Origin of the sequence: Pedobacter nutrimenti, assembly GCF_032678445.1 — a bacterium.
GTDB lineage: Bacteria > Bacteroidota > Bacteroidia > Sphingobacteriales > Sphingobacteriaceae > Pedobacter > Pedobacter nutrimenti_A.
Map to the genome: position 1 here is coordinate 288,358 of NZ_JAVTSQ010000011.1, position 56,785 is coordinate 345,142.

Consider the following 56,785-nt stretch of genomic DNA (forward strand, 5'->3'; position numbering starts at 1 on the left):
TCTATAAGCTATATAAATACCTATGGTCATAATAACAGCTATCGCTATAATAAACCAGCCAAATAGCGATGGGTCTCCTCCTAATTTAATGTTCATATTAATCTCTTTTTTTCTTAATCTTTTTCAATAGCAACATCAGTAAGCTTAAACGAAAAATTCTTGTTGTCCCGTTCTCCTTCGGGCTTTTTCAGCTCACTGTAGTTAACAGTACCCGTTATTTTAAATTCTGGATGTTCATCCAGATTGTATTTTACCCCGTTGTTATCAAATACAAAAAAGTTCTTTAGCGTGTATTGTTTTTGGTCTGGTGCCATATCTAACAATACCGTATTTTTACCCGTTCCAAGATTCAATATTACATCAGATATACTATGTTTTTCGCTACTCATCGCATGCGATTTTACTACAAAAGCCATAGGGATTACTGTTGATCTGCCGGACATAAAAGTAAAGTATGGTGCATTAAATTCTCCTACCAGTTCTACTTTTTTGCCTTCATATTCATATCCAGACCCCAAAGCTTCCACAATTTTTACTGACTTGCTATTGCATGCTGATAAGAGCAACACAAATAGATTTAATGCTATTGCTGAAAATACTGTTGTTTTTCTGCTCATAGTTTAGGTGTTTAATAGATGTTTTTACAATTTTTTAAGCTTTCCATCATCAAGATAATGAAAAAACTTCATTGACAATAACTCGTATTGCCATTTGTATTTACACGTTTTAACTGATGCGATCTCACACCTCATTTCTGTGTTTTTCTAAAAACTTATTACAAAGCATTAGAATTTCATCAGGAGTTCTGTCTAAATTGTGGATAGAAAAAATAACATCTTCAATTCCGGTTTTGTTTTCAACACAGAGTTGATGTTGGGCTACAGAATAGGTTGTTGAAGCTGCGGATTCACCTTCGTTTGGATAAGAAGTAAGATATTTATAGTGAACCAATAATTTAAATCCTGTAATATTCTGCCATTGAATTACATTTTTGCGTTGGCGTTGAAATATTTGCAGAAAGGCAAAGCTGTCATATAAACCTTTACTGGAGGACAATATTAGCCCCTGTTCTGATATTATGATTGCTGCTTTTAACCGAATCAATTTATTTGCAATAAAGTCAACTACAGCAGGAAGTAGAAAAAACAATGCAATAACACCAAATACAATACCACCATTGTTTCTACGGGCTCTAAACATTGCATAGGAAAACAAGACAACTGGTATCAACGTAACAAATAACCATACAAGGCTTCTGTGGGGTTGAGTTGATCTTTTTATAATTATGGATTCCATATTGATACTTTAAAAGCTCTGAGTTGTGAGCATTGTGACAGGAGTCTGATGATTAATTTATCTTAGTAAAAATGCTTGAAGGCCCGTCATATGCGTCCACTGAAATAATGAGTTTTTTGTCGTTGATGGTAAAGTAATTCTTTATAACGTCATTAGCTTTTCCATCATATACAATCTGTTTTTCTTCTTTTTTTGTTATCAAAGACTTGTAGCTAATGATAGAATAAGTTCCTTTATTAATAGTTTTGCCATCCCGCATTATTTCATATTCGGTGTCGGTAAATTTTGTAATATTTCCCAATCCTGGAGCATATTCAGTCTTTACTCCATCCAGTCCGCTAACTCCTGTAGTTAACTCCCATTGCCCAGCCAGAGCATGAGATAAGGGTTTGTCTTTTTTGCAGGAGAATAATAGAATTGTCAAAGAAAGGAACAATAGTACGTTAAGATTTTTCATAATGCGTTATTTATTTGGTTTGTGGATATACTGCTTTCTATCAATCTACAGTAATATTGTGATAAAACGTTACCTGTTGGTAAAGTGCTACAGATTGGTGCTGCTTTATACTAAGTTGTATCTGTATTTTTTAGATATTTACGTGGAGAATATATTCTCGTTCAAGACCAGCAATTAGAATAACTGTTACATATTAATAACAAAATATTAATGAAGAAAATTGGATTAGTAGGTGGGATTAGTTGGGTATGAACTACAAGCTATAACCAAACTGCCAATCATTCATATTGTTGTAGAAACTGCAAAAGCGGTTAAAAAACAGGGCTTAAAGAAGGTTGGCTTATTGGGAACAACGTTCACAATGGAAATGGATTTTTATAGAAATAAACTTGAAGAGTATGGTCTTGATGTTTTGATACCAGAAAAACAAGAAACCAGAGATTATATTCAATATACTTTAAAAGAAGAACTCGGAATTGGCTTTATCAATCCTCAAACCAAGGATAACTATATCTCTATTGCAACCGAGCTGGCTAAACGTGGGGCCGAATGCATTATTTTAGGTTGTACGGAAATACCTATGTTAATAAGCCAAAGTGATTTTGAGATCCCCATTTTTGATACAACAAAAATACACTCCCAGGCAATTTTGGAATTTATAGTTTCTTAAAGGAGGTGTTTACAGATTCTAAAAGAAGGAGCAGTCATTTCTTGATGGAGAGGAGCATGGTAAAGAGTTTGGTAAAAGAGGTGATTACTGTAGTAAGCGAGCCTGTGGGAAAAATAAATTGAGCTGCACAGTAAAGTTTCTGAGCTCCGTTTTGATTAGGTTTGCCTATCTTGACATTTATTTGAGTATGACTATGGAGCAATCTGAAAAATTAAGAACTATTCACTATTCGGGAATATTCCTTTCCTGTTTTTCGGACTTTAGTGAAAAATGCATCCATGCTACTCCGGAACATGTGCTTCTGTATCTGTATGGTGGTGAACAGATCATTGAAGATGGAGATAAGAAAATTACTGTACACGCTGGAGAATGTGCATTCATCAGAAGGAACCACAGGTTGTTAATGTATAAGAACAGCAAGGGCGACGAACTTTATAAGGGAATTTCCATGACATTTAACAGGGCTGTACTGCGTGATTTCTACAGCAGAATGAACAAAGTTGATATGCCTAAACGGGTTGATATTGCAGAAGAGAATGTATTTAAGATTCGGTCAAGGGCTGATATCAATAGTCTGTTCCAATCCTTGACACCCTATTTTGATGAAGGGGTAAAGCCAAGCGAAGGTGTGGCAAAGCTGAAATTACAGGAAGGAATCTATGCCCTGCTGAATAGCTCTGATGTGTTCTTTCCGATATTGTTTGATTTTACCGAGCCCTGGAAAATGGACATTCTGGAATTTCTAAATCAAAATTATATGGACGAGCTTTCAATGGAGCAGATTGCTGCCTATACTGGACGTAGCCTGGCCACTTTTAAAAGAGATTTTAAGAAGATCAGTAAACTTAGTCCGCAAAAGTGGCTGATCAAAAGACGTTTGGAAGCAGCGTATGTCAAATTAAAAGAAGAAGGTAAGAAAGTGCAGGAGGTGTATGTTGAAGTAGGTTTCAAAAATCCTTCCCATTTTTCTACTTCATTTAAAAAGCAATATGGATTTCCGCCAACGGAAGTCTAAAATTTCCAGAATATTGAGCTTCTCAGAAAAGTAGATTGAGCCCCACAGTAACGTCGCTGCGGGGCTTTCTATTTAATTTTGCTCCATGGAAAATAGGACAGAGGATATTTTTGAGCGATTGAGAACAGGTCAAGCCATTCGTTTGAACGATCCTGAGTATTATAAAATAAATGAAGTGGTTAACAGGACGATAAAGCTCTCAAAGCGGCTCAACTCAACTGTTGATGTAAATTCTGTTCGTCATATACTTGGTCAGATCATGGGGGCAAATATAGACGACAGTACCACCATCTTCGCTCCGTTTTATACCAACTTTGGAAGGTTCACAAAAATCGGTAGCAACGTTTTTATTAATCATGCCTGCTCATTCCTTGATATGGGTGGCATAACCATTGAAGATGAAGTGCTGATCGGACCAAGAGTAAATCTTGTTACAGAGAACCACCCGTTGGAACCAACGGACAGGCGGGCATTGATTACAAAACGAATTCTTATCAAACGAAATGCGTGGATCGGTGCCGGAGCAACTATACTGCCTGGTGTAACGGTTGGAGAAAATTCTGTGGTAGCAGCGGGTGCAGTGGTTGCTAAAGATGTACCCGATAATGTTATAGTGGGTGGCGTTCCCGCAAAAATACTTAAAAAAATAGCCCATGATAAATTATAGAATATATCCAAAAGCAAATTTGCTGTGCGGTTGCGACCACAAGTATGTATGATATGACATCCAGGTTCAGTCAATTCAAATGGTGCCTGGCTTGTTACCAATCCACTTTCGTTTATGAATATGCCATTGTTATCGAATATTAAAGAGATCTCTCCGCGACCAATTCTAATTATAGCAGGCGCAGATGCGCATTCCCGTTATTTCAGCGAGGACATATACAAAATGGCTGCAGAACCGAAGGAACTGATTATCATTCCAAACGCGGTTCATGTCGATTTATACGATAAGATCGATGTCATTCCATTTGATAAACTGGAAGATTTCTTCAGAAAAAATCTAAAATAAAGACTTTTATAATTTCATTTCACATTTTTTTCCACTCTGTAATACTGATCTATTTCCATAAATAATAATCGCAAAAATTAGCTAAATTCGCCGCATCAGTAAATGGATAAAAAGGATCCTGAGCTAAACAATAACCTAAAAAAATAATGAATGGATAAAATTAATTTACTGGTTCTCGTAACTGTAATTTCCCTGTTCATCTCACTATTTCTGGCCTTCTTTCTATTTACTTTTAAAGCAAAGCACAAAATAAGCAATACTCTTTTTGCTATTTTTCTTATCATCACTGCAATAGACGTCAGTGATCCTCTGATTAACTTATCGGTTAATGGTCCTTCAAATCTGGGCATGCTAAAAAATACAATTGCATTCTTGCAAATTCCTGTTTTTTACCTGTATGTATTGTCTGTTTGTTATTCAGATTTTAAGCTTAAACTAAAGCACATTATCCATCTGTTGCCATTTTTAATTGTCAATTTGATTTTACTGCCCCGTTTTTATACAGTAGATGTTGCCTCTAAAATTGATTTCATCTTAAATCGCCAAAATATGGTGGAACTACAGTTCAATCATATTCTTTTTCATATTCAGATAGTTGTCTATTTTGCCGCTGTTTTTATACTGTTGCGAAAGGCAAAAAAGCTATATCTGGAAAATTATGCAGGCACCAATATTGATTCTTACTATTGGTTATTTCAGTTTACAAGTGTACTCACCATCCTCTACTTAATTGTTATTGTGAAAAATATTTTCAAATTTTCTGAATATCCGCACATCTCTGAATGGATAAAAATCGGAATCCTGATATTTCAGATGTTTATTACTTGCTGGTATTTATACAAGGCATTAAATAACCCTGGTTTATTTAGAAATATTGACTCAAAATTAAAACTTGTTTCTGATCTCATTTTAGAAGAGAAAAAGGGCGGGCAAACGATGGAGAAAGAAGGAAGTAACGAAGAGTTATTTAAATTGCAGCAGTACATGGTTGACGAAAAACCATTTCTTAACCCTGCTTTAACTATTCAAGATGTTTCTGGTGCAATTAGGATTCCCGTTCGTAACCTATCAGTTTTAATCAATCATACATTAGATCAGCATTTTTATGATTTCGTAAATACCTATCGTATAAATGAGGCTATGGATATTTTAAAAGATGACACAAAAAATAAGGTAACTATTTTAGAAATCCTTTACGAAGTTGGCTTTAATTCTAAATCTTCTTTTAATACAGCCTTTAAAAAACATACAGGTACTACACCAACTTCTTATCGTAAGTTACTTAAGAATAGTGATTTGTAATTACTCGTACTTTTGTTTTTTATTATTCGTACTTATTTTTCTAGACAAATGCGTTCGACTACTTTTATTCGGTCGCACAGCATAAATTTCCTCTACACATTTGTATCGAAATAATTTTTAATTAAAAACGATACAATGAAAAGTCTTCTTTATCCATTAATTCTTGTCTTAATAATTTCGAGTTGTCAAACAAGAAATAAGACATTCACTAAAAAAAGAAACTATGAATTTCTTACGGACAGTTTGAATATTGAACAGCAATTAAATATGTATAAACTCCCGGGATTTAGCGTAGTTGTTTTTGAAAATTACAAGATTGTATATTCCAAACAAGTTGGTGTAAAATCAATGAATTCGGAAGAAAAGATAGATGAAAATACTGCATTTTCTACAGCATCGATTTCAAAACCGATTACGGCACTTCTTTGTCATATTCTTGAAGAGAAAAGACTAATCAACTTAGATGATCCAATAGAAAACAACTTAAAACGCTGGCACTTGCCAAAAAGCAAGTTTACTAAAAATAGCAGTCCGACCTGGAAGCAATTTCTTAATCATACTGCTGGCACAACTCAGGACGGATTTGAAGACTATTATAAAGGAGAAGTCATTCCGACAATAAAACAAAGTCTTTTGGGGCAGATACCGAGATATGATAAGGAAATTGAATTTCTTTTCAGCCCGGGAAGTGATTGGCGATACAGCGGTGGCGGGTATGTGATTATCCAAATGGCATTGGAAGATACTTTCAATAAACCCATTGCAGAACTTGCACGTGACTACATTTTTTTGCCTCTGGGCCTGGAAAACACAACAATGATACAGCCTGATGAAAAGGGATTTCTATCAAATGTTGCTCTTGTTCATGATAAAGATGGAAAAGTGATCAAAACGGGTTTGCCAATCACACCACAAGTTGGCCCGTCAGGATTATGGTCTACTCCGACAGATTTAGCTAAACTTTCTATGGAGATACAAAATGCCCTACGCAATAAAAATAACAAAGTGATTTCCCATCATGTTGCAAAAAAGGTAACTGAAGCAACTGTTTTAAAAAATGCTGTTGGTGGCTGGGGCTATGGCTGGCAGAAATCTTTTGGATATAACAACTACGATTGGTTTTCGTGTAATGGTTCAAATACCGGGGTTGGCGGGAGTGTTTTTGCAACGATGACAGAGGGGAACGGCTTCGTATTTCTTGCTAATGGCGAAAAACCGAATCGCATTCCAGTGATGACTCAAGTCCAAAGAAAGATTCTGACATTAATGGATTGGAACGGTAAAACAACGGATGAAGGAGTTCAGGAAATGCCATCAAGTCTAAAAGAGAAACTCATCGGAACTTATGACGATTTTCTTTACGGACAGGGAGTTGATACCAAAATAGTAGAAAAGAATAACTGTCTGTATGTTGAATCCCCTTTATTGGAGCATTTTAAAGGAAAAAATGATAATGAGTTATTGTATTTGAAAAATGGATTATTTAAAGTTATAGACTATCCAAACCTGTTAAAATTCGATTTCAAGGATGGAAAACTAAATTCTGTCATCTTAATAAGAGAAAATCTCAATGTTAAAATCCCAATTATCAATAAAGAAAAGTGACCTTAAAATTAACACATCAGCATCAACCCAAAAGTAAGCAGCAGTGGTGGTTAAACAATGAAAGGTTGAGATGAAGGCAACGTATAATACTATATAACAAACCCAACACTCATGCCCAGGAAAACTTTCCTGGGCATTTTTTTTAGTTTTTTTTGCTCTTTTGCTACCTCCTTCGGTGTTAGTTACCAAAAACTACACTTACTTTACACTGGTAACTGTAGTTTTCATAAGGGCAAAACCAATAGCGATCATCCATATATAAGAAATGAAACGGACGATAGGCAGCAATATAAATGCCTGCTGAAATACCAATCCGAAAAAAGAGAGTTCTGCGAATACGGCAAGCACTATACCTAACCAGGCTATCCATGCCGGACAGTATTTCAACAATAAACATGGAACAGAAATTCCTGCCATTAATAAACCTAAGGGCAACAAATGTGCTATTCCACCCGTTGCAAAACTCAATAGCCTAAGTAGGTGTATAGTGCCGGGTTGATCTGCAATTCCTGGTTGACATAATACCCAAGTGAAAAGACTGGAAATGCTGACCCATACGGAAGCTGTTATTCCACCGAATAATGCGATATTCAGACCAGCTGCATTTACACCCATCGTTTTTATTTTTGTGACAACAGCGGCTGTAAATAAACCCAATGGGATTGCAGCCCCAAATTGCAGAAAAGCATTAATTTTTAGCGCCCATGGGAAGTCATGTATCAATTGCTGGATTTTTTCAATATCGGCAAATGGCGAGGGGAATGCTGATCCATTGGACAATAAAGGCACAAGTATAATACTCGCCATAAATAGAATGACATATACAAGGGCTGTAATGCCCGGATGTGGCCCCCGGTATTTTTGCCCTGAGTGAACGGTTTGATCTGCTGTAATATTCATTTTAATATAATTTTAAATCACGGAATGGATGGCTTTAGTTGTCACATTTTAACATATAATCCTGGTTTTCCTGCTCTCCCCAGTACGGGTGCAGGGCAGACAAAGACTCTCGTTTTTTATCAAAGAGTAATTTGGCCTTTTCAAAATAAGGTTTAGCCTTTTTCTTACCTCCTCCATACAATACAGGTTTGTTAAATATTGGGATTCCCTGCAGATAATAAATACGGGGATTATTTGGATTTACTTTTTTGGCTTTTTCAAGATTTGTATTCATAATATCCAGGTATTTTTTCCAGCGATTTGCTGGATCAACTAAGAATCTGGAAAAAGCAACATAAGCCGTCAACACCAGGCTTTCGTCATTGGAAGCATCAATGGCATTCATGATATTCAGATAATTCTCGGCCTGATCTAATAACTGGTCTTTTCGCTTCATATCCGGTTCTTTTATGGCCATGTAAGCATTGGAATAAGCAGCATAGTAGTTGGCTGCCCATTCTTTTGGCCACTTAGATGCAATCCTATTGAACTTATTGTTGGCCTCAGCCAAAGCTGGAATACTTGTAACTGACTGCAGATCTTTATAACCTGCATTCAGTGAGGTTTCAATGTTTTGTGCTTTTAGTGAAACTGCGGAAAGGGAGAAAAGCATAACTCCAAGTGCAGTGTTGATGATTGTTTTCATTTTCTGTTGTTTATTTTATAGTTCATCTTTTTTAAATTCTGAAATTGACAGGTATACACCGAAAAAAATGGCTCTGTATTGCGGAGGAAGCACTGGGTTTTTGAAACGCCCATCTGTCGAATAGCGGTAGCCCAATACATTTTTGTAATTGCTGAGGTTGTCAATATTGATATACCATGCAGCAAACATCTTTCTAATATTTGTCAGATAACTTGCTTTAAAAGACAGATTGTGATATGCAGGAGATTTCTCTTTTAAAAATGAGGTAGATAATGGATTATAATAAGATCTTCCGCTGGCATAATTGTAGCCTAGAGAGAAAACAGTATGTAACCTTTCCGGATAATATTTGGTAACAAGATTGAGGTTGTGTTTGGAAACAAAATCAGGAGTAGCGGATGAAGGATAGTTTTGATAGTACCTTTTAGTATCAATAAAGCTGTAGGTGATCCAATAATCGAAATTTTTTACAGAAGACTTATCCCGCCAAAAAAAATCTATGCCTCTGGCATAGCCATATCCGGAATTATTTATCATTCCAAGATCAAAGCGGTAAGGATTAGGACTATACTTGGTTCCAATTTCCCTAACCAGCTTGCTATAATCTTTATAAAAGGCTTCTATGCGAAGGGATCGGTTACGCTCTATCCATTCATAATTGACAAGATAGTGAACTGCCTTTTGTTGTGAAGGCCTGTAGCCTTGCAACAAGTACAAAGTTGGGGGGGACTGGTAAAATATACCGCTTGCTGCTCCTAATTGGCTGTGAACACTTATTTTTGCCGCCAAAGAAAGCCTGGGCGCAACATCTGCCTTTCCCGACAATCTGCTGTATTCGGTTCTTAGGCCGGGTTTGAAAGCAAGCCACCGCAAAGGTTTGTATTCTGCCTCCAGATAAGCCGCTGCCAGAGTTTCACTAAATTTTCCCTGATGTACATCGAATTGTTGTGCATAAGAATAATAGGCTAATTCCGTTCCTGTGGTTACTTTAAACTTGTTTGCCGCTTGCCAGCTGAGTTCCGCACGTAACTGATCACGGTTATCATCGCGGGTAAAAGTGGTATCGCTCCATTTTATATCGTCACTGTTTTTACTAAATGCAGTTGCAATAAATAACCTGAGTTGATGGCTTGGCCAATAATCATAAGATGCATTAAGGAGTGCATTTTTGTTCTGCAGATCGAAGCGTAGTAATGAGCCCACATCATCTGGGTTTGGAACTGTTGTACCGCTGCTGCTGCTGTTATAACCGAGGTTGATTTTAAATAATCCCTTATCAGTTTTAGATATCCATCTGGAAGAAGCCCCGGCAGATCGGGGGGCACAATAGAAATCATAATTGGTATTTGATAGGGAGTAGTATGGGCCATAATTGGTATAATTGCCATAAAATTCAAGTGCATTGTCTTTTATGCGTTGAGTTCCGCTTAGCATAAGACCACCGAGATTGGCCCCGGCAGAAAGCATTGTCTTTTCTGGTAAGTCTGTCGTTTGTAAATCTAATATTGAAGAAAGTGCCTGCCCATATCTTGCAGAATAACCTCCAGTACTGAATGAAGTACCTTTTAATTGAAAGGGATTGAATCTGCTCCGTTGACTGACTCCTGGTACATTGCTGAAAAAGGGATTTTGTACTGTAATACCATCTATTAAAACCATGGTTTCACTGGCATCTCCACCTCTTACAAACAATCCGGTTTGATCTCCACCATTTCGTTGTACACCCGGTAGGTTCTGTACCGCACCTATAATATCACCCTGCGAGCTTGCATTCGATAAAAGATCAACGGGTTTGATGTGGGTGAGTACTTTGTCATTGCTGGCATCGATACTACCCGTAGTTATTTCTACTTCAGCCAGTAACAGACCTGAGCTATGTTTTAATTTTATATAAATGATACTGGAAACAGTATCCATGTTTAGGGGGTATTGTAAGGTTTCAAAGCCCAATGCGGAAACTTTCAGCAGCTGTTTACCCTTAGTCATTGTGATGAGTTTGAAATGGCCTGAACTATCTGCACTGTTGCCCTCCGTGGTACCGCTTATGGAAACATTGGCATAAGAAACGGGCAAATGGTGTTCATCAGTAATGCTTCCTCTGATAATGGTTTGATTATAAGCCTTCATTGATGTACAAATAATCATTGCTGTTAGTAGGCTCTGTTTGATTCTTTTCATTAATGTAGTTTGCAATGCAAACCAAAAAGAACAAAAAAATAGACGAGCATATTTTCCTTGAAAAAAAGACGTTTCAAGTGAATTAGGTGCAGGTTTATACATGGAATTTCCGATCATATGTGTAAATATTTTTTGATGTCTTCTACATATTTTTCAAATGCATTTTTACCTTTTTCGGTTAACTTACAAATGGTATGGGGATAATTGCCTTTAAAAGTTTTTACTACTTCAACATACTCTGCTTCATGTAATTTCTTTATCTGGTGACTCAAATTTCCCTGCGTAGTTTTGGTCATTTCCATTAAATAAGCAAAGTCTGCCTGTTTCATTTTTATCAATACGGAAACAATTGCTAATCTTACGGGAGTATTTAAAACAGGGTCAAGGTCGTTATACATTTAACTTCAATTAGGCTTTAGTGTATCTAAGTAGGTATCCCGGAACAATATATCCCAGTATCACAGCAAAACCATGCAATAGGGAACGATATTGTTCTGGAATTAAAATGCTAATTACGGCAAAAATAAAAAATAATACACCTCCGGTAATCAATGGTTTAAAACGCAGGTTCAAACCGGAAACAAGTGTGCCAATTCCTCCGAGTAGTAGGGTATAGGTAAATGGTTGTATTTTTTGTGAAAGACTAATAAACACTGTCAATACAAAGCAGATACCTAATACAAGCCATAATTTCTTTAAATAGCTTGCAAGGTAGGTTTCCGATGCCTCACTTACTGAGCGGTAGTAGCGAAAAGTAAGTGCTATACCTATTAGTACAAGGACTGGGAAAGGCAAAAAGAACAGGCTGGTGGAGGTATAGGTGTGCAATGCAAAGAATGATAAACTCGCCACGGCTATGATCCAGCCCCATATTAAATAAAGGGTACTATAGTTTCTTAACTGGTCTTTAGTCCGTAAAATGACATCCGAAATTAATTTCAGGCTCTGTAAAGGATTCATTTCGTTTTCAATCATATCCATAAATTCAATCATTTGATATTCAAATATAAATATAGTTTGTATTGCAAACAAGAATTTTTAGCAAAAGTCCGGTGAATGCATGTTTTTAACCGGTAAATCCCAGTATAGTTGTAAATCATTACGTTAATTCCAACAATTCATCTTAATTTGACCACTATTTTTCCTTTTGCACGTCCACTTTCTATATAGGATAATGCCTCATTAGTTTTTTCAAAAGGAAAAACTTTGTCCACCACTGGTCTGATTGTTCCTTCTTCTATGAGCTTGGTGATTTTACCTAATTGCTCGCCTTGCGCGCGCATGAATAAAAAGGAGTAATCAACGTTCCGTTTCCTGGCCAATCGCCGAACATGAGCACTTACCAAGGACAATATAAGCTTCACAAACCAGGAAGCACCTACTTCTCTGGCGAAATCAGGCGTTGGTGGACCGGAAATAGAGATCAGTTTTCCACCCGGTTTCAATATTCGTAATGATTTTTCAAGAGTCTTTTTATCCTGACTGTTCAGTACCACATCGTAATTACTTAAGTGCTTTTCAAAATCTTCGTTCTTGTAATCCACAATCACATCGGCACCTAATCCTTCAAGCAAATTAAAACTTTTAGCACTTGCTGTAGTAGCAACACTGGCTCCTAAATGTTTAGCAAGCTGTATAGCAACAGTTCCCACCCCTCCGGAACCAGCTTGAATAAACACTTTTTGCCCATTTACAACCTGTGCCCTTTCTACCAAAGCCTGCCAGGCTGTGAGGGCCACAAGAGGAATAGAAGCCGCTTCTTCCATAGAAAGGTTCTCAGGCTTAAATGCTACGTCTTTTTCATCTATCGCAATGAATTCAGCAAATGTACCAACGCGATGATCAGCAGCTCTGGCATAGACTTTGTCTCCGACTTTGAATTTCTTTACATTTTTCCCAACCCTGGTAATTATACCCGCAACATCGTGCCCCAGAATTAATGGAAGCTTATAGGGCAAAATCAGTTTAAATTCACCGGTCTTTATTTTAGAATCCAAAAGATTTAAACCAGCTGCATGTACCTCCACAAGAACATCCTCGTCTTTTGCTTCCGGTACAGGCATATCAGCCAGTTCAAGACCTCCATTTCTACTATATCTGTTAATGATAAATGCTTTCATTTTTTATAATTAAGCCTGTTTAAAAAATTGCTTTGTATCACCAACAGGAATATCAAACTGATCTTTCCCCAGCGCCAGAAAGAACTCATCAGCAACCTCTGCTGGTGGAATACCATTTGCTCCACCTATTCCCGCAGAAAACTCAGTATTTACAAGTGGAGGGTATACTTCATAAATCTGAACATTTTTCTGCTCTTCATAGGTATACCTTAAGGCAACGGTGTAACTGTGCAATGCGGCTTTGGTTGCACCATAAGTAGGTAATAATTTATGACTTCCAAAAACTGCAATTGACGAAATATTCACAACAGCAGCCTCTGTTTTTTGCACCAGTTGCGGCAGCATGAGCTCTGTAAAATGGATGACGCTAATATAGTTCGTGTTCATCTCCACAGCAGCCTTTTCGTGCGCATTTAGAGTTTCATTCAGAAGATAGCTAAAGGCTGCACCTGCATTGTTAATAATGATGTTTACATCGGGATATTTCTCCTTTAGTTCTGTTGCAATACGGATTCTATCGGTTTCTAAAGACAAGTCACCCTGTATGGCCACCGCATTATCCAATTGTTTTAATGCATTTTGCAAACGCTCTTCACTACGGCCATTGATAATTACGTTATTACCAGTGGCGCTTAATTTTTTTGCGATAGCTAATCCTATTCCGGCACTTCCACCGCTAATGAATACTGTATTTCCTGTTGTTTTCATATTTATATTATTTTATACTTTTTAGTTTATTTTATAATATACTTTTTGGTTTATTTTATAGTAAAAAAATTATCTTGAGTACTGTTCTAATTCAGATTTCAGACTTTTAATGAGTCCATGCATGGGCTTAGTTGTATCCATAACCCTGCACATTACAACCGCCCCCTCAATTGCAGCAACCATTTTGAAAGCGAAGACGGCAGGATCCAGGTCTTTGGAAAATTCACCATTATTAATTCCTTCCTGAAGTACTGCTGTAAGTTCTTCCTGACCAACTCTAAATACTTTCGCAACTTTCTGCTTTAATTCAGGATAATTATCATCAGCTTCCACAGCAGTATTGAATATCGGGCATCCACCAGAAATATAGGTTTGGATAGGGTTTTTATAAAAATCCATAAATGCAAAGATCTTACCCTTTGACGTTTTTCCTTTTGATACTTCGGCACGCACTCTGTTCGATATTTTCTTCAGCGCTAAGTCAACAACTTGATCAGATAAGTCCTCCTTGTTTTCAAAATGACCATACAGACAACCCTTTGTAAGTTTGGTAGCTTCAAGTACATCATCTATGTTTACACCCGAAATACCTTTCTCATTATACAAGGGTACTGCAGTTTCCAGTATGAATTGTTTTGTTTTTTCTGCCTTTGTAAGCATCGCATTTGAATTATAAAGTAAATATACTAAAAAGTTTATTTTAGAGTAAAATTGAATTTAAATATTGCATTTCTTATACACTTTGTTGCAGATTCTAACTACCATCAACTTACTAAGTTCATTTTATAGCTCAGTAAGTTGATGATGGTAACAGGTTTGTAGAACAGGTATACAAAATATATGCTGGTTGTAATAAATGCGTTACTTAACAATAACCAGATTTTAGCCTATAAGACTAGAATTTTTAATTCCTTAACATTTTGTTTTAAAATCAGACACTTAGGTCAAAAAAGAAGCAATAAGATCATTTTAACATATTCCAGAAACAACAATTCTCTAACATCTCCCGGATACTTTCGTGAAGCAATAACTAAACAAAGTGCACATGAAAAAAAAGTTACCCAATTTATTACAAATGCTTCTCACCTTAGCATTTGTATTTCTCAGCTGCAATATTTTTGCACAAAAAAACAATATAATCGGATTGGTTATAGATGAAAATAAAGTACCAATTCCAGGTGTAAGTATTAAGATAAAAGGTACCTCAAATGGAATGTCTAGTGGAAATGACGGAACATTTAGTATAGTCGCCCAAAAAGGCCAGGTATTGTTGGTTAGTTCAATTGGATATATTGCTCAGGAAGTTATAATAGACGAGAGAAGTACTTATACTATAGCGCTAAAAAATGATGCAAAGATCTTAAGCGAGGTTGTTGTTACAGCCTTGGGAATTAAAAAAGACGTCAAAAAAATAGGCTATGCTACCCAGGAAATTAAAGGTAGCGAATTGGTTAAAGCAAGAGAGCCCAATGCGATCAATTCCCTAACCGGAAAGATAGCTGGCTTAACAGTAGGAGGCAACGCAGAAATGCTGGGCAGGCCGCAACTGGTATTAAGAGGAAGTACGGATCTGCTTTTTGTAGTAGATGGAGTTCCGGTTAACTCAGATACCTGGAACATCAGTGCAGATGATATTGAAAGTTATACAGTATTAAAAGGACCTAATGCTGCTGCCTTGTATGGTTTCAGAGGACAAAATGGAGCCATCCTGGTTACCACAAAAAAAGGAACCAAAGATGGCCGTGGTTTTAATGTTGATTTCAACAGCAGTACAATGTTTGAAAAAGGTTTTACTGCACTTCCAAAAACACAGGCACTTTACGGTTATGGTAACGACTATAAATATGCTTATGGCAATGACCTGTACGATCTGGATGGAAGTTATAGAAGAACCAACGTTTGGGGACCAAAATTTGATGGACAAGGAGTAGCTCAGTACGATAGTCCAATAGATCCGGCAACCGGAATCCGCACCAAAACTCCATGGCTATCCAAGGGCGCAAAAAATTTCGAAAATTTCATGGAAATGGGATTATTGAGCACCAATAATCTTTCTCTAAGTGCCTCCGGGGAAAAATATGATCTTCGTACTTCAGTGAGTCATACTTACCAAAAAGGAATGGCTCCAAATACAAAACTGAACGTAGATAATTTGAATATATACGGCGGTTATAATTTTAGCCCCAAATGGAGATTGGATGGTAATTTGAATTTCAATTCACAATATACACCGAATATTCCCGATGTATCTTACGGGCCAAACAGTTATGTTTATCAGTTTAAAGTATATGGCTCAGCCAGCTGGGACCTGAATGATGTAAGGGACTATTGGGGAGGGCCGCGCGGGCGTCCTGGCCTGGTACAAAACTATGTAGAATACGGAAGGCACAACAACCCATTCTTTACTGCAAATGAATGGTTGCATGGCCATCAGAAAACAGACGTTAACGGATATGCTAAATTGAGTTACAAGTTAAACGACGATTGGAATTTTAGTTTACGCTCACAAGTAACAACCTGGCATCAGCTTCGTACAGAAAAGGTTCCCCCTTCTACCAATTTGAACCAATACGTAAATGATTATTACTTCAATAAGACCAATGGTCTATACAATATCTGGTATGGAGATTACAGAGAAGATCAGCGCTCTTTGATGGAACATAATCACGATTTTCTAGCAAACTATAATAAAAAAATCAACGAGGATTTTAGTATTTCCGGTTCTGCAGGAGCAAACCTGAGAACCTTCGAATACAATTCCACCTGGGCTACCACCTATGCGCTCACACTGCCGGGTGTATATACCCTAGGCAATTCACAGGGGCCTGTTAAATCCTATAACTTTGGATCTAAAATGCAGGTAGCCAGTGGATATTATACCCTGGATTTCGGGATCAAGAACTGGTTGAATATCAATACAACCGGAAGAGTAGACAAATTATCTACCTTGCCCAAAGGCCACGATGTTTTCTTTTATCCTTCGGTATCCCTCAGCTCTGTGATCAGTGACTATACCAAACTGCCAGAATTCATTTCTTTTCTCAAAATACGAGGATCTTTTGCAGACGTAAGAGGAGCATTGACGAGTCCAACCATTGGTACAGCCTATAATGCTCTAACAGGAAATACTGTAGGGTCGTTATTGGGTGGTGGAACTTATGGTGGCTACGGAACTGAACTCTATAGCTCTTACGATGGGCCAAACTATGACAATCAGAATTCGTATAGCGTAAATACCTATTATAACAATACTCCATCTGTAGATTTTTCTAAAAATATTGCAAGTGATAAGATTAAACCATTTGATGTGAAATCTTATGAAGGTGGGGCAGAGGTTAAATTTCTTAGAAACAGACTGGGCCTTGATTTTACCTATTTTACTTCGATCAACGGCCCATTGGTATTCCAGCTTCCAGTGGCAAATTCAACCAGTTATGCAACAGAAAGTGTAAACGCCATTACCTCAAAGAAAAAAGGATGGGAACTCTCTGTAACAGGCACACCAGTTAAAACAGCTAACGGCTTTAGCTGGGATGTGATGGCTAATCTGGCTACCTATAAGGAAACATTAAGCAAGATCTATGATGGTGTAGATGGCTGGGCGGTTAACAATCACAATTATAAGGTTGGTGAAAGACTAGATGGAATTTATGGCCGCGCTTATGTAAGGGCGCCCGATGGGCAGATCATCCATGATGCCAGTGGATTACCTCTTGCCCAGCAAGCAGGTGTTAACAACAACCAATTATTAGGCTATGCGAACCCAGATTTTGTCTTTGGATTCAATAACAGGTTTACTTACAAGAATTTTAGCTTTAGTTTTCAGTTTGACGGACGTTTAGGTGGAAAGATCTTTGACTACGTATATGCACAATCTATGAATGCGGGAACAGCCCTTGACCTGGTAGAAGGACAATATGGCGATGCCCGTTTAAAGGAGTGGCAAAGTACCAATGGAGGAACAGTTAATGCAACAGGAGCCATGGTTGGTAACGGTGTTGTCATTACTTCAGGAACACCACACTACACCAACGGCAAAATTGACAATTTTGACCAGCTCACCTTTGCGCCAAACACAAAGGCCGTAACCTTAAGGAATTATATTCAAAACGGAGTTTATGGTTTATTTGATGAACCTTTTATGGTGAATCGCTCTTATGTCAAATTAAGGGAAGTGGTTATAGGTTACAATATTCCTAAGAAGATGTTAGGTAAATCGTTCATTAAATCGGCAAGCATTTCATTAATCGGAAGAAACCTGCTCTATTTTGCGCAACGTAAAGATCTGGATCTGGATCAGTATGCCTCTGGTTTTAATTTATCCAGCAAATCTTTAGGGGGTAAGCAAAGTGATTTGCAAAGTTCCACCGCACGCCGCTATGGTTTTAACATTAATATAGGCTTTTAATTTGATCCAGAAAGCAGTATAAAAATTTAAAGAGATTCTTATGAACTTAAATACAATAAAAATAACAGGTATGATTGCCTTGGCGGTTGTACTAGGAAGCTGTCAAAAAGGAGATTTGCTTTCAAATCCCAATGTTGCAAATGAAAATTCAAATGTTCCGGTTTCTTTGCTTCTCAACCATTTAACCTGGAGTATGTACAGAGGGGGAGGCGTTGTAGAAAAGTCATCAAATTCAGTAGGTGAAGAACCATTTGGGCAAGTCGGCCGCTGGAATCAATACACCGCATCCACCAATGCTTATTATCGTGGTACAAATGCTTACGCCTTTAGTAATACAGCAACAGCTTATGACTTGCTGAGGTATGCTAACCAGATGGAAAGCAAAGCAACAGTGCAATTGGGGGCAGTTAATAATATATATGGTGCTCTAAGTAAGTTTTTTAAAGCTTATAGTTTTGTTTGGCTCACCCAGCGTGTAGGAGATATTCCGGCTGCGGAGGCAGGTAACTCTGCAAACCTGATACCTAAATTTGATACCCAGAAAGAGGTGTACAGAAGAAGCCTTCAGTTATTGGACGAGGCCAATACGATGGCGGGCGCGTCGATAAAACCAGCCGTTGGGGTAGATAACTCGGCAACAGTTGTGCCAGGTGATATTTTTGGCCTTACTTATTTGCAATGGCAAAAAGTGATCAACAGTTATCGGCTGCGGGTACTGATCAGTTTAAGTAAACGTGCAGATGACAATACAGATCTGAACATTAAACAGCAGTTTTCAGATATTTTGACCAATGCCTCCAAATACCCTATTCTAACCGGTAATACTGATAACTTATCTTTTAAATACAATGCAACCGTAAATAAGTTCATCTATAACCCCGATGAAACCTATAATTTGTTTGAGAACGTTGGTAAAACTTACCTGGACATTACCACATCCAGTATGGACCCGCGTACTTTTATTACTTCAACACCTGCACCAGCCGAAATTGCCAGCGGTAAAACGGTAAGTGATTTTACAGCCTATGTAGGCTCAAGTACTGCCCAGACACAGAGCACGCTTTCAGCTAACGATGCACTTGGGAAATATTCTTATGTAAATTACAAGCGCTATTTTGCCACTTTCATTGGCCCTGATCCTGCCGTTATTATCGGATATCCAGAGTTATGTTTTAACATTGCAGAAGCCATTAACAGGGGCTGGGCAGGCGGTTCAGCTGCAACCTGGTACCAGAACGGGATCAATGCTTCCATAAATTCCTACGGCCTGAGTGAAGGGCAGTCTTACGATATAGGCAATGTAAAAGGCGTTACACTCGGAAAGGTAACCATCAGCATCAGTAATTTTTTAAATCATCCTAATGTGAAATATAAAGGCGACAATAGCGATGGGCTAAAGCAAATCCTGCAGCAAAAATACGTAGCTTTCTTTGAGAACTCTGGCTGGGAGGCCTTCTACAACTGGCGCCGCACAGGGATTCCAGAGTTTGCCAACAATGGACCGGGTATAAACCCCACAGGAGTAATACCGCTACGCTGGCAATATCCGCTGGAAGAGCAAAATAACAACAATGCGAATTACAAAGCTGCGATTGCTGCACAATATGGAGGCAATGATGATGTCAATCAGAAAATGTGGATGTTAAAATAAATAATGATTTAAACTTTAATTTTTATGAAGAAGGTAATATTTCTTTTGTTTCTATCGTCGGTTTTAGGCCTGCAAGCCAGTAATGCTAGTATTACAGATACAACCAGACTTGTTCCGGTTAAAGGAGCCGTAAATTTCAGGGATTTGGGTGGTTATCCAACCAATGAAGGTACAAAGGTAAAGTGGGGCAAAGTTTACCGGTCAGGAGAGATCAGCAAACTTACAGACGACGATCTTAAGTTACTTGCTGACAAACGCATTAAGGATGTCGTAGATTTCAGAAGTAATGAAGAGGTAGCTAAAGCCAAAGATAAACTTCCTGAAGGAGCAGCCTATATCCAACTTGCAGCAGGAAGCGAGCAGCTGAATAATTTTATGGCTGTATTGCCAAAATTAAATTCAGGCGATTCCCTGATGATTTCTTTCTATAGTCAAACTGCACACTTGAAAGAGAAATACAAGCCTTTTTTTCAGGAACTTCTTAAAATGCCAGACTCTGATGCTCTGCTTTTTCATTGTACGGCGGGTAAAGACCGGACTGGAATAGGGGCTGCATTATTTCTTCATATACTTGGTGTGCCAGACGAAACCGTCATGGAGGATTACCTGGCCACCAATGAATACCGAAAGGAAGAAAATGAAAAGATGGTGAAAATGATGGTGCAAATGAAGATTAAAGAACAAGTTGCGCGCGACCTGGCCACGGTAAAACCAGAATATCTGATAGCCACAGTAAAAGCAATTCTTAGCAAATACGGTAGCATCGATCAATTTGTAAGTCAGGAGCTCGGTCTTTCTAATGATGATATCTCGTTATTGCGAAAAAAATATACGGAGTAATAATTCGTTAGAGAATCTCCACCAGTAATACCAATGCATAGCATAGTTCTTTTACCTAACCAGTGAAAGAACTATGCTTTTTTCATCTATTTTTTCGCTCTGACCCGAAACTACTGTATCCTTAAAGATTAGAAAAAGGTTATGGCGAGTTTTATGGTTACATACCCCTGGAAATAATGGCTGGGCAGCTGATAAGGTGGCTCATGAGACGTCTTACTTAAAACAGGGAAAAATCAGAATTAAAAATTCAAATAAATTATCAACTGACGAATTATTTATATAATCTTTGCTTTTATCAGTATATTTAAGAGTAATAAGATTTGGTAGTGCTTAGTCTTTCAGAAAAAACAGATCAGGAACTTCTGCTGCTATTGCGGCTAGGGGAGCGGTCTGCATACGAAGAGATTTATCGAAGATATTGGCCATTGCTCTTCCGGCATGCCCGGAAACTTCTTCAAAATGACGAAGCCTCAAAAGATGTAGTGCAGGACACCTTTATCCACCTCTGGGCAACATCAATAAACTTGGATATCAAAACAGTGCTATCTCCTTATTTATATACAAGTGTCAGGAACCAGATCCTGAACATCTTCCGGCACAATAAGGTTCAGGCCAATCATTTAAAAAGCCTGGGCGACTTTATCAATCAGGGTGCTAACATTACTGATCACCTGGTGCGCGAAAAGATACTAGCCAAACTGATTGAAGATGAAATCTCCAACCTTCCTCCAAGAATGCGAGAAGTATTTGAACTCAAAAGAAAAGCAGGTTTATCCTATAAGGAAATTGCTGGCGTAATGAACATCTCCGAACTTACCGTGAAGACCCAGATGAACAAGGCCATTACCATTCTGCGGGCTAAATTTGGAAATAGTCTATCTATTTTTTTACCCTTCTTATAAAACATCGCATTTTTTTTAATACCGGATACAACATTAGGTTGACATGGGTGTCATAACCATATATTCCAGTAAAAATTAAGAAATGGACAACCCAACACCAGAGCAGCTTTTAGATAAATACTTTGCTGGCCAGTGTAGCCCGGAAGAGAAAGCTACTTTGGAAAGCTGGTATTTGCTGGAGACAGAAAATGCAGTGGACGAGCTTCCTGAGCCTAATTATATTGGGCTTGAAGAGGAAATGTGGAAAGTTATTGAGCCACTGGCTGTTCCAAGAAGGAAGGTAAGGCGACTTTGGTTGCGTATCGCTGCGGCTGCAGCTATTCTGCTGATCTTTGGTTCGGGATTAATTTATTTCAATAGTTATAAAGAGCGTACTAACACAGCTATTGCTTATCAGAATATCAATGCCGGAGGCAATAAGGCCTATTTAACGTTAGGTGGAGGTCAGAAACTCTCTTTAACAGATGCTCTTAATGGGCATGTGGCTGAACAGGCTGGGGTAGAGATCATCAAAACTGCAAAAGGAGAATTAATATATAATGTTAAGAATAGACAGGGAAACCATCCGGGCTTGATCAATACGATCACCACCCCAAGGGGCGGACAATGGCAAATCCGTTTGCCGGATGGATCAACGGTATGGCTCAATTCTTCTTCATCTTTAATTTACCCTTCTGCCTTTAATAATCACGGGGAAAGAAAGATTGAACTCCATGGAGAGGCCTATTTTGAGGTACATAAAGATCCAAAACATGCCTTTGTTGTCAAAACAGAACAGCAGGAAGTAAGGGTGCTGGGTACGCATTTTAACATAAGCGCGTATCAGGAAGATCATCTAGTAAAAACCACTTTACTAGAGGGTTCAGTACAAGTTACAGCGCGCTCTGGAATTAGAATCTTAAAACCAGGTCAGCAGTCAGAACTTTCTGAACGGACCATCTCTGTTAAAGCAGTGCAGGCAGATGATGCGGTAGCATGGAAAAATGGGTATTTTATGTTCAACTATGAAGACCTGGAAAGTGTGATGACAAAAGTTGCTCGTTGGTACGATGTCGAATTAAGATACGAAGATCCCTCAGTTAAAAAGGAAGTTTTCTTTGGTACCATCAGCAAATACGAGAATATTTCAAAGGTGTTAAATATGCTTGAACGTACCGGAGTGGTTAAATTCCATATGGACAAGAAAACTATAGTAATCAGTAAGAAATAATCAACATATAACCATAAACCAACCAAACCATGTCAACTAAAGAAGAAAGCCCGTAAAAGTATAATCAGAAAAGAGGGTCCAAATAATAAAGGACTTCGGTTTGCGGCCAAAGTCCTTTGTATCCTGTTCCCTGAAACATTGACGAATCAACCATTTCATGAACTCAGCGATTGCTCTATCCTTCTAAAAACGGGGCATATCGCAGAACAGACACTCAAATGTATAAAAATTATACTAAATATTTTTGTGCGCTTTCCCGGCGCATATATCACTTGTCTTATAACATACATTCTGCTATAAACAGAATCAATACGGCAGATAAAAGAAAATGGATCATGCGAATTAACCTAACAGCACTTTTATTCGTATTTGGCCTTCTACAAGTTGTTAGTGCATCAACTTTTGCCCAGAAGCTCACCTTGAAAGAGAACAATGTGACTCTGGAAAAGGTGTTTCGAGAAATACGAAAACAAACTGGCTTTGATGTACTCATTGCTACTACTAAAATACAGAACTCCAAAAAGGTTAACGCAGATTTTAAAAACACACCCCTGGAAGAAGTATTGAAAAAGGTACTTGACCCCAAAACTTTTAGTTTTACGATCGAGAATAAGACTGTAGTTATTAAACAGAAGGATCCATCTTTCCTGGACAAGATCAGTCATTTGTTCTCATCGGTTAAAGTAGAAGGACAAGTGGTGGATTCCGCCAGTGGTAAACCGATTGGAAGAGTAAGCGTTTACGTAAAGGGGAGAAAAGACGTGTTCATTACAGGTGAAGATGGACGTTTTAAGTTCAATAATATACCCTCGGATGCAGTATTGTATTTCAGCTGTGTTGGTTATAAAGCACAAGAGGTGAGCGCTGCCGATTGTTCACTGGTAAAACTGACGTCCTCTATTCAGGTTCTTCAAAATGTAGTGGTTTCAACAGGTTATCAGAACCTTCCCCGGGAAAGAGCTGCTGGATCGTTTGGATTTGTTAAACAGGCTGATCTTGATAAAAGAAGCAACTTGAATATTTTAACCTATCTGGAGGGGCAGGTGCCAGGTCTGTTAACCGATGCCGACGGGAAAATCACCATCAGGGGGCAAAGTACTCTTGCATCCAGTTCCAACAAAGACCCATTAATTGTATTGGATGGTTTCCCAATAGAACGTCCGGTAGAGAGTATTAACCCAAATGATGTGGAGAGTATTACAGTATTAAAAGATGCCTCGGCAGCATCCATTTGGGGGGTGAGGGCGGCAAACGGTGTTATTGTTATACAAACAAAAAGAGGACAATCGAGCAAAAAGCCATTGGATATCAATTTTTCTTCTACTTTTTCAGTTTCGCCCGCTGCAGATCTGACCAAACTACCTTATGCTTCGAGTTCTTCTTTTATTGAATTTGAGAAATTTAAAGTAGACAACAAGCTCACCCTGTTTACAACTGGGCTTCCGCGCGCTGCAATATCGCCCGTGGTTGACGTTTACCTCAACAACCCGTCTGGTGCAAGTCAAATTGTTGAGCCTTTAAAGAACATAAATTCCTACAAGGAATTTCAGGATCTGTTTATGAGCCCGGCCACCAGGCAGCAGTATGCACTTTCCTTAGCTGGAAAAGGAGAAAAAACAACCCATAGGGCTTCTTTTAGCTATGATAAGATTGGTTCTCAGTTTAAAGGAAACAATACGCAGCGTTTTGTAACAGATCTTTTTCAAACGGTGACCTTGCTGCCTAAACTCAGAGGGCAGATAGGGGTAAACTATGTAATGACTAATGAAAAGGATAACGGGATGGCTTATACTGATCTAAAAAACTTACTGCCTTATCAGCGTATTCTGGATAGTAATGGAGGTTATGCTCCTCAACCTCAAACATTTTATCAGGCAGATAAAGACGCCTATGTAAAAGCAGGTTATCCGTATAACTGGAATTATAACCTCATGCAGGAATTCAATAATAAAGACAATACCATTAGAACAAATGATGTGAATGTATCTGCAGGTTTGGATTATCAGATCATGAAAGGAGTGATGGCCATGGCAGGTTACCAATATGAGTATGGAAATTCAGTAACTAAAGACATTTACAATGAAGAGACGTATCTGGTCAGAAACACGGTCAATTATTCTACCAGCATAAAGAACGGAGTATTAACCTCTGGTATTCCTAAAGGAGGAATTTACAAAGAGTACAACTCCAGTTTTTATTCTCAAACCTTCAGAGGATTGTTGAAATATGACGGCGACTTTTCAGACAGTAAACATGTTATTTCTGCCATCGCTGGTATGGAAGTGAGAGAACTTGGAAACAAAGCCTCGAACCAAACCAAATATGGGTATAATGCACAGAGCCTGCAGTATGCAAGAGTGAACTATAATACCATGTATACTGATGTAAGGGGAAGCCAGAATTTAATACAGGATGAAAGTATATTCCAGGACGACTTGAACCGGTTTGTTTCGATATACACCAATGCGGGCTATACTTATAAGGAGAAATATACCCTGAACGGCAGTGCCAGATTGGATAAAACAAACCTTTTTGGCTCCAGCGACCAGTATAGAAATGTATGGTTATGGTCTGCGGGGGCAAGCTGGCAGCTTCATAAAGAACGTCTTTTCCAAAACTCCATATTTAATAGTTTGATCTTGAGGGCTACATACGGGATCAATGGAAATATAAACAAAACAACCAGCCCTTTTCTCATTGCCAATGTAGCCACCGATCAACAGACCAATCAACCTTATGCCTATGTTTCCAATCCTTCGAATCCACTTTTAAGGTGGGAAAAGACAAAAGTAACCAACCTGGGAATTGATTTTGCCATGATGAATGGACGCCTGAGAGGCTCTCTGGAATATTATAACAAGGCAAGCTCGGATCTTTTGGGTGATGCCACAGTGAACGGAACTTATGGTTTCAATAGTGCATTTGTCAATTATGCCAGTATGAAGAATAGAGGGGTAGACGTAAGTATATCCGGCCAGATCATTAACAGGGATTTTAAATGGACGGCAACTTTAAACTACAGTTATAATAAGAACGAAGTCACTAAAGTTGATTTCCCTCAGAAGACTGTTGGCTCTTACCTTGCCGGGGCTCCTCAAGCGGGCTTGCCACTTAATTATGTGTATAGTTATCAATGGGCCGGTCTCTCTGCTTCCGGAACACCTCAGGTTTATAATGAAAAAGGACAAGCTACAGGTTATAAAACAGAGATGGCAAATCCATTGGCGTTGATCTATCAAGGCACTACTGTACCACCACATTATGGGGCATTGATTAACGAATTTAGTTATAAGAATTTCTCGTTGCTCACCAATTTTACCTACAAAATGGGGCACAAGTTCAGAGTTCCGGTAATACAATATTCAACAGCTTATGGAGGCTCCTCTCAAATATCTTCAGATTGGGATAACCGATGGAGAAAAGTAGGAGATGAAGCTATAACCAATATTCCGGCAGCACCAGCAACGCTAAGCAGTCTTAATGTTTATGATCAGTATACGCAATATGCAGACATAAATGTAGAGACCTCATCTATCATCCGTTTTAGGGAATTGCTGATCAACTATAAGTTGCCAGTTAAATTTATTCATGCTTATCCTTCTTCTGTATTTACAATAGGTTTACAAATCAGGAATCTCGCTGCTTACAAATTTAATAAAGCCAGTCTTGATCCCGAATATTTAACCTCCACAGCGCAAAACAGCAATATTGTTTTACCTCCAACGCCGGAGTATTCTTTAATTCTAAAAGCAAACTTTTAATTCCATATATATGAAAAGTTTAAAATATACCTGTTTTTTGATCTTGATGGTTTTGGGATCAACAGGCTGTAAAAAATACCTGGACATTGTACCCAAAGGAAAGATCATTCCTCAAACTGCAAATGATTTTCGTCTTTTGCTGGATCAGACAACGCCTAAAGGGAAATCAAATGGTTTTGTCAATAGCTTCAGTAATGATGTGCTGATGGGAGATGATATGGAAATTAATGCTTTTTCAGCCAGTTTTTATAAAGCTTCAGACCAGAATGTATTCACGTTTGCCGAAAATATTTACCAGGATTTTGAGTCGGACCCAGATTGGGAGGCTTTGTACAACCAAATTTATGTAACCAACCTGGTCATTACACAAGTAATGGATGCGGAGGGAGGAACCACGTCAGAAAAAACGGAGTTGTTATCGGAGGCAAAAGTGCAGAGAGCTTATGCCTATCTGATCCTGGTTAATTTATATGCCAAACAATATAATCCTGCTACAGCTGCAGCAGACCCAGGAGTTCCACTACGTAAGGGGCTTGATTTTGAAGAGAAACTTCCAAGGGCAACGGTGCAAGAGGTCTATGATTATATTTTGCAGGATCTGAAGCAAGCTTTAGGCAATTTGCCTGTTACCCCCCAACTTAACCTTAATTTTCGTCCGGTAGAAGCAGCAGCTTATGCTTTGCTGGCCAGGACAAGTTTGTATATGAATAATATAGCTGGGGCTCTTGACTATGCCAATAATTCCTTGCAGCGATATAGTGGTCTGATTGACTACAATACCTTACCTGCCAGTCAACTCTTTCCTGGGACAATACAGGAACCTATTGGACTTCAAAATAAGGAATTGTTGCTATTGAAATCAGTTGTTTCTCCAAGTTCTTTCTTTTATGGAAATGTTGGCTTGATTGGCCTCTATGATCAGCAAAATGATCTTCGTTTTAAAGCGAGGTTTGCGAGTGATGCAGCATTTGGACTAAATAATGGCTTTATCTGTACAGAATGGTCTGGCAAAACACCTTCCAAAGGGCCCTCAACAGCAGAAATGTTACTGGTTAGAGCAGAATGTTATGCGCGGGCAGGTAAAACAGCAGAGGCTATCAACGACCTCAATACCTTGCGGAGTACCCGATATAAAACGGGTAGCATTTTTGCCCTTAGTGCATCATCATCAGCACAAGCCCTTTTGCTTGTTAAACAAGAAAGAAGACGTGAACTGGCCTTTTTAGGTTTCAGATGGTTTGATATCAAGCGTTATAACGTATTCGATAACGATCAGATTTCTGTTGTACATACCATCAATGGAGCTACTTATACGCTTGCGCCCAACAGTCCCCGATCCGTACTGCCGATTGGTCGTAAATACATAGACCTAAACCCGGAAATCATACAAAATCCACATTAAAATTTATAAATCCATAGCGCCTGTGGCAATAATTTAATTGCCATTGGCTCAAATAAACAATTAAACACAAAAACATGAAATCAATAACAATTAAACAACCTAAATATCTGCTCTTGTTCTTCTTCACGATGTTTGCTACGGCTGTTATGGCCCAGAATCAATTTAATCTTAGTGGTATAGTCCCCGGTAAGAATGGACAAAAAGTTGAACTTGTACGGTACACTGAAGGATCAGTACAAACACTGGGCTCAGCTACAATTGAGCACGACCAATTCCAAATTTCAGTTCCTGTTGATGAGATCAGCCTGGCCGTACTTCAAATCAACAAAACATTTGGCGGAACGGTAATCATTGAACCTGTAAATCTGAAATATCATTTTTCCGAAGATGGTACTTTTGGAACAGAAGGTGGGAAATATAACCCAATACTTTCCGGATATCTGCGTGACAAAGAATTTATGGCTGCAGATGCCCTGTTCATAAAATTAACTAAAGGTGGGGATATTGCTTCCATAAAAGGCACAAAACAAGAGTGGGAGATGATACAACCCTTTTTAAAAAAGGAAGACCTCAGGAGCGAATATCTGGCCAATCTGGTTAAAAAAAATCCAGATCCTAAAGTTAAAGTTATGGCCGCTATTATGTGTGAACTACAGCCCGATGCGGCCAAAACTATGGAGATCATCAATAAAGTTGCTCCGCAAGTAGGAGAAAATACCATTATGATGCGAAGAGTAAGGTCTATGGAAAAACAACAGGTTGCAGCCCTGGCCAGAAGGCATGAAGGCATGCTGGGTGCGCAATTTGCCGATTTTACTGCTGCAGATTTGAAAGGAGAATCGATGACCTTAGCCCCTGTAGTAAAGGCGAATAAATTTACCCTGGTTCAGTTCTGGGCGTCCTGGTGTGGCCCATGCCGTAAGGAAATTCCTTTGTTGAAACAATTGTATAGTAAATACAAATCTAAAGGCTTCGAAATTGTATCCTTTTCTATGGATGACAATAAATATAATTGGGAAAAGGCTTCTGAAGCAGAGCAGTTAAATTGGAGAAATGTTTCCGACCTGCAGGCCTTTAAAAGCGGCGTTGCAAAAACCTATCCCATATTTGGTATTCCAGCAAATGTGATCATTGACCAAAATGGTAAAATCCTGGCCAGCAATCTTACCGGGAAAGATCTGGAAGACAAGATTACAAGCCTGTTGAAATAAATCATAAATAAAGATGACACACCTTTTGATTTGTATGCTGCTCCTGGCGGCCTTGTTGCTTGCTGCGGCAAAGGCTCCCTTAAAACTATTCCTACTCACAGGTAATGTGTGTGGTAGAAACGGACAGCGCGTTTCCTTAATTGATGATAAAGTTGGGCAATCAAGGCAAGTACTCAGCACAGTAACAATACAGAATGACCAGTTTCGCCTCTCTTGTAATGTAGAACAGAAAACCACGGTCTATCTGGTTTTTCACGAAGAAAAGGAGCGTAAAAGCTATCCGCTGATGTTGAAAGAAGGCCACTTTAATTTTTGTGCGGATGAAGATATACTTAATGGTTAAGACGATGAAAATGAAGATTTTGTTTACAGTTATAGGAAGCATGTTTTTGCTACATGCCTCTGCCCAACAATACGAGGCCTTAAAAATACCATCGGATCCTGTCTCGGGGAAAAGATCAATACTGACCTACAAGGCAGAAAGTACATTGCTTTCTGCCCAAGAGGTTTTATTGGCGACGGTTTATTTTTATAGTAGATCTAAACAAACAGGTGAAGAGAAGGTGGGCCTGGTAAAAAAGAAAGACACCTGGAACGGGGCATTCAAAATACCTGACAGTACCGTTCTGCTAAGCTTTGTATTTAGTACAGCAGATGGAAAGCTTATAGATAACAATCATAATAAGGGTTATCTGATCCCTGTTTATGAAAAAGGGAAACCCGGAGCATTTTCTTATGCAAGCATGGCAGCCATACTTGGCGGCGGACCACCGGATGCCGCAGGGTTAAAAAAAGACCAGAAACAGGCGTTGGTTTTTATGAAGGAGGAAATGCGTGTTCACCCCGAAAGCGAAGCCAAACTTAGATCGTCATTTTATAATATGCTGGCCAATTCTCCAGAGCGGGAGGATAAAGTCGAGTTGTTGAAAAAGTTGAATGAGCTTAAAAGTGATAAAGAGGAAGACTTGATGATGGCCCAGCTTTATCTGTCCTATTTTGGAGGAAAAAGACAGGCAGACTCTCTGGATCGTTTGCTTATCGAGAAATTCCCTAACGGTAATTATATGAAGACAAAAAACAGGCAGGCAGAAGGTGCGGCTCATAAAATGACATCTGAATCGCCTAAAGTCAGTTCTCAGGAGAATAGTATAAATAAGGCCGATATTCTTAAAAATGTACAGGAAAACCAGGTTGATGAACCTTTAAGTCCTTTAACACTTAAAGATCTTAAAGGCAATACGGTAAGTATTGGGACGGGAGCGGGCAGTGGAAAGGTGATTGTGCTTGATTTCTGGGCAACCTGGTGTAAACCCTGTATTGCATCTTTCCCTGCTATGCAGAAAGTAATGGAACAATACAGGAACAACTCATCGGTACAGTTTTTCTTCATTTGTACCATGGAACAGGGGGATGCGATAAAGAACGCTAATGCATTTATGTCTAAAAATGCCTATCCGTTTACAGTATTGATAGATGAAAAGACTGACGATATGAATTTATATAAGGCCTATACAGGGTGTAAAGCAGAGGGAGGGATACCTTATAAACTGATTATAGATGGAAAAGGGCACGTAAGATCTAGAAAAGTAGGGTTTTCAGGAAATGAGGAGGAATTAATAACAGAATTATCGGCCATGATTGATATGGCCTTAAAATCAAATAAACAATAAAATGAATCCAAGAAAAATAATAATTATCGCGGTGGCTGCATTCGTTAATGTGGTGTTCTTTTGTGGTGTACAGCCGCAGAGGGGATTTACAGTTCGTGGTGAAATCAAAGGATTGAATAATGCTTATGTCTATCTCAACTGGCAGCAAGGGGATTCTGTTAAAATAGATTCTTTCCTGGTAAAAGATGGTAAGTTTAAATTTAAAGGACATGTAGTCGATCCTTCCCTTGCTGTGATTTTTTTAAAGAAACAAAGGCCTGTACGGTTTTATCTGGAAAATACGGCTATCGAAATGACAGGTAGAGCAGATTCAATGTCACGGCTCAGTATAAAAGGTTCTGCAACACAAAGTGAATTTGAAGCCTATAATCGACGGATTGAGGGAATTAAAAATGGAGATCAGATGATAAAGGAAACGATTTCTTTTATTGTCGATCATCCAAGGAGCTATCTGAGTATAGATAAATTGCAGGAATTTTCTGCCCGGATAGACTATGATACCCTAAATAGGTTGTTTGGTGGATTGGAATCTTCTTTAAAGGAGTCTATAGCAGGTAAGCGGTTGGAAAAACAGGTGCTTATCTATAAAAACACATCTATTGGAAGCATGGCCCCGGTATTTGATCAGCAAGATGTAAATGGTAAAAACATTTCACTTGCAGATTTAAGAGGGAAATATGTGCTTTTGGATTTCTGGGCCAGTTGGTGTGTGCCTTGCCGCCAGGAAAATCCAAATGTATTGAAGGCCTATGATAAGTTCCATGAAAAGGGACTTACCATTCTGGCAGTATCACTGGATGAGAAAGCTGAAAATTGGAAAAAAGCGATAGAAGAAGATCATATGCCATGGCTGCAGGTTTCTGACTTAAAAGGAACGGATAATGCGGCGGCTGTGCAATATGGTATTTTTAGTATTCCTTCAAATTTCCTAATTGACCCTCAAGGTAAAATCGTGGCTAAGGATTTAAGAGGTGCGAGCCTGGAAGAAAAACTGGAACAACTTTTTAAGAATTGACAAACATTAATCAAAAGTAGATCTGGTCAATCATCTTGTTTTGCTTAAAAAGCTGCTTCTATATAATAGGAGTAGCTTTTTTTAATTCAAAAAAATATGAAACTTCACGTTTTTCACAGCAATGGATTTAACGGAATTTCATCCAAATTTAAACCCTGATTTGATTCGTCTGGCATGGCTTAACAGGGTGAAAATATGTTTTCTGATCTCGCTAAACCTTACAGGTTCTGAGGCTTGATCATGAAAACATATTTTCTTGGGTGCAGACCGGGGAGGGTGGTGAACGAGAAGGCTTCTATTTCTTCAAGGGCCGTCATCTTGAGGAGGAACGACGTCATGATTTGAGGACTATTTTTAGATTCTTCGTTGTGTCTCCTCAGAATGATGCGAATGCCTGGCTCTGTTAAATTGCTGAGGTTTCCGACCCGAAACTGCCGCATCAGGCCCATGAGCAATAATATGTCGTGGCTTTTTTAAACGGCCCGTTAACTCTGATGATGCCCCAACATCAAAATTTTTGAGCAAACTCCTCAGCAAATTCTGCAAATTTGATTTTTCCAGTGACAACGGAACCTTGGTCAACCCAATCTTTTGGAATTTCTCCGTTTCGGATACCAGCACCCATCTCCTTATACAATTTTGCCATTTCTTCAGGTATACCAGCCTGTAACGCTCCTTGTAAAAATTGTTCATCAGTAAATTCAACCCAGGGAAGGTCGGGCTTGCCTATAGCTACTCCAATAATTCCTGCAATTTCAGAGGGGCTTTTTACATCACTTATGATGTATTTTACATTTTGGCCTGCAGGTGTTATTTCTAACTCTTCTGCAACTGCATATGCGATGTCTTTAGGATGCACCAATGGAATTATCGTATTGGCAAACAGGTTACCGCCCATGATACCCATTCCTTTAATCATTGGAATATCATTGTAATAATTGGTGTAAAAGTAACCCGCTCTAAGATAGGTAATCGAGACCTCTTCTATTTGATGGAACAATTGTTCGATACGGTGAAGTCCGATAATAGGGCCGGTACCTTGAGCTAAATCTGCTCCTATACTGCTCAGCATCACCACACGTTTTACTCCAGATTCTGTTATTGCAGTAACAAAAGCCTTTCCAGCTTCCGCCATGTTGGCAATAACATTACTGCCACCCATATTAGGAGGAGTCATAGTGAATACAGCATCTGCACCTGTAAACGCATTTTTAAGGAAAAGTGCATCACTTACCGAGCCAATACTTGCCTCGGCACCCAGAGCTTCTATATCCTGTTTGCGGTCTGAACTGCTGCTAATTACTGTGACTTGATGTCCGGCAGCTATTAATTTTTCGGTTAATGGTTTTCCTATATTGCCAAGAGAACCTGCGATTGTAATTTTCATATCTTGATTGCTTTAATAATTTATAATACAAAGCTATATTTGTACTTACTTTTATACAAGTACTTACCCCAAGGTATGTGTCATGACAGCAATCAAAGAAAATTCAACCATTCAAGAAAATAAGAGGTTTGCATTAGAACAGTGTCCGGTTACCTATGTTATGGAAAGGATAGGAGGGTACTGGAAACCCATCATATTATACCATCTCTTTTCTGGCAGCAAACGATACAGCGAGTTAAAACGTGCAATTCCTGCGATAACTGAAAAAGTACTCATACAACATCTAAAACAACTGGAAGCAGACAACCTAGTTTTGCGCGAAGCCAAAGCTGTTGTACCGCCATATGTCACTTATCGTTTAACTCCAGCCGGAGAAGACCTGGAGGTTGTTATAGACGCAATGACTTCCTGGGCATTCAAACAGAAAACTTGATGTAAGATTCAAATAACTGTCACCGATTATTTATTAGTAATGCTGGTCTACTTGATTAATCTAAGCTGGTACCTTAATAGTCAAATTGTATCTTTTAATTTTGTTTTATTAATAAGATTAAAAGATGAAACCACCATGAGCAAACACTCAAAAACGGCAATGAATATGCTCATGATAGCTTCATCTCCATTAAAAAACAAACCGAGTTTACGAGTTCATTAATACAAATGAAAACAATACACAAAGAATTAATAATTATATACTGATGAAAAAGACATTTGATATCTCGGAGCTTTATTTGCGATTCGCTCTCGGAATAGGTTTTATCCTTCCTGTAATGGATAGATTTGGTTGGCTTGGAGTTGCCGGACAGAATGGGACCGCATGGGGAAACTGGAGTAATTTCTTAAGCTATGCACATTCGTTGATGCCTTATATGAATGATTCTCTCACCAGCGTATTTGCTACTGTGGCAACAGTTGCAGAAATTGTTTTTGGTGTCATGTTTCTTATTGGTTACAAAATCAAATGGGCAGCATTTGGAAGTTTCTTGCTGACTCTTGGTTTTGCATTAAGCATGTTGTTCTTTGCAAATTATCGGGCACCTTTTAGCTATTCTGTATTTGTATGTAGTGCGGCTTCTTTGTTCCTGGCCTGCAAGATCAATTCAGATGAAAGGTGAAAATATGTTTTCTGAGCTCGCTGAATCTTTTAGGTTCTGAGGTTCGCTCATGAAAACATATTTTCTTGGGTGCAGACCGGGAAGGGTGGTGAAAGAGAAGGATATTAAATGAAAATAACATTGAGCATAAAAAGGGAATTACAACTAGATCCCGAGAAAATCGAAGAAAAAGTTGTAAAATATTTACAAAAAAAATCATATAAGATTATTGAAAATGCTGCAGGATCAATATCCTTTATTGATGACGCAAACGATAACAGGAAAAGGTATAGATCGGACTTTCATGCCAGAATTGGCGAGGGAAGATTTGGGAGTCAAGGTACCACAGTAAAATTAATATACTACACTCCAATATTGTTCCCGACATTAATGATGCTAGGATTTATAGTGATTGGGATTTATGCGCGGTCACTCGCAGCGCTTTTGGGAATTTTTATGTTTTTACCTGCATTATTTAAAATTGCTTCATTGAATGAAAATGTATTTAGTGAAATATTGGAATACTAATTTTTGTGGTGGTGTGTTAAAATTTTATATTAAATTTATTTCGCTATAACTGGTTTAAATTTATTTGTTATAAAATATATTTGATTTTCATTTAAATTGTTCTTTTAAATATGTTGCGTAAAAAAAAAGAGAGAGTAATAATAATTCTTTTTTGTTTTATTTTAGTGGTGGTATATGCCCTAGTTAGCCAAATTAGTTTTAGGAAAAAAAGCAAAAAAGAATTCCAACAATTTACACAAGCAAATATTGAGGGAAAACTAAGCTATATAAGCTATAGCAACGGTATAGTTTATATAAAAATAGAAGGTGACAAAATAAAGTATTCACTTATCCCTGTACAATTGGATGACGGTAAGTATTTTTCGTATTTTGCCAGGGTAGGAGATAGGATTGTTAAAAAATCTCAATCGGATACTCTGATGTTGTTTAAAGACCAAATAGCATATAAATATGCTATTCAGAAAGAAAAATAAGGTGGCCATTCTCTACAACTAAAATGGTATGATCTAGAGTTCCATCAAATGAAAAATAAAGCACAAATTATTATTTTAGGGATAGGTTTTGTCTTGTTTATTGGATGGAACTTCTTAATGGTGAAAAAAAAGAATAAAGAGAATTTGTCTTACAAGTTTAAAGGAATAGTCGAAAACGTAAATTATGATGTAAAAGGCATTCCTAATGTTGTAATTCTGGGAGACGAATATTATTTAAATGGCGGCTGGAATTTTGAGCATCTTATAGAAAAAGGAGATTCTTTACAGAAGAAGGAAGGCGAAATGGTCGTTAAGTTGACAAAAAGAGACCGAAAAATTTATATATTCAGAGACTAAGAATTTTTTTTAGATAAACCAGCGCTTGCGCAGGAAACAGGAACGGTGCGTGAGATAGCTGAAAAATAATGAAAAATCAGATATAGATGCATGCTAATGTGTTTTATAATGAAAAAAATAACGGTTGCCAATCTTATAAAGAACAGTTAATTCTTATGTATCAACAAGGGCTAAAGGCAACAGATCTCAAAACAACATGGATTGTTTTATTATTTATTGGATTATATTTCACGATCAATTCTGCAAAGGCTCAGGCTTATAAAATTAAATCTTTTGAGTGAGCTGCAGCAAATATAAATTTGTATTACAAGCCTTCAAGCGGGAGGTTAACCATTAGTTATTTACGGGATACCTTATTGGTAAATGACTATATGAGTGTTGACACAGTCAAGGTGTTGAATAAAGTTTTTTTACAAATTAACTATATAAAAAGGGCTGGATCTAACGAGGATGCTATGAACCAGTTATTGTTATATGTCTATAACGGAAAACTTTGCCAGGCATTGCATGTCAACACACTTAGAAGCTATGATATTAGACCAAATGAATATTCGCTCTTTAAACTTAAGGTATTATTAAAGGGGCATGATGCAAATACATATAGATTAACATTGCATGCCCACAATGAACACAGTATTAGTAGTATCCCTATGTCGAATTATAATTATAACAAGGTCGGGTTTTTAGCTTTTGATAAAAAAAATAAAGTCTTTTATAATTCCTACGAGCATATTATAGGGGATTACAAATTTCATAATTTAATAAATAGTGGTGGAATAAGTAGCGTAAAGGGCAGTCTAAAAAATGATGTTCCAGTCGTTAAAATTGAAAAGGATAATTATTATTACATTAATGGCAATTGGTACACCAAAGAAAAAAGTGATTTTTACTCTATGTTATTATAAATGCTTATTATCTCTCATCTCGAAATCAATGGAAAATCAAAGTTGAGATAAGATAAGATATATGTGAACTAAAACCAGCGGAGAGATGAAAATAGAATTGAAAACTTTTCTGGTAATATTTAGTATACTATGTGTATTATTCTTTGGGTTCTTATTGTTTTCTGCAAAAAGAAATTTCGAGAAAAATATAGCTTATGAATTTTCAGGGGTAGTTGCTACTGTCAGCTATGATTCAAAGGGTATACCAACGATTATTATCGACAAAAAGGAATACTATTTATCTGCGGGATATAATTTTAATTTTTATATTGAAAAGGGATATGTGTTAAAAAAGAAAAAGGGATCTACTACTTATACCTTAATCAAACAAAAGACTGGAAAAATAATATCGTTTAATAATTAATAGTACTAAAAGAACGCTTCTTGATATCACATTAAATGAAATTAAAATTTAAAGCACATCAGCTTGTAGACCTCCCTATCGGTACAGTATCAGAAAAGACGGTAGGGTACCTAAAAGAGAAAGATTATAATATCATAAAGCAATCAGCTGCTGCTATTTTATTTGATGGTCAGCTTACAAGTTGGAAGTTGGTTTCAAACTTTACCTATTATAGTAAAATGGATGAAGGTAGATTCGATCTTACCGAGCAAAGCGATCAAACGGAGGTGTGCTTAACCTATAGTTTGTCGATAACCTTTGAGCTAATTCAATTGTTATTGATAATTTTTGCGAGCATTTATATGGGGTATGAGCTGTTATTCTTAGCTGTCATTTTTATTTTAAATTTTATATTTAAAGTTCTAAATATTCGTAACAATCTTATTGGGAATATATTAAGTGCATAGTAGTTCTTTAGACAAGTTTGTAGGAAATATGATTGAAGTATAAAGAAAGCCGAAAAATGATAGAATTTAAGAACAACGTACAAAGGGAACTTCCTTATGATAGACTTCAATACATTGAATTCCTCTATGACGATCTGGATTCACCAAAATGGCATGGAGTTTCATTTCAACTGAATAAGGAGGACAAAGAAATAAGTTTAATAGAATTTATTGAAAGATATCAAGATTGGTTTAAAAATATAATATCTACCCTTGACAACGGTTCAATCTGGATTGTAAACCACGATAAGAGTGACTTGGATTGGTTTCCCAATGAGGAAAATAACCTAACTTCTATCCGAACCTTGTTTAAGCAAAATGGTATTCCCAATACATTTAAAGGAGCTTTAATTTTTACGAAGAGTGATTTGCTGAAATTTTCTAAAGATGAAAGAATATAGAGGCACTTCTCTATGATAGATTGTGGTACGTTTAGGATATTTTGAGCCATGAGAAATATTATCCGAGATAAATAGCTATAAAATAAAATACGTTGATATGAAAAATGAAATTATAGTGCGTTTTGGGATACATGATTTTAATGATATCACTCATAGCGAAATAACTGAACTATTAAGTGGTATACAACCGGATATAATCCATGTGAAAGGTGAGAAAAGAAATCCAAAAAAAATAGATTCACCATTAATAAAGAAAAATAGCTGGATATTAGGCTCTGGTTTAAGTAAGTATTCTCCATTTGAAGATCAAATGGAATCCTTGTTGGATATCATAGAATCTAACATTGATCGCTTTAAAATATTATGTGATAGGTATTACTGTGAATTTTCTTGTGCTTTATTTGTTTATGCTAAGAATGATGAGAGTACTCCCTGGGTACATTTAAATTCGCGTTATAATGAATTAGTAAAGAAGCTTAATGTTGAGTTTGATGTTGATTTATATGTTTTTCACAATGAAGAATAATAAAATCTCTGATACTAAGTATACTGAACCATTAGTCTGGAACATGTATTTTATTAAGGATTCACTCGTTAATTACAGCACTCCAAAAAAAAAGTAATATATTAAAATCTGTATTCCATAAAATGTCAGTTAAACAACTATTCCATTTTCAGAATAATCATGAAAAGAAGAAGCAACCGACTATTAATTCACATTTATTGGGGACATGACAATGTCCCAGAGGCTGAGGAAATAAAAATGTTAGCACAATACGTGTCTAATTTATTTACTTTCTATTTACCAGTTATAAATACCCAATTGAAAAAGATCGTAATTGAGTTTGACCTTGATTCCAGTTTGTCGACTATAGATTATTTGATTGATTCTAAGATTATGACTGTTTATAAGAGTTTTGATTTTTCGAACTGGCAAAGAGAAGAAAATAAACTACAATCGATGTTTAATCTAGCTAGTGAGTCGTTGAAAGCTGCATTCGAAGAGTTGGGAATTCCTTCAATATTAATTGTAGAGACTGTAGAAGAAATAGAAAGAAATGGGCTTGAGCTAAATGTTGAGATATGTAAAACACCGATTTTTAATAAAGAAAAGAAAATACGGGCTATATTATTAGCTGAATATAAAATAGATTATGTCATAATTGTTCTGATATTTTATTTCAATAATGGTGATAGCAGACGTGTTCCTTTATTTAAAACATTTCCCCACTATTTCATTTATGACCAACTTATAAAAAAGTTAAAATGGATAAATAACAATAAAGTTGAAATTGAAAATAATTCGGGAGAACTCAAAATTAATGTTGAAGTTAATGGAAAGGTTATTCCCATTTATGAACCCAAAGACAGAGATGTCGATGGCATTATTGAGGAAATTAAATTTCTTACAAAAGAAGCCTATTTCAAAGTGTAAGGTAGGGTCTTAAAACTATTCAAAAAATTCTTTCAAATGAAAACAATATGTGTTCCCAAGGATTCAATAGCTCAAACTCATTTAGATTTTGGCGAAAGCCAACCTGGTGAATTAATAGAGTTAAGTATTGAAGACAAAACCATTAATAATCTTCTGAGGTTTGGCTTTTTTGATTCAATAAATAAATTAGCGAATTCTAATATTGACAATTTCGAAGATGAAAGCATAACAGAAAAGCATCAACTAATGAAAGTATTAAATAGCAGCTTATTTAATAAGAAATTATATGATGAGGAACTTCATCAGGTAGTTGATGTTATTAGGGATTTATTTAATAAGGCAATAGTTTATGGTACAGGGGTTTATTTCTATTTTTAAATGGACAGGCTCCAAAGTAATACCTGTACAACCCTAAATAAGAACAAATATGAAAAAATTTCCATTACTAAAGAATAGACAGGTGGCTCTGTTAAGAGCAGATATAAATACAGGAACTGTATTGGATAAGAATTATATTTATGCAACTACACCAAATCAAGAGGTTTTTGCTGTTTTTGACAATATAGATTTGGCTATAGAGTTTGCAAAATCGATTATAATGGAACGGAACGATATTGAATGTGGAATATACGGAAACGATCCAGTGGCACTTTTAATTTTGGATAGGTATAATATAAGTTCTTATTGACCAATGGAGTTTCATTCAATCAAATATTAAGATTATCGTTTGTCAAAGCCTGGGTCGTGGGGATAATTCACTTTCTGATGCTTGCCATTTCTGTTGTAGCTATTACATCAATTCAGTAGGTGACTGTCCTATAATGTGGGTTTTAATATCATATTTTGTGGTTTTGCGCAGAAAATCGGAGTGTGGCGCGCGTTCTTCCATGAATTGGAAGAACTAAGGGGAGAGTATTAGAGCGCTTCGATTTCCTGAATCGAAAGTTTGGTGGTCTTGATTTCTTTCCGCAGGTGATTATAAGAAGTAAAACAGCCGCTTAGTTAAATTCTAAACCGAGTTGTTCAAATAATTCTTTCTTTCCTTTAAAAGTAATTTGCAAAGCCCGTGAATTTTCTGTCCGTCGCATCAGGTCTTCCTTTAATAATTTTTGAAGCAGGGATGAACCGAGTGAACCCGCGAGATGAAATCTGCGTTCTGTCCAGTCAAGACACGGTTTTGCGATTGTTCGTTTTTGGGAGTTAAATAACCTGGTGTCTATCCCAATTCTTTCAAAGAATATAATACCCGCAGGGGTTATTTCAAAACGATCAGGAAAAGATTTCAGGTAATCCTTTTTAATCAATTGGTCAGTAATCGCTACACCTACCTTTCCGGCAAGATGATCATAACAGCTTCGGCAGTAACTGACGGGATCATTACGTAGTGTAACATTTTTTTTTAATTCGGGTGCGGGCACAAGTGCGCCCATTGCTTCAATAGCATATGCAACTTCCATACGGGAATAGCTATAGTAACGATGTCGACCCTGGCAAGATACTTTCAAAATATCAGCATCCGTTAGCTTACTTAAATGCATGCTGATATTTGGCCGCGAAAGATCGGCAAATATTGAAAGTTCGGTGGCCGTATAAGCCCTGCCGTCTAGTAATGCCCAGAGTATTTTTACCCTTGATGGGTCACCGATTAATGCAGCTACCCGTTCGAGTTCCTTCATATCCATAGCTCAAATATAGTGTAGTAGTTTTATTCATAGTTCATCAGAGAATGAACTGTGAATAAATAATTGCTTTCATCTTTGAAAAAAAATCTGATGAAGAACTTTGAGACCATTCTGATTGAAAGCCATATACCAGGCCTGGAAATAAGCCTTTTGCATTTACCTGCAAAAACGATAACTGGGCAGTTGCCTGTCCTTTTTATACATGGTTTATCCTTCCCCTCGGAACTTTCTTTTGGCTTCCGTATGAGTGGAATGTCATGGATGGACGATCTTGCACAACGCAATTTCGATAGTTATGCGATTGATCTGTTAGGTTATGGTCACGCTGACCGCTATCCACAGATTGCAAACTCGCAAGTAAACGGCAAACCTCCGGGCACGGCAGATGAAGTTTATAAAGATGTCGATAAAGCCGTGGCTTATATCTTGACCAAAACAGGTGCTAAGCAACTGATCCTTATCGGACACTCCTGGGGTGGTTCGGTCGCTATGCTGTATGCTGAAAAGCACCCTGAAAATATTGCAAAATTGACACTCTTTGCACCGATAACTTTAGGGAGAGCTGCCGGTAAACCCAGAAATATTACGATAGCTTATGAACGTATGACACCGGATGAGCGGGTTGACGCCATGAAAGACCTTACACCGACTGGCGAGACTTCAAGACTCGAACCGGAAATATTTAAAGAATGGAAAAGTATATGGTTAAATTCGGATGCGAAGGTAAAAAAGACAGATCCCGAAAATGTATATTTTCCGGCAGGGCCCTTACAGGATCTGGAAAACCTGGAACATGGCATAAGTTATTACGATCCGTCCAAGATTAAGTGCCCGGTACTCGTTATACGAGGCGATTGGGATAATTATCCAAATGATCAGGATGCGCTTGATCTGCTCGATTCTATGACCAGTTCGCCTGATAAGCATTATGTAATTATCGGACGGGGTACGCATGTATTGCACCTGGAGCAAAGCAGGCACCGATTATATGGGGAAGTTGGCAATTTTATTTCCGAGAGTAATGGCCGCACGGGCAAAGTTTTCCATAGCATTGCGGTTATTTTTGAAGTGATACCAAATGATGGAAAAAAAGAGGAATACCTGGACATTGCCGCCAAACTTAACCCTGAATTGAAAAATATAGACGGATTTATATCTATAGAGCGGTTTCAAAGTCTAATCAATCCGGAAAAGATTTTATCATTGTCATTTTGGCGGGATGAAAAGGCAATATTAGCCTGGCGTGACCTTGAACTGCATCGGGAAGCCCAGGAAGAAGGTAGAAACGGTATTTTTAAAGATTATCACTTGCGTATAGCCGATGTCGTAAGGGATTATGGTCAGTTTGACCGAAAGGAAGCCCCCTCGGATAGTCGTGCTTATCATCAACGAAATTTGGGCCAAAGGTAGATGTATGTAGGGAAATAAAAAATGAAACACTTAAAACAATAGTAAAGAGATCTTTTTTCATTTTGGCAGTAGGTTGATATTCGAAATTACGTATTCTGCGGGTTATCTTTGAAAAATTTGGTTAAAACGGCTATATAGCTTTGGAGAAAAATAGGATTTATGGTCTCTCTGGACCTTACAGGCCCTGAGGTTCGACCATTAAATCCTATTTTCTTGGGTGCAGACCGGGGTGGGTGCATTATATATAATGGGTTATTAAACTGCCATTTTTAGTGCGAGTACATGTTTGCAAATTCCTCTTTTACCTTGATATGCTGTAAACCATTCGCATGTACATCTGTAGCCGTTATGATCGATTACTACTTTGTGTACTACGCCTGAACCTTTTACATTTGCTTCTACATATCCGTCCCTTTTTTCTACGATGGTAACATCTGAATTTTCAATCAGTTTTTTTGCGTTTTTAAGCCTTGGATTTAAGCTCAGAATTCTTTCTGTTTTAAACGGTAACTGTCTGTAAAAATGACTTCTGGCTGTTACGTCATACCCCAGCAAGCCGATAGAGGACAGGCTTGATGTCAATTGATCCATTGTACCAAAATCAACGTCATGTTCAATGGATAGCAGGGTTGGATCAAAGGTTTCGTTTGATTTTAGTAGGCTATTCAATCCATACATCCATTCCACCGGCAGGTTTTCGGTCATGTGTTCCAGGGCTTTTCCTTCACCTGAAAATCCGCGGTAAGCATCTGGAGAAAATGCCATAAGCAATTGCATTTTACCAAATTCACATACTACTGCACAGGTTTCGCGGTCTGCAGATTCATAAACAAAGATTTTCTCTACTATAGCCAGGATTCCGTCGAGTAAGCGCAGTCTGTGTATTCCGCCAATACGTACACCATCGGCAGTTGCCAGGGTTGAAAACATGAATTTGCCTGCTCTTTTTGTAATAAAGAAATCTCCTTTCACATTGCCTTTGGGAAGGGTTTGGAAAAGTTGTATGGTCTGAATTTTATTGAGCTCAAACTTAAGGTCCATATCCGCCAGGTAAAGCTGTACACTTGTTAATCCTTTTATCCAGCGCATGGGTAAATTGACCTTCTTCTCTGTTACTTTAGTGTTGGCTGTGATCACCTGCATGTCTTGCTGACCAACAGCGAGTGTTACTTTTTCATTTTTCTGGATACTGTTCAGTGCATTGAGCATCGGGTCGTTAAAGTCAACATTTGTTGTGCCGCTGGCTATAAATTCACCGTCGATCGCTTCGGGCTTCATGTCGAGCCTTACATAAACGCCGTTACAGGAAGAGAAGCCTTCAAAGCGGATTCGTTCTGTTCCTGCTGAAACAATGGGGTCTCGCAGACTGGGTGGGATAGGTCCAAAGCTTGAGCGCACTACCTTGGCGATTGTACTCCAGCATTTCGCGGTTACATAGGGATCGGTTAAACTGCCCCAGAAAAAACAGGGGATATTGTTTACGGTTTCAATTTCTGTTTGATGGGCCAGTACGAGGCTGCTTATACCTTTTGATTTTGTATAGGTCGAAATGCCTTTATATTGAATTTGTAAGTCTGTCATAGGTAGTTTATTTGATGATTTGTTTAATCAATGCCTTCAGTGCGGCATTGTCTTTCCATTTGCTGAAGAAAGCAATTGATGTAGCTGAAGGTTCCTGATTCGTTTTGTACAACAGATCAATATAATGTTCTACTACTTTTTTAAAGTTAACAGGTAGTTTTTCGGAATCAACAAAATGTTTAAATATGCCTTCCAGCAATTGTAGATAGGCAGAATTGTGTACTGCAGACACATCTTTTAAAGTACCCAGACTATCTGCCAGCCGTAAAAATGTGCTATATTTATTGTAAGAAAGATAGCCTAATTTCTCTGCCAACAGTTCCAGATCAATAGCTTGCTGCTCCATCAGGTTGATCAGTACTTCGGCAGCCATTAAACGGATGTCTTTCTTGCTTTGGAAAAATGTACAGGCAAATACCAGCATGGTTAAATCTGAAAAGGGAAAGCCGCCGTTGTTCAGCAGATTTAAGAATCCTTTCAATTCTTTCCCTCCTTGATCGGCAGTGGAGCAGGGAGAATGGATCAGAAAGCAGGCCAGGGCATCTGCATTTTGTGGCATCAGACTGTGCCAATAGTATACATTTCCTTCATTGCCCAAATGATACCCCCAGGTGTTTTTTTTGCCATATAGATCCAGTCCGTACAAGCAATAATCGGGTACATTCTGATAGCCGGCAACATGGAAACTCAGCTCGTACCATGATGGTGTCCGTTCTTTTTGCTTGGTCTGGTAGTTCACATATTCATTCCATTTCTCTTCAATTTTTAGTTTTGGTTTGAAGGGTGCGACTACAAAGGGATAATCTTTAAGGTAGGTGTTTTCAAACTGCGGAAATGTTTCCTGTGGATAATAAGTCCGTGCGGCTACACTCTTTACGGCCTTATAGTCCGTATCATCTCCTGTTACTTTAGAGACCAGTTTACCTAATAAGGAGTTCGTTTTAAAACTGATTTCTTTGGTTGTTCCAAGGCAAAATGCCATCAGGTTTTTTAGTTCGCCGGTAAGTTGGTTTAATAGAGGAATGGCTTCTTCTGTTTGTTCGCGTGGCATCCTGCCAATAGCGATGTTCAGGTCCAGGTAATTAATCTTTATATTATTCTGTTGCCGGGTAATCAGTCTTTCCATTAACACTTTTGGTGCTATCCAATAGGGTTTGTGTGTTGGAAATGAAAGCAGGGGAAGGTTTAGGCCGCTGTTGATTTGCTCTTGTACCGCATGCAGCATGGGCTTAATCAATAATAAGGTCCTGATTTTGTGGTAAGCATTGTCCTTTATCTTGAATTGATAATTCCAATCCTGCATCTTTTGTTGCAGGAAAACACTTACATAAGCTTTATGAATGCTTTCAAAATATTGCTTTTCCAACTGCCTTTTATAAGGGGCTAGCTGTGTGGAGTAATCGGCTGGAAAAAGGTGTTTTTGGGTAATGTAAGTATTCAGTAACAGTTCGGTATCTAAAACTTCGTCTGAGTTGATGAAGCTTCCAAACAGGTAAACAATATCGTTCCAATCTTTAGGAAGCACAACTTCTTCCAGTAATACATTTTTTGTTGCTGGTACAAAATGATAGGTTTCTGTTGAGTCGGTATGCGCACTTTGGGTTCCTTTAGGTAGCAACTCTGCTAAGTTTGCAGGTACATTTCCCTGCATAAGTGCCGTATAACCTGCTAATTTTTCCTGTAACTCCTTGTCATTAGCAGATGCTATCTTTAGCAATACTTTGGCCGCCCTTTCTTGTAGATTCAGGTCTGGGACTACAAAAACATCTGCAGTCAGGGCGCTGATTTTTTTATTCAGTTTTGGGTACAGCTTATTCATTTTTTCTAAAACCGGAAGCACCGTTTTTATGGCCGTTTTATTGTCGTTAGCCATCATAACAGGCTCTAACCAGTCTAAAAAAGATGTGGCATTGAACTTCTTGTGGTCATATATCTTTTTCACCTGCTCTATTGCAAAATTCACTATTGGGGCATAAGAATAGTGCAGGCAGGCAAAAATGTTTTCCTGGTACTGTATAAGCTCCTCAACTTCCAGGTTTAGACTGGCTAATCTTTTTCTAAAGAAAGACTTTAGGTTATTGTTCCAGTCTTTGGTTTGCATCAGGATGATTTCTGAAATGAATTGCTTACGGTCCAATTTACCTTCTTGTAGTAGGGTGTCGTAAATAATCTCCCAGGCATTGAACTCGTCGTAAGCCTGTTTGTCATTATCTCTGAAATGCAGATGATGTAGGTTAGTTTCGTAGCTAAATAATTCAGGAACATCACGTCCGTATGCTAACTTATCGTTTATGATGTAGCTTATATATTCTCTTATTTCAATCTTTGAGTTCCATTGGCGGAAATTTGCAATAGCCAAGGCATACAGCTCGGGCGACCAGCTTAAAAATCCCTCGCTTTCCAGAAATCGCAGTGCCATATAGTCGAAATTCCTCCAATCATTTCGTCGGATTTTTCCCAGTATGTAATCTGCGATCCAGTTGGGTGCAGCCCATTGGAGTACTGCCATAGTTTCTGGCTCGTGGGCTTTGTTTAATAGTTCGAATATTTCTTCCCATGGATTGATGTCCGTCTTATTGAACAGGGCCAGAGCGCTAAGGACAATAACGTTCTTTTGATGTTCATTTCCACGAATGCCCCATTGGGAATGGTTTGCTGGTATTAATTTAGCGCCTGGCTCTTTACTGAGGTCAATATAATCCATCCAGTAGCGTTTGTTTTTCCTGATCTGTTTTTTTAGTGCTTCAAGATTTCCTTTTGAGTGTTCTTGTAAAAAGGGCAGGAGTTCGGCTACTTTTCCGGATTTAACGAGTGCGTCGTAGTTGGTAAGTATTTCGTTGATATTAGTTGATGAGGGGGTGTTTTTGTTATTTGTAGTTTTCTGGCTGACGACTACTTCGCCATTTTCAGAGTAACCTTTTTTTATTTTTTCGTTCAATAGCTTTTCAGCTACTTTGAGGCATTCGTCACTGTCTGTAAAGGTTTTGGTTTGTGAGGTTCCGCTTGTTCCGTTTCTACCGTAGGTTACGGTGTATTCAGAGCCGCTTACTTCAATTTGCCAGAATTTATCTGAGTTTCCATCGATGTATTTAAGGTGTTTTCTCATATTTCCCGTTGTCCGCTTGTTAAACCAGAAATAGAGTTTTGAGGGTTAAAAGCGTTGTTAGTTTATAGGTGCAATTTAAGATTTATAAAGATTATAATATGTGAAAAATATGTTTTCTGATTGGGCTGAATCTTTTAGGTTCTGAGGTTTGATCATGAAAACCTATTTTTTTTGGGTGCAGACCAGGGGGGTAGCGATGTTCTCCTTCTAATTCAAACTTCTGAACTCGTTGGGGGTTATTCCAACTTTTTGCTTGAATAGGCGGGTAAAATGTTGCTGGTATTTGAATCCAAGCTCACCTGTAATTTCATTGATGGATTTATTTGGTTCGAAGATCCTTTCCTTAGCTTCTGCTATCAGTTTTGTTTGTATATAGTCAAGTGCTGTATTACCTGTCTCTTTTTTAATGAGATCGCCAAAGTAATTGGCCGACAGATGTAACTGCTCTGCACAATACGTGACAGTGGGCAAGCCAAGAGCCTGCGATTTTCCCGATCTGAAATAATCATTCAAGAGATTCTCAAACCTGACCAATATGTCTGTATTGACATGTGCTCTGGTAATAAACTGTCTGTCGTAGAAACGCATGCAATAGTTTAAAAAAAGCTCAATGTTGGAAACGATAAGTGTTTTACTATGCTTATCTATATTAAGGTCTATCTCGTCCTCTATTTTATTGAAACAGTCGTTGATTGTTGTGTGTTCCTTCTTGGAGAGATGAAGTGCTTCATTGACATCGTATGAAAAAAAGGTATAGTCCTTAATCTTTTTTCCTAATTGGGTTCCGGAAATCATGTCTGGATGAAAGACCAAAGCCCTTCCTGAAGGTTTGATGATCTTTCCACTACTGTCAATTCCATATACTTGGCCCGGTGCAATAAAAACCAGTGTCCCGTCTTCATAGTCATAAGGTTGGCAGCCATACCGTATATCACCACATTTTATGTTTTTCAGAAAAACACAATATAATCCCATATATCTTCGGAACTGCATATAAGTAGGTATTTCGTCGAAATTGACGATGCTTACCAAAGGGTGTTTTGTTTCGACCCCCATCTCGTCATTATACTGTTTTACAGTATCGATCTTTTTCACCTCTTCCATAACGTTCTGTTTTAATTTCTATACAAAATTAGAAAACCTTTCTTTTGGATGTAACTCCATGAGGCTAAATCCGTAAAAGTGGTAAATACATCCGTATTTTGCATAAGCAAGTTAAAGTGTTTAATACTGAACTTTGTATAAGTTAAACAGTTATGGGTAAACTCAAAAAATAAAATGAACAGATTCAATATCAAATATGTGATTTTACTCTTTTTGTTCGCAATAAATGTAAACACCATGGAAGCACAAGAAAGCATCAACAGTAAAACAGCGTTGAACACACATCAACAGACACTAGCCACAATAGCTGCCCTTACAGCAACGGGCAATCAGGAGGAACTTAAATCTGCATTGAGCAAAGGACTGGATGCAGGGCTTGTGATCAACGAAATAAAAGAAGCATTGGTTCAGCTTTATGCTTACTGTGGATTTCCCCGCAGCCTGAATGCTCTGGGCACATTTAGAACCGTATTGGACGAAAGAGAGGCAAAAGGCATTAAGGACAAAGAAGGAAAAGCTATAGTAGTTGAGAATATCGTGCCTGATAAGTATGAACAAGGAAGAAAGGTTCTTGAGGAATTGACCCGGACTCCACAACAGAAACCTGCACCTGGATTTGGGGAATTTGCACCCCGTGCCGATGCTTTTTTAAAAGAACACTTGTTTGCAGATATTTTCCACAGCAATGTGCTTAACTATCGCCAACGTGAGTTTGTTACAATTTCGGCACTTGCGGCAATGCCAGGGGTTGAACCGCAGTTGAAGGCACATATTTTCATGGGCAAAAACACAGGGGTAACAGATGCGCAGCTGGCCGAACTTACAGATGTAATTGAAAAAGCGGTCGGAAGATCACAGGCAAATGTTTTGAGAAAAGCAATCGGACAACCGGAGTTGCCAGTCATACAATTCGACATGATGGTAAGGATCGCTGAAATAGAGGTTGTACCCGAGTATTTGGAACAATACAACGTCATTCTTAAAGACCAATCCTCTAAATCAATGGAAATAGAACCAGGTGTGATTTCAATCTTTCCGATGTACCAGAAAGATAACCCTACAGTGTGTAGGCTTATAGAAATATACGCCAGCAAGAACGCTTATGACTCTCATATAAAATCGGAGCATTTCCAAAAATATAAGACAACTACACTTAAAATGGTCAAGTCGCTCAAGCTGTTGGAAATGGGGGCACTTAATCCTGAGGCCATGAAATTAATATTTGAAAAATTGAAGTAGTGATGCAAAACTTTAGTTAAAAATATTTTTAAGTGGGTGCAGGCCGGGGAGGGTGCAGTTTTAGGGATGTATAAATGATTTCAGGATATACGATTGTGGTGTTATAGATGGTCTCCCGGGGGAGTTAGAAGCGTGAGCAAGTAAAATGGAGCAGGAGTTAACGGTTAGTTAGCTCCGCTTCTGCATAAGTTTTCCGCTTTTTTGCAGATATTTGAATCCTAGAATTTAAATCATCTATGATCAATTACAACCCGAAAGAGTGGGCATCCTTTATATTTCATATTCATAAAGCAGATACGTTCAGGAAATTATGGCCCTTAATGCTAGGCATTGCTATATTTTCAGCAGGGATCGCCTACCTCGGCTTTCATTTTATCGATATGACTCAATTGCCCTTTGTAAAAAATATTGGTGTGATGCACAGTTTATTAGGCTTTGTGATTTCTATGCTTTTGGTGTTCAGAACGAACACTTCTTACGACCGATGGTGGGAAGGAAGGAAGCTGTTAGGCGCTTTGGTAAACGTTTCCCGTAACCTGTCTATGAAAATAAAAGCATTAAACTTAGGGCCGGAAGAGATTGCCTTTTTTAATTATGCCATTCCGAAGTTTGCCTTTGCTTTAAAAGAGCATCTCAGGGAAAAGAGACTATATGGGAAAGACAGTGTATTAATAGAAATTAAAGAAGGGGCACATTTCCCCAACCAGATCGCGTCGGGTATCGTATCAAGGGTATATGGTTTACAGGCAAAGAATTTGATTTCTCCCCAGCAATTGATGATTCTGACAGAAGATGTGAACCAGTTTACCAATATTTGCGGTGGTTGCGAAAGAATAAGAAATACGCCAATCCCATATTCTTATAGTGCGTTTATTAAGAAATTTGTGTTCTTCTATGTGATTACAATGCCTTTTGGATTGGTGTTTAGCCTGGGTTATTATATGGTTCCAATTGTACCATTTATATTATACGTACTAACCAGTTTAGAACTTATTGCAGAACAAATCGAGAATCCATTTGGACTGGACGCTAATGATTTGCCGGTAGATGATATTTGTAATAATATAGAAAAGCATACAGCGGAAATCCTTTTGTAATGATTAAAATTGCTTATCATGCATTGTATGCTCATCCTTTGCCGGAGGGGCACCGCTTCCCGATGCTGAAGTATGAACTGATTCCTGAACAACTTTTACACGAAGGGACTATAGGTTCGGAGCATTTATTTGAGCCTGAAATGGCATCAGAAGATGTCATTTTGCAGACGCATGATCAGGCTTACTGGGCGTCGCTGAGGGATCTGGAACTTGCTCCGGCTGCACAGAGAAGAATAGGTTTTCCATTAAATGCTCAATTGGTGGAACGAGAGATCAGGATTGCGCAGGGGACTATTAATGGTGCTTTGTTTGCTTTGCAGTTTGGAATTGCTTTTAATGTGGCTGGTGGTACACATCACGCGGGTAGCTTTTGGGGTGAAGGATTTTGTTTGTTGAACGATCAGGCTATTGCAGCAAACTATTTGTTAAATAATGGTTTAGCCAATCGCATCTTAATTATAGATTTAGATGTTCACCAGGGCAATGGTACGGCCGAAATCTTTGAACAGGAACCAAGAGTGTTTACTTTTTCCATGCATGGAGATAAGAATTTTCCGTTTAGAAAGGAGAAATCAGATCTGGATATTCCACTTGCAGATGGGACGGGCGACGAGGAATACCTTTCTATACTAAGAAGAACACTCCCTTCTTTACTGGAGCAGCATCAGCCTGATTTTGTGTTTTATCTTTCTGGAGTTGACGTTTTGGCTACGGATAAGCTTGGTAAGTTGTCTTTGTCTGCAGAAGGTTGTAAAAAAAGGGATAGAATGGTTCTTCAGTTTTGTAAAGACCATCAGCTTCCTGTTCAGGTGAGTATGGGAGGTGGGTATTCTCCAGAGATCAGGCATATTGTAGATGCACATTGCAATACGTTTAGATTGGCTATGGATTTGTTTAGTTAAGGGGGCTTTTTAAATTCTAATTCGCTTGATTGTAGCGAATTGTGATTTTTTAATCTTTTTACGGTTTTTTTAGTGAAATTTGAAGGTTCGGACTTAATTCTATTTGATGAAGATTGTAATTGCGGAAAAGCCCTCTGTAGCTCGTGAACTGGCAAAAGTTTTTGGAGCAACGACTAAAAGAAATGGATACATTGAAGGTAAAGGGTATTCTTTTACCTGGGCATTTGGTCATCTTTTACAATTGGCTCCTCCTCAAGAATATGGTTTTATAGGCTGGAGGAGACAGCATTTGCCTATGCTACCTAAAAAGTTCAAGCTCGCTATCCGGAAAATCAAAACAAAGGATGGTTTTGTAGACGATCCGGCAGTTAAAAAACAGCTGGATGTAATTAAACAGTTATTTGACGAGGCTACCGAAATTATTGTTGCAACGGATGCCGGGCGGGAGGGTGAACTCATCTTCCGTTATATTTATTACTTCCTGAAATGTAAAAAACCTTTTAAGCGTTTGTGGATTTCTTCGCAGACGGATGAGGCTATAAAAGATGGGTTCAGGAATTTAAAACCTGGTACAGATTACGATACTCTGTTTAACTCTGCACACTGCAGATCTGAATCAGATTGGCTGGTGGGTATGAACGCAACACAGGCACTGAGTATTTCTGCGGGATCGAGATCTGTATTGTCATTGGGTCGGGTGCAAACACCAACTCTGGCTATGATCTGTTCAAGGTATCTGGAGATTAGGAATTTTGTTCCTCAGACCTATTATCAGTTAAGTATTCTTTTAGATAAAGATGGCCAAGTATTTAAGGCTATTTCTGTTAACAGTTTTGAAAAGAAGGAAGATGCTGAAGCTTTATTTGAAAAAATTGAAGATATAAACGCTGGATTTCCTAATGGTGGGAAGATTGTAGATGTAGAGGCAAAGCCCAGAAAAGAACCTCCTCCGTTGTTGCATGATCTGAGTAGTTTGCAGCAGGAGGCCAACAAGAAAAAAGGTTTTACGGCTGATCAGACCTTAGGCTTGCTTCAAAATTTGTATGAAAGTAAATTGGTCTCTTATCCAAGGACGGGTAGCCGTTATATTGGCGATGATATTTTTGCGGGCATACCGGCATTGATAGAAAAGGCAAAGCTGCATCCTGATTTCAGTAAGTCTGCGGAATTTCTGCAGACCGTTCCACTAAATAAGAGGAGTGTAAATGCAAAGAAGGTCACCGATCACCACGCTGTATTGCCTACCGGTGAACAGCCCTATGGATTAAGTCCTGATAAGCAGGCGATTTATGATATGGTGGTTGGACGAATGCTTGAGGCCTTTCATCAGGAATGTGTTAAAGAAGTCACTAAGATCACGATTGAATCTGGTTCGCTTTTTACTGCAAATGGTACGGTGATCCGTTCTGCGGGCTGGAGGTCTGTGTTGAACGATACGGATGAGGATAAGAAGGATGAGGATAACCCTTCACTGCCTAAGGTTAAAAAGAACGAACAATTACCTATTCCTGAAAAAGCGCTCCTGGAAAAGCAAACGAAACCAAAGGCCATGTATAATGAAGCTTCCTTGTTAAAAGCACTGGAAACCTCGGGTAAGGAGATAGAGGATGAAGAACTGCGTTATGCGATGAAAGATACGGGTTTGGGAACGCCTGCTACAAGAGCTTCTATTATAGAAACACTGATCACCAGGGAGTACATTATAAGAGAAAAGCGAAATTTAGTGCCTACTTCTAAGGGCCTTGCGGTTTATGATGTGGTTAAAGACCAGAAAATTGCCCAGGCGGAGTTGACCGGACAATGGGAAAAACGGTTGGAGGAAATTCGATCGGGTGCTTCGGTAATGGATTTTAAAGTGGAAATTTCTGATTATACTCGTACGATTACCAATGAATTGCTGGTTGCGGGGGCTACATTGCTGGAAAAGATGGCGCCTCAGCCAGAGCCGGCTAAATAAGTGTGGAATGAGGGCTTTGTGGTATTATTTTTGCTCCAACAAACAAAAATGATCATTCTGGCAATTCACAAATAATGTAGATGAATACACAAAAAAAAGTAATGATTGCTGATGATGATCCGGGTATACTGGACGCGGTTGAAGCCATGCTTGAGTTTGGTGGATATGAAGTGAGTTCAACCTCCAATGGTGCCACTGTTCTTGAAATGCACGATCATTTTCCTGATCTGCTTCTTTTGGATATCTGGATGTCTGGTACAGACGGTAGGGATGTGTGTAAAGTATTGAAAAAACAGGAGGATACTAAGAATATACCCATCATTATGATTTCTGCGAGTACTGAACTGGAGCGTTCTGCTAAGGAGGCCGGTGCAGATGATTTTTTAGAGAAGCCATTTGATATGGAGGTTTTACTTGGTAAGATTGCTCATTTTCTAAAATAAGGAACAATATGAACTTTGAGGTGTTATTTGGCTAAACAAACAACAAACCGATGAAAACAGATTTCATAGAAATATTCCAGACCATAAGAGCCGCAATGCAGCCATATGCAACACTTGGTTTTACCAACAGGGAGAACAGCGACACAACCTATGATTTGTGGAGTGATAAAAATATTAAAACCGGACCTGATCAAAGATCAGAAACTTTTTTTGCTTCTATAACGGCAGCTCACCACGAAGCTATACTAAAAACTAATTTCGGGGCTGAGGTATTAAAAGGCGCGCCGGTTTTAAAAATTAAGGAATTGGATGAGGGATTAATGAATCAGATTGAAGAAGCGCTGGCTGTGGGCTATAGGTTATTTAAAGAAAAGGAGTGGGTCTGAAAGCCAATTGGTTAACTGAAATTAAAAACATATTTGAGGAGCAGGGAATCTATGCCGAAAGTGCGGTATATCATTCTTTTAAATTGCTGCTGTTGAATGAGGGTAAGGTCATCTTACACTTGGTTTCACTGAATCAGCATGATGATCCGAAAGAACTGCTGAGTTATCAGCTGACCTGTTTTAAGGAGGGCAAGCAGGTCATTCATTTATGGGAGGATATCTGGCAAAATAGAAAACAGCAGGTTTTGAGTAGGCTGAAGTCTGTTTTAGGGCTTAATCAAAGGCTGCATGGCCGATCTACTTCTGTTGTGAAAATTTCAAAAGAAGACGCGGAAAGCTTTTTGGAGGCGTATCATATTCAGGGTAGTGCCGGTGGAAGATATAGGTATGCCTTGTTGTATAAAGATGAGGTGATTGCGGTTGCTGTTTTTAGTCATAAAAGGAAAATGAAAGACAAAGGAGAAGATTATACTTCTGCCGAACTGGTCCGTTTTGCCACTAAGGATGGAATAACTGTAATTGGTGGAATGACCAAACTGATTAAACATTATCTCCGTCTGTTTAGTCCGAATGATTTGATGAGTTATGCAGACAGGGACTGGTCTGTAGGAAATGCTTATCAAACTGCAGGATTCGAGTTGGTAGGGGAAACACCTCCATGTCCGTTATATGTTGATCCGGCGAACTGCATCAGGTATTTTTTACATAGAATTCCCGGGGAATCTGATCAGAAGAAAATCAATTCTTATATTCAGGTCTTTAATACGGGGAATTTAAAATACGTTTTATACCAATAATGCAGGGAAATCCATTGTTAATTGTTCTGGGGCCAACGGCTTCGGGTAAGACCAGGCTTGCAGTAAGTCTTGCTGATGCACTAAACGGGGAGGTTATTAGTGCAGACAGCCGGCAGGTTTTTCGAGGGATGGATATTGGAACTGGAAAAGATCTGGGAGAATATGTTGTGGATGGCAGGGCGGTGCCTTATCACCTGATCGATCATAAGCAAGCTGGGGAGCGTTACCAGGTGGATGCTTTTAAAGAGGATTTCTACAGGGTTTTTGAGTTTTTGACTGCCCGTAAAAAGTTGCCGGTGCTTTGTGGTGGAACTGGTATGTATATTCACAGCATTCTCCAGCAGCATGAATATACGTCTATTCCTGTTCAGCAGGAATTCAGAGCGCGCATCCAGGACTTTGATATAGAAAAGTTGCGAAAGATTTTATCGACATATCCGGTGGCCCATACGAAACACGCGGACCAGTCTACGGTGAAACGACTGATCAGGGCTATTGAAATAGCCGAATACCTGAACGTTCATCCAATGGCTGTGAAGGCAAGACCTGAATTCAATCCGCTGGTCATTGGTTTAACAGCTGATGTGGAAGTGAGAAGGGCGAGAATATGGAAGAGGCTGGAAAGCAGACTGGAGAACGGAATGATTGAAGAAGCCGAGGCTCTGATAAAGGCTGGGGTAAGCAAGGATATGTTGATCTTTTATGGTCTGGAATATAAGTTTCTGGTGGCTTACCTATCGGGAGAACTTAATTTTCAGGAACTTAAAGAGCGCCTTTTTACGGCTATTTGCCAATATGCGAAGCGTCAGATGACCTTTTTCAGAAAGATGGAAAAGGATGGTGTAAAGATTCACTGGGTGGATACGCAACACACTGATTCTATAGAAACAAGGGCAATTGAGCTTTATAAGGAACATTTTTCTGTTTAGTGCTCAAATAGCCATATACTCAAACTGCTGTATATAAGCGCCTAGAGCTTAAATATGCAGCGTGGCATGCAATTTGTTTAGATAGTGCTGTTAGGTTTACAAATAAACAAATACAAAAATGAAAACAACTACAAAAATCATAGCTTCTGCAGTAGCTGCCGTGGCTTTGTTCTTTACCACGAATGTAAATGCTCAGTCGCCTAAATTAGGAATAGGCTTAAATGCAGGTATACCAACTACTAACGGATATAATTTCGCACTTGGTGGAGATCTTCGTTTTCAATTTGACGTCTCAAAGCAAGTTTCCATTCCTGTAACTGCAGGATATACTAATTTCTTTGGAAAGAAAGATTACTTTGCCCCCGGAGTGGATATGCCTAGTGCAGGTTATATTCCTGTAAAAGCTGGGGTAAAAGTATTTTTTGATGAAACTGGTTCAGGATTTTATGGAATGGGAGAACTTGGTGCTGCTATTGGAGTTAGTAATAACGCAAAAACCGGCTTTCTGTATTCTCCGGCAATTGGATATTCCTGGAGTAATGGCTTAGACCTTGGTCTGAAATATGAAGGAATTGCAAAAGGAACAAAAATCGGCCCTGAGAATATGAACCAGGTTGCTTTACGTATTGCTTACGGCTTTAAGATTTAGAAATCAATTAGATAGAG

At 38.3% G+C, this 56,785-nt stretch carries 57 protein-coding genes (1 of these 57 cut by a window edge); 40 read left to right on the forward strand and 17 right to left on the reverse strand.

Features of this window, described 5'->3' with window-relative positions:
- The 4 genes from R2S08_RS21120 to R2S08_RS21135 all read right to left on the reverse strand — a co-directional run.
- Nucleotides 1-96, reverse strand: the 5' portion of a protein-coding gene (locus R2S08_RS21120; protein WP_316837001.1) for a hypothetical protein. Its footprint begins 84 nt before the window's first position; 96 of the gene's 180 nt are visible here — the first part of the coding sequence; it begins with the start codon at nt 94-96; its stop codon lies off the left edge, out of view.
- A 17-nt stretch (nt 97-113) separates the two neighbouring features.
- A complete protein-coding gene (locus tag R2S08_RS21125) occupies nt 114-617 on the reverse strand; it encodes a hypothetical protein (RefSeq protein ID WP_316837002.1) in 504 nt (167 codons plus the stop codon).
- A 124-nt stretch (nt 618-741) separates the two neighbouring features.
- A complete protein-coding gene (locus tag R2S08_RS21130; protein ID WP_316837003.1) occupies nt 742-1,296 on the reverse strand; it encodes a hypothetical protein in 555 nt (184 codons plus the stop codon).
- Between the two features lie 52 nt (nt 1,297-1,348).
- On the reverse strand, nt 1,349-1,753 hold the full coding sequence (locus R2S08_RS21135) for a hypothetical protein (protein WP_316837004.1): 405 nt from the start codon (nt 1,751-1,753) through the stop codon (nt 1,349-1,351).
- 232 nt (nt 1,754-1,985) lie between these two features.
- Between R2S08_RS21135 and R2S08_RS21140 the strand changes: the two genes are divergently transcribed.
- The 6 genes from R2S08_RS21140 (at nt 1,986) to R2S08_RS21165 (ending at nt 7,357) form a co-directional block, all read left to right on the forward strand.
- Nucleotides 1,986-2,423 carry an aspartate/glutamate racemase family protein gene (locus R2S08_RS21140; protein ID WP_316837005.1) on the forward strand — a complete coding sequence of 146 codons (438 nt, stop codon included), beginning with the start codon at nt 1,986-1,988 and terminating at the stop codon, nt 2,421-2,423.
- A gap of 193 nt (nt 2,424-2,616) precedes the next feature.
- Nucleotides 2,617-3,438, forward strand: a complete 822-nt coding sequence (locus R2S08_RS21145) for an AraC family transcriptional regulator (RefSeq protein ID WP_316837006.1) — start codon at nt 2,617-2,619, stop codon at nt 3,436-3,438.
- Between the two features lie 85 nt (nt 3,439-3,523).
- A complete protein-coding gene (locus R2S08_RS21150; protein ID WP_316837007.1) occupies nt 3,524-4,105 on the forward strand; it encodes a DapH/DapD/GlmU-related protein in 582 nt (193 codons plus the stop codon).
- A gap of 114 nt (nt 4,106-4,219) precedes the next feature.
- Nucleotides 4,220-4,450 (forward strand): alpha/beta hydrolase, encoded by a 231-nt coding sequence (locus R2S08_RS21155; protein WP_316837008.1) that lies wholly within the window; start codon nt 4,220-4,222, stop codon nt 4,448-4,450.
- A 150-nt stretch (nt 4,451-4,600) separates the two neighbouring features.
- On the forward strand, nt 4,601-5,752 hold the full coding sequence (locus R2S08_RS21160; protein ID WP_316837009.1) for an AraC family transcriptional regulator: 1,152 nt from the start codon (nt 4,601-4,603) through the stop codon (nt 5,750-5,752).
- A gap of 135 nt (nt 5,753-5,887) precedes the next feature.
- A complete protein-coding gene (locus R2S08_RS21165) occupies nt 5,888-7,357 on the forward strand; it encodes a serine hydrolase domain-containing protein (RefSeq protein WP_316837010.1) in 1,470 nt (489 codons plus the stop codon).
- A 198-nt stretch (nt 7,358-7,555) separates the two neighbouring features.
- On the opposite strand, the gene R2S08_RS21170 is transcribed toward R2S08_RS21165, so the two are convergent.
- The 8 genes from R2S08_RS21170 to R2S08_RS21205 all read right to left on the reverse strand — a co-directional run bounded on the left by R2S08_RS21170 (nt 7,556) and on the right by R2S08_RS21205 (nt 14,608).
- Entirely contained in the window at nt 7,556-8,257 is a 702-nt protein-coding gene (locus R2S08_RS21170; protein ID WP_316837011.1) for a hypothetical protein, read from the reverse strand.
- 34 nt (nt 8,258-8,291) lie between these two features.
- Nucleotides 8,292-8,942, reverse strand: coding sequence for a hypothetical protein (locus R2S08_RS21175; RefSeq protein ID WP_316837012.1), 651 nt, complete (start codon nt 8,940-8,942; stop codon nt 8,292-8,294).
- A gap of 15 nt (nt 8,943-8,957) precedes the next feature.
- Entirely contained in the window at nt 8,958-11,120 is a 2,163-nt protein-coding gene (locus tag R2S08_RS21180) for a TonB-dependent receptor (protein WP_316837013.1), read from the reverse strand.
- A 113-nt stretch (nt 11,121-11,233) separates the two neighbouring features.
- The gene (locus tag R2S08_RS21185; RefSeq protein WP_316837014.1) at nt 11,234-11,518 is read right to left on the reverse strand and encodes a transcriptional regulator; all 285 of its coding nucleotides are present in this window, start codon (nt 11,516-11,518) and stop codon (nt 11,234-11,236) included.
- A 10-nt stretch (nt 11,519-11,528) separates the two neighbouring features.
- Nucleotides 11,529-12,095 carry a hypothetical protein gene (locus tag R2S08_RS21190; protein ID WP_316837015.1) on the reverse strand — a complete coding sequence of 189 codons (567 nt, stop codon included), beginning with the start codon at nt 12,093-12,095 and terminating at the stop codon, nt 11,529-11,531.
- Between the two features lie 143 nt (nt 12,096-12,238).
- On the reverse strand, nt 12,239-13,240 hold the full coding sequence (locus R2S08_RS21195; RefSeq protein ID WP_316837016.1) for an NADP-dependent oxidoreductase: 1,002 nt from the start codon (nt 13,238-13,240) through the stop codon (nt 12,239-12,241).
- A 9-nt stretch (nt 13,241-13,249) separates the two neighbouring features.
- The gene (locus tag R2S08_RS21200) at nt 13,250-13,948 is read right to left on the reverse strand and encodes an SDR family oxidoreductase (RefSeq protein ID WP_316837017.1); all 699 of its coding nucleotides are present in this window, start codon (nt 13,946-13,948) and stop codon (nt 13,250-13,252) included.
- A gap of 69 nt (nt 13,949-14,017) precedes the next feature.
- On the reverse strand, nt 14,018-14,608 hold the full coding sequence (locus tag R2S08_RS21205; RefSeq protein WP_316837018.1) for a TetR/AcrR family transcriptional regulator: 591 nt from the start codon (nt 14,606-14,608) through the stop codon (nt 14,018-14,020).
- Between the two features lie 385 nt (nt 14,609-14,993).
- Here R2S08_RS21205 and R2S08_RS21210 point away from each other — a divergent pair, with 385 nt between their 5' ends.
- From R2S08_RS21210 to R2S08_RS21260, 11 genes are all read left to right on the forward strand, one after another.
- Entirely contained in the window at nt 14,994-18,356 is a 3,363-nt protein-coding gene (locus tag R2S08_RS21210; RefSeq protein WP_316837019.1) for a SusC/RagA family TonB-linked outer membrane protein, read from the forward strand.
- A gap of 40 nt (nt 18,357-18,396) precedes the next feature.
- On the forward strand, nt 18,397-20,007 hold the full coding sequence (locus R2S08_RS21215) for a SusD/RagB family nutrient-binding outer membrane lipoprotein (protein ID WP_316837020.1): 1,611 nt from the start codon (nt 18,397-18,399) through the stop codon (nt 20,005-20,007).
- A 24-nt stretch (nt 20,008-20,031) separates the two neighbouring features.
- Nucleotides 20,032-20,847: a tyrosine-protein phosphatase gene (locus R2S08_RS21220; protein WP_316837021.1), complete on the forward strand. Its 816-nt coding sequence runs from the start codon at nt 20,032-20,034 to the stop codon at nt 20,845-20,847.
- Nucleotides 20,848-21,173: 326 nt separating this feature from the next.
- On the forward strand, nt 21,174-21,749 hold the full coding sequence (locus R2S08_RS21225; RefSeq protein ID WP_316837022.1) for an RNA polymerase sigma-70 factor: 576 nt from the start codon (nt 21,174-21,176) through the stop codon (nt 21,747-21,749).
- Between the two features lie 82 nt (nt 21,750-21,831).
- Nucleotides 21,832-22,959, forward strand: a complete 1,128-nt coding sequence (locus tag R2S08_RS21230) for a FecR family protein (RefSeq protein ID WP_316837023.1) — start codon at nt 21,832-21,834, stop codon at nt 22,957-22,959.
- A gap of 335 nt (nt 22,960-23,294) precedes the next feature.
- On the forward strand, nt 23,295-26,720 hold the full coding sequence (locus tag R2S08_RS21235; protein ID WP_316837024.1) for a SusC/RagA family TonB-linked outer membrane protein: 3,426 nt from the start codon (nt 23,295-23,297) through the stop codon (nt 26,718-26,720).
- Nucleotides 26,721-26,730: 10 nt separating this feature from the next.
- Nucleotides 26,731-28,122, forward strand: coding sequence for a RagB/SusD family nutrient uptake outer membrane protein (locus tag R2S08_RS21240; RefSeq protein ID WP_316837025.1), 1,392 nt, complete (start codon nt 26,731-26,733; stop codon nt 28,120-28,122).
- A 74-nt stretch (nt 28,123-28,196) separates the two neighbouring features.
- Nucleotides 28,197-29,333: a TlpA disulfide reductase family protein gene (locus R2S08_RS21245; RefSeq protein ID WP_316837026.1), complete on the forward strand. Its 1,137-nt coding sequence runs from the start codon at nt 28,197-28,199 to the stop codon at nt 29,331-29,333.
- Between the two features lie 13 nt (nt 29,334-29,346).
- Nucleotides 29,347-29,676 (forward strand): DUF4369 domain-containing protein, encoded by a 330-nt coding sequence (locus R2S08_RS21250; RefSeq protein WP_316837027.1) that lies wholly within the window; start codon nt 29,347-29,349, stop codon nt 29,674-29,676.
- On the forward strand, nt 29,654-31,003 hold the full coding sequence (locus tag R2S08_RS21255) for a TlpA disulfide reductase family protein (RefSeq protein ID WP_316837028.1): 1,350 nt from the start codon (nt 29,654-29,656) through the stop codon (nt 31,001-31,003). The genes R2S08_RS21250 and R2S08_RS21255 overlap by 23 nt, the downstream gene beginning before the upstream one ends.
- 1 nt (nt 31,004) lies before the next feature.
- Nucleotides 31,005-32,018, forward strand: coding sequence for a TlpA disulfide reductase family protein (locus R2S08_RS21260; RefSeq protein ID WP_316837029.1), 1,014 nt, complete (start codon nt 31,005-31,007; stop codon nt 32,016-32,018).
- A 508-nt stretch (nt 32,019-32,526) separates the two neighbouring features.
- Here R2S08_RS21260 and R2S08_RS21265 read toward each other — a convergent pair.
- A complete protein-coding gene (locus R2S08_RS21265) occupies nt 32,527-33,405 on the reverse strand; it encodes an NAD(P)H-binding protein (protein ID WP_316837030.1) in 879 nt (292 codons plus the stop codon).
- A gap of 82 nt (nt 33,406-33,487) precedes the next feature.
- Between R2S08_RS21265 and R2S08_RS21270 the strand changes: the two genes are divergently transcribed.
- The 13 genes from R2S08_RS21270 to R2S08_RS21330 all read left to right on the forward strand — a co-directional run bounded on the left by R2S08_RS21270 (nt 33,488) and on the right by R2S08_RS21330 (nt 40,174).
- A complete protein-coding gene (locus R2S08_RS21270; protein ID WP_133778499.1) occupies nt 33,488-33,838 on the forward strand; it encodes a winged helix-turn-helix transcriptional regulator in 351 nt (116 codons plus the stop codon).
- A 265-nt stretch (nt 33,839-34,103) separates the two neighbouring features.
- On the forward strand, nt 34,104-34,520 hold the full coding sequence (locus R2S08_RS21275; protein WP_316837031.1) for a DoxX family membrane protein: 417 nt from the start codon (nt 34,104-34,106) through the stop codon (nt 34,518-34,520).
- 108 nt (nt 34,521-34,628) lie between these two features.
- Nucleotides 34,629-35,027 carry a hypothetical protein gene (locus R2S08_RS21280; RefSeq protein ID WP_316837032.1) on the forward strand — a complete coding sequence of 133 codons (399 nt, stop codon included), beginning with the start codon at nt 34,629-34,631 and terminating at the stop codon, nt 35,025-35,027.
- Between the two features lie 110 nt (nt 35,028-35,137).
- The gene (locus tag R2S08_RS21285) at nt 35,138-35,500 is read left to right on the forward strand and encodes a hypothetical protein (RefSeq protein ID WP_316837033.1); all 363 of its coding nucleotides are present in this window, start codon (nt 35,138-35,140) and stop codon (nt 35,498-35,500) included.
- A gap of 48 nt (nt 35,501-35,548) precedes the next feature.
- Nucleotides 35,549-35,857, forward strand: coding sequence for a hypothetical protein (locus R2S08_RS21290; RefSeq protein ID WP_316837034.1), 309 nt, complete (start codon nt 35,549-35,551; stop codon nt 35,855-35,857).
- Between the two features lie 371 nt (nt 35,858-36,228).
- The gene (locus R2S08_RS21295) at nt 36,229-36,762 is read left to right on the forward strand and encodes a hypothetical protein (RefSeq protein WP_316837035.1); all 534 of its coding nucleotides are present in this window, start codon (nt 36,229-36,231) and stop codon (nt 36,760-36,762) included.
- Nucleotides 36,763-36,847: 85 nt separating this feature from the next.
- Nucleotides 36,848-37,165: a hypothetical protein gene (locus R2S08_RS21300; protein ID WP_316837036.1), complete on the forward strand. Its 318-nt coding sequence runs from the start codon at nt 36,848-36,850 to the stop codon at nt 37,163-37,165.
- A 35-nt stretch (nt 37,166-37,200) separates the two neighbouring features.
- Nucleotides 37,201-37,611 (forward strand): hypothetical protein, encoded by a 411-nt coding sequence (locus R2S08_RS21305; RefSeq protein WP_316837037.1) that lies wholly within the window; start codon nt 37,201-37,203, stop codon nt 37,609-37,611.
- 56 nt (nt 37,612-37,667) lie between these two features.
- A complete protein-coding gene (locus tag R2S08_RS21310) occupies nt 37,668-38,051 on the forward strand; it encodes a hypothetical protein (protein ID WP_316837038.1) in 384 nt (127 codons plus the stop codon).
- 97 nt (nt 38,052-38,148) lie between these two features.
- Nucleotides 38,149-38,577 (forward strand): DUF4279 domain-containing protein, encoded by a 429-nt coding sequence (locus R2S08_RS21315; protein WP_316837039.1) that lies wholly within the window; start codon nt 38,149-38,151, stop codon nt 38,575-38,577.
- Between the two features lie 159 nt (nt 38,578-38,736).
- Nucleotides 38,737-39,486, forward strand: a complete 750-nt coding sequence (locus R2S08_RS21320; RefSeq protein WP_316837040.1) for a hypothetical protein — start codon at nt 38,737-38,739, stop codon at nt 39,484-39,486.
- Nucleotides 39,487-39,522: 36 nt separating this feature from the next.
- On the forward strand, nt 39,523-39,864 hold the full coding sequence (locus R2S08_RS21325) for a hypothetical protein (RefSeq protein WP_316837041.1): 342 nt from the start codon (nt 39,523-39,525) through the stop codon (nt 39,862-39,864).
- A 49-nt stretch (nt 39,865-39,913) separates the two neighbouring features.
- On the forward strand, nt 39,914-40,174 hold the full coding sequence (locus R2S08_RS21330; protein ID WP_316837042.1) for a hypothetical protein: 261 nt from the start codon (nt 39,914-39,916) through the stop codon (nt 40,172-40,174).
- 310 nt (nt 40,175-40,484) lie between these two features.
- Here R2S08_RS21330 and R2S08_RS21335 read toward each other — a convergent pair whose 3' ends face one another.
- Entirely contained in the window at nt 40,485-41,162 is a 678-nt protein-coding gene (locus tag R2S08_RS21335; protein ID WP_316837043.1) for a winged helix-turn-helix domain-containing protein, read from the reverse strand.
- Between the two features lie 96 nt (nt 41,163-41,258).
- Between R2S08_RS21335 and R2S08_RS21340 the strand changes: the two genes are divergently transcribed.
- A complete protein-coding gene (locus tag R2S08_RS21340; protein ID WP_316837044.1) occupies nt 41,259-42,578 on the forward strand; it encodes an alpha/beta fold hydrolase in 1,320 nt (439 codons plus the stop codon).
- Nucleotides 42,579-42,833: 255 nt separating this feature from the next.
- Here R2S08_RS21340 and R2S08_RS21345 read toward each other — a convergent pair whose 3' ends face one another.
- From R2S08_RS21345 to R2S08_RS21355, 3 genes are all read right to left on the reverse strand, one after another.
- Nucleotides 42,834-44,159, reverse strand: coding sequence for an SWIM zinc finger family protein (locus tag R2S08_RS21345; RefSeq protein ID WP_316837045.1), 1,326 nt, complete (start codon nt 44,157-44,159; stop codon nt 42,834-42,836).
- Between the two features lie 7 nt (nt 44,160-44,166).
- Entirely contained in the window at nt 44,167-47,265 is a 3,099-nt protein-coding gene (locus tag R2S08_RS21350; RefSeq protein ID WP_316837046.1) for a DUF6493 family protein, read from the reverse strand.
- Between the two features lie 207 nt (nt 47,266-47,472).
- Nucleotides 47,473-48,369 (reverse strand): helix-turn-helix transcriptional regulator, encoded by an 897-nt coding sequence (locus tag R2S08_RS21355; RefSeq protein WP_316837047.1) that lies wholly within the window; start codon nt 48,367-48,369, stop codon nt 47,473-47,475.
- Between the two features lie 174 nt (nt 48,370-48,543).
- On the opposite strand from R2S08_RS21355, the gene R2S08_RS21360 reads away from it, so the two are divergent.
- From R2S08_RS21360 to R2S08_RS21400, 9 genes are all read left to right on the forward strand, one after another.
- The gene (locus R2S08_RS21360) at nt 48,544-49,608 is read left to right on the forward strand and encodes a carboxymuconolactone decarboxylase family protein (protein ID WP_316837048.1); all 1,065 of its coding nucleotides are present in this window, start codon (nt 48,544-48,546) and stop codon (nt 49,606-49,608) included.
- Nucleotides 49,609-49,844: 236 nt separating this feature from the next.
- On the forward strand, nt 49,845-50,705 hold the full coding sequence (locus tag R2S08_RS21365; RefSeq protein WP_316837049.1) for a bestrophin family protein: 861 nt from the start codon (nt 49,845-49,847) through the stop codon (nt 50,703-50,705).
- Nucleotides 50,705-51,607, forward strand: coding sequence for a histone deacetylase (locus R2S08_RS21370; RefSeq protein ID WP_316837050.1), 903 nt, complete (start codon nt 50,705-50,707; stop codon nt 51,605-51,607). The genes R2S08_RS21365 and R2S08_RS21370 overlap by 1 nt, the downstream gene beginning before the upstream one ends.
- Before the next feature lie 106 nt (nt 51,608-51,713).
- The gene (gene topB, locus R2S08_RS21375; RefSeq protein ID WP_316837051.1) at nt 51,714-53,564 is read left to right on the forward strand and encodes a DNA topoisomerase III; all 1,851 of its coding nucleotides are present in this window, start codon (nt 51,714-51,716) and stop codon (nt 53,562-53,564) included.
- An 80-nt stretch (nt 53,565-53,644) separates the two neighbouring features.
- Complete coding sequence (locus R2S08_RS21380; RefSeq protein ID WP_133778419.1) at nt 53,645-54,007, forward strand: PleD family two-component system response regulator; 363 nt, start codon at nt 53,645-53,647, stop codon at nt 54,005-54,007.
- Nucleotides 54,008-54,057: 50 nt separating this feature from the next.
- Nucleotides 54,058-54,393: a hypothetical protein gene (locus R2S08_RS21385; RefSeq protein ID WP_316837052.1), complete on the forward strand. Its 336-nt coding sequence runs from the start codon at nt 54,058-54,060 to the stop codon at nt 54,391-54,393.
- Nucleotides 54,384-55,190, forward strand: a complete 807-nt coding sequence (locus tag R2S08_RS21390) for a hypothetical protein (RefSeq protein WP_316837053.1) — start codon at nt 54,384-54,386, stop codon at nt 55,188-55,190. The genes R2S08_RS21385 and R2S08_RS21390 overlap by 10 nt, the downstream gene beginning before the upstream one ends.
- Nucleotides 55,190-56,119, forward strand: a complete 930-nt coding sequence (gene miaA, locus R2S08_RS21395; RefSeq protein WP_316837054.1) for a tRNA (adenosine(37)-N6)-dimethylallyltransferase MiaA — start codon at nt 55,190-55,192, stop codon at nt 56,117-56,119. Before R2S08_RS21390 ends, miaA begins: the two co-directional genes overlap by 1 nt.
- A 118-nt stretch (nt 56,120-56,237) precedes the next feature.
- A complete protein-coding gene (locus tag R2S08_RS21400) occupies nt 56,238-56,768 on the forward strand; it encodes a hypothetical protein (protein ID WP_316837055.1) in 531 nt (176 codons plus the stop codon).
- The last annotated feature ends 17 nt before the right edge of the window (nt 56,769-56,785 follow it).

What these genes read in the sequence shown, in the direction of transcription:
- R2S08_RS21125 (WP_316837002.1), bottom strand. Translation starts at nt 617, where the DNA reads ATGAGCAGAAAAACAACAGTATTTTCAGCAATAGCATTAAATCTATTT.
- R2S08_RS21130 (WP_316837003.1), bottom strand. Translation starts at nt 1,296, where the DNA reads ATGGAATCCATAATTATAAAAAGATCAACTCAACCCCACAGAAGCCTT.
- R2S08_RS21135 (WP_316837004.1), bottom strand. Translation starts at nt 1,753, where the DNA reads ATGAAAAATCTTAACGTACTATTGTTCCTTTCTTTGACAATTCTATTA.
- R2S08_RS21145 (WP_316837006.1), top strand. Translation starts at nt 2,617, where the DNA reads ATGGAGCAATCTGAAAAATTAAGAACTATTCACTATTCGGGAATATTC.
- R2S08_RS21150 (WP_316837007.1), top strand. Translation starts at nt 3,524, where the DNA reads ATGGAAAATAGGACAGAGGATATTTTTGAGCGATTGAGAACAGGTCAA.
- R2S08_RS21155 (WP_316837008.1), top strand. Translation starts at nt 4,220, where the DNA reads ATGAATATGCCATTGTTATCGAATATTAAAGAGATCTCTCCGCGACCA.
- R2S08_RS21160 (WP_316837009.1), top strand. Translation starts at nt 4,601, where the DNA reads ATGGATAAAATTAATTTACTGGTTCTCGTAACTGTAATTTCCCTGTTC.
- R2S08_RS21165 (WP_316837010.1), top strand. Translation starts at nt 5,888, where the DNA reads ATGAAAAGTCTTCTTTATCCATTAATTCTTGTCTTAATAATTTCGAGT.
- R2S08_RS21170 (WP_316837011.1), bottom strand. Translation starts at nt 8,257, where the DNA reads ATGAATATTACAGCAGATCAAACCGTTCACTCAGGGCAAAAATACCGG.
- R2S08_RS21175 (WP_316837012.1), bottom strand. Translation starts at nt 8,942, where the DNA reads ATGAAAACAATCATCAACACTGCACTTGGAGTTATGCTTTTCTCCCTT.
- R2S08_RS21180 (WP_316837013.1), bottom strand. Translation starts at nt 11,120, where the DNA reads ATGAAAAGAATCAAACAGAGCCTACTAACAGCAATGATTATTTGTACA.
- R2S08_RS21185 (WP_316837014.1), bottom strand. Translation starts at nt 11,518, where the DNA reads ATGTATAACGACCTTGACCCTGTTTTAAATACTCCCGTAAGATTAGCA.
- R2S08_RS21190 (WP_316837015.1), bottom strand. Translation starts at nt 12,095, where the DNA reads ATGATTGAAAACGAAATGAATCCTTTACAGAGCCTGAAATTAATTTCG.
- R2S08_RS21195 (WP_316837016.1), bottom strand. Translation starts at nt 13,240, where the DNA reads ATGAAAGCATTTATCATTAACAGATATAGTAGAAATGGAGGTCTTGAA.
- R2S08_RS21200 (WP_316837017.1), bottom strand. Translation starts at nt 13,948, where the DNA reads ATGAAAACAACAGGAAATACAGTATTCATTAGCGGTGGAAGTGCCGGA.
- R2S08_RS21205 (WP_316837018.1), bottom strand. Translation starts at nt 14,608, where the DNA reads ATGCTTACAAAGGCAGAAAAAACAAAACAATTCATACTGGAAACTGCA.
- R2S08_RS21210 (WP_316837019.1), top strand. Translation starts at nt 14,994, where the DNA reads ATGAAAAAAAAGTTACCCAATTTATTACAAATGCTTCTCACCTTAGCA.
- R2S08_RS21215 (WP_316837020.1), top strand. Translation starts at nt 18,397, where the DNA reads ATGAACTTAAATACAATAAAAATAACAGGTATGATTGCCTTGGCGGTT.
- R2S08_RS21220 (WP_316837021.1), top strand. Translation starts at nt 20,032, where the DNA reads ATGAAGAAGGTAATATTTCTTTTGTTTCTATCGTCGGTTTTAGGCCTG.
- R2S08_RS21230 (WP_316837023.1), top strand. Translation starts at nt 21,832, where the DNA reads ATGGACAACCCAACACCAGAGCAGCTTTTAGATAAATACTTTGCTGGC.
- R2S08_RS21235 (WP_316837024.1), top strand. Translation starts at nt 23,295, where the DNA reads ATGCGAATTAACCTAACAGCACTTTTATTCGTATTTGGCCTTCTACAA.
- R2S08_RS21240 (WP_316837025.1), top strand. Translation starts at nt 26,731, where the DNA reads ATGAAAAGTTTAAAATATACCTGTTTTTTGATCTTGATGGTTTTGGGA.
- R2S08_RS21245 (WP_316837026.1), top strand. Translation starts at nt 28,197, where the DNA reads ATGAAATCAATAACAATTAAACAACCTAAATATCTGCTCTTGTTCTTC.
- R2S08_RS21250 (WP_316837027.1), top strand. Translation starts at nt 29,347, where the DNA reads ATGACACACCTTTTGATTTGTATGCTGCTCCTGGCGGCCTTGTTGCTT.
- R2S08_RS21255 (WP_316837028.1), top strand. Translation starts at nt 29,654, where the DNA reads ATGAAGATATACTTAATGGTTAAGACGATGAAAATGAAGATTTTGTTT.
- R2S08_RS21260 (WP_316837029.1), top strand. Translation starts at nt 31,005, where the DNA reads ATGAATCCAAGAAAAATAATAATTATCGCGGTGGCTGCATTCGTTAAT.
- R2S08_RS21265 (WP_316837030.1), bottom strand. Translation starts at nt 33,405, where the DNA reads ATGAAAATTACAATCGCAGGTTCTCTTGGCAATATAGGAAAACCATTA.
- R2S08_RS21270 (WP_133778499.1), top strand. Translation starts at nt 33,488, where the DNA reads ATGACAGCAATCAAAGAAAATTCAACCATTCAAGAAAATAAGAGGTTT.
- R2S08_RS21275 (WP_316837031.1), top strand. Translation starts at nt 34,104, where the DNA reads ATGAAAAAGACATTTGATATCTCGGAGCTTTATTTGCGATTCGCTCTC.
- R2S08_RS21280 (WP_316837032.1), top strand. Translation starts at nt 34,629, where the DNA reads ATGAAAATAACATTGAGCATAAAAAGGGAATTACAACTAGATCCCGAG.
- R2S08_RS21285 (WP_316837033.1), top strand. Translation starts at nt 35,138, where the DNA reads ATGTTGCGTAAAAAAAAAGAGAGAGTAATAATAATTCTTTTTTGTTTT.
- R2S08_RS21290 (WP_316837034.1), top strand. Translation starts at nt 35,549, where the DNA reads ATGAAAAATAAAGCACAAATTATTATTTTAGGGATAGGTTTTGTCTTG.
- R2S08_RS21295 (WP_316837035.1), top strand. Translation starts at nt 36,229, where the DNA reads ATGAGTGTTGACACAGTCAAGGTGTTGAATAAAGTTTTTTTACAAATT.
- R2S08_RS21300 (WP_316837036.1), top strand. Translation starts at nt 36,848, where the DNA reads ATGAAAATAGAATTGAAAACTTTTCTGGTAATATTTAGTATACTATGT.
- R2S08_RS21305 (WP_316837037.1), top strand. Translation starts at nt 37,201, where the DNA reads ATGAAATTAAAATTTAAAGCACATCAGCTTGTAGACCTCCCTATCGGT.
- R2S08_RS21310 (WP_316837038.1), top strand. Translation starts at nt 37,668, where the DNA reads ATGATAGAATTTAAGAACAACGTACAAAGGGAACTTCCTTATGATAGA.
- R2S08_RS21315 (WP_316837039.1), top strand. Translation starts at nt 38,149, where the DNA reads ATGAAAAATGAAATTATAGTGCGTTTTGGGATACATGATTTTAATGAT.
- R2S08_RS21320 (WP_316837040.1), top strand. Translation starts at nt 38,737, where the DNA reads ATGAAAAGAAGAAGCAACCGACTATTAATTCACATTTATTGGGGACAT.
- R2S08_RS21325 (WP_316837041.1), top strand. Translation starts at nt 39,523, where the DNA reads ATGAAAACAATATGTGTTCCCAAGGATTCAATAGCTCAAACTCATTTA.
- R2S08_RS21330 (WP_316837042.1), top strand. Translation starts at nt 39,914, where the DNA reads ATGAAAAAATTTCCATTACTAAAGAATAGACAGGTGGCTCTGTTAAGA.
- R2S08_RS21335 (WP_316837043.1), bottom strand. Translation starts at nt 41,162, where the DNA reads ATGAAGGAACTCGAACGGGTAGCTGCATTAATCGGTGACCCATCAAGG.
- R2S08_RS21340 (WP_316837044.1), top strand. Translation starts at nt 41,259, where the DNA reads ATGAAGAACTTTGAGACCATTCTGATTGAAAGCCATATACCAGGCCTG.
- R2S08_RS21345 (WP_316837045.1), bottom strand. Translation starts at nt 44,159, where the DNA reads ATGACAGACTTACAAATTCAATATAAAGGCATTTCGACCTATACAAAA.
- R2S08_RS21350 (WP_316837046.1), bottom strand. Translation starts at nt 47,265, where the DNA reads ATGAGAAAACACCTTAAATACATCGATGGAAACTCAGATAAATTCTGG.
- R2S08_RS21355 (WP_316837047.1), bottom strand. Translation starts at nt 48,369, where the DNA reads ATGGAAGAGGTGAAAAAGATCGATACTGTAAAACAGTATAATGACGAG.
- R2S08_RS21360 (WP_316837048.1), top strand. Translation starts at nt 48,544, where the DNA reads ATGAACAGATTCAATATCAAATATGTGATTTTACTCTTTTTGTTCGCA.
- R2S08_RS21365 (WP_316837049.1), top strand. Translation starts at nt 49,845, where the DNA reads ATGATCAATTACAACCCGAAAGAGTGGGCATCCTTTATATTTCATATT.
- R2S08_RS21370 (WP_316837050.1), top strand. Translation starts at nt 50,705, where the DNA reads ATGATTAAAATTGCTTATCATGCATTGTATGCTCATCCTTTGCCGGAG.
- topB (WP_316837051.1), top strand. Translation starts at nt 51,714, where the DNA reads ATGAAGATTGTAATTGCGGAAAAGCCCTCTGTAGCTCGTGAACTGGCA.
- R2S08_RS21380 (WP_133778419.1), top strand. Translation starts at nt 53,645, where the DNA reads ATGAATACACAAAAAAAAGTAATGATTGCTGATGATGATCCGGGTATA.
- R2S08_RS21385 (WP_316837052.1), top strand. Translation starts at nt 54,058, where the DNA reads ATGAAAACAGATTTCATAGAAATATTCCAGACCATAAGAGCCGCAATG.
- miaA (WP_316837054.1), top strand. Translation starts at nt 55,190, where the DNA reads ATGCAGGGAAATCCATTGTTAATTGTTCTGGGGCCAACGGCTTCGGGT.
- R2S08_RS21400 (WP_316837055.1), top strand. Translation starts at nt 56,238, where the DNA reads ATGAAAACAACTACAAAAATCATAGCTTCTGCAGTAGCTGCCGTGGCT.